At 68.8% G+C, this 56,298-nt stretch carries 56 protein-coding genes, 2 tRNA genes and 2 riboswitches (2 of these 60 only partly in view); of the genes, 40 read left to right on the top strand and 18 right to left on the bottom strand.

From position 1 onward, the window contains the following. A protein-coding gene (gene gatA / locus AC0662_RS34195; protein ID WP_478305841.1) for an Asp-tRNA(Asn)/Glu-tRNA(Gln) amidotransferase subunit GatA crosses the window boundary here: on the top strand, nt 1-278 show its final stretch. It extends 1,228 nt beyond the left edge of the window; the window shows 278 of its 1,506 coding nt (coding positions 1,229-1,506); the start codon falls outside the window, past its left edge; the stop codon is at nt 276-278. Continuing rightward, a complete protein-coding gene (gene gatB, locus AC0662_RS34190) occupies nt 275-1,774 on the top strand; it encodes an Asp-tRNA(Asn)/Glu-tRNA(Gln) amidotransferase subunit GatB (RefSeq protein WP_478305839.1) in 1,500 nt (499 codons plus the stop codon). Before gatA ends, gatB begins: the two co-directional genes overlap by 4 nt. A 36-nt stretch (nt 1,775-1,810) precedes the next feature. Here the strand turns inward: gatB and AC0662_RS34185 are convergent, their stop codons facing one another. From AC0662_RS34185 to AC0662_RS34170, 4 genes are all read right to left on the bottom strand, one after another. Then, on the bottom strand, nt 1,811-2,353 hold the full coding sequence (locus tag AC0662_RS34185; protein ID WP_478305837.1) for a general stress protein: 543 nt from the start codon (nt 2,351-2,353) through the stop codon (nt 1,811-1,813). A 73-nt stretch (nt 2,354-2,426) separates the two neighbouring features. Beyond that, nucleotides 2,427-3,371 (bottom strand): PQQ-dependent sugar dehydrogenase, encoded by a 945-nt coding sequence (locus AC0662_RS34180; RefSeq protein ID WP_478305835.1) that lies wholly within the window; start codon nt 3,369-3,371, stop codon nt 2,427-2,429. Between the two features lie 311 nt (nt 3,372-3,682). After that, the gene (locus AC0662_RS34175) at nt 3,683-4,969 is read right to left on the bottom strand and encodes a class I SAM-dependent methyltransferase (protein WP_478305833.1); all 1,287 of its coding nucleotides are present in this window, start codon (nt 4,967-4,969) and stop codon (nt 3,683-3,685) included. Next, nucleotides 4,966-6,345: an FAD-binding oxidoreductase gene (locus AC0662_RS34170; RefSeq protein ID WP_478305831.1), complete on the bottom strand. Its 1,380-nt coding sequence runs from the start codon at nt 6,343-6,345 to the stop codon at nt 4,966-4,968. The genes AC0662_RS34175 and AC0662_RS34170 overlap by 4 nt, the downstream gene beginning before the upstream one ends. Before the next feature lie 76 nt (nt 6,346-6,421). On the opposite strand from AC0662_RS34170, the gene AC0662_RS34165 reads away from it, so the two are divergent. The 5 genes from AC0662_RS34165 to AC0662_RS34145 all read left to right on the top strand — a co-directional run bounded on the left by AC0662_RS34165 (nt 6,422) and on the right by AC0662_RS34145 (nt 11,681). Continuing rightward, nucleotides 6,422-7,354: a 2-hydroxyacid dehydrogenase gene (locus tag AC0662_RS34165; RefSeq protein WP_478305829.1), complete on the top strand. Its 933-nt coding sequence runs from the start codon at nt 6,422-6,424 to the stop codon at nt 7,352-7,354. Between the two features lie 14 nt (nt 7,355-7,368). Beyond that, complete coding sequence (locus AC0662_RS34160) at nt 7,369-8,463, top strand: WD40/YVTN/BNR-like repeat-containing protein (protein ID WP_452201586.1); 1,095 nt, start codon at nt 7,369-7,371, stop codon at nt 8,461-8,463. Further along, complete coding sequence (locus AC0662_RS34155; RefSeq protein WP_452201584.1) at nt 8,460-8,741, top strand: ubiquitin-like small modifier protein 1; 282 nt, start codon at nt 8,460-8,462, stop codon at nt 8,739-8,741. Before AC0662_RS34160 ends, AC0662_RS34155 begins: the two co-directional genes overlap by 4 nt. Before the next feature lie 18 nt (nt 8,742-8,759). Beyond that, nucleotides 8,760-9,305 (top strand): AAA family ATPase, encoded by a 546-nt coding sequence (locus AC0662_RS34150; RefSeq protein ID WP_478305827.1) that lies wholly within the window; start codon nt 8,760-8,762, stop codon nt 9,303-9,305. Between the two features lie 120 nt (nt 9,306-9,425). Then, nucleotides 9,426-11,681 carry an MMPL family transporter gene (locus AC0662_RS34145; protein WP_452201580.1) on the top strand — a complete coding sequence of 752 codons (2,256 nt, stop codon included), beginning with the start codon at nt 9,426-9,428 and terminating at the stop codon, nt 11,679-11,681. Between the two features lie 14 nt (nt 11,682-11,695). Here the strand turns inward: AC0662_RS34145 and AC0662_RS34140 are convergent, their stop codons facing one another. The 3 genes from AC0662_RS34140 to AC0662_RS34130 all read right to left on the bottom strand — a co-directional run bounded on the left by AC0662_RS34140 (nt 11,696) and on the right by AC0662_RS34130 (nt 14,011). Continuing rightward, the gene (locus AC0662_RS34140) at nt 11,696-12,574 is read right to left on the bottom strand and encodes a 5-aminoimidazole-4-carboxamide ribonucleotide transformylase (protein ID WP_478305825.1); all 879 of its coding nucleotides are present in this window, start codon (nt 12,572-12,574) and stop codon (nt 11,696-11,698) included. 18 nt (nt 12,575-12,592) lie between these two features. Beyond that, nucleotides 12,593-12,669: riboswitch (ZMP/ZTP riboswitch) on the bottom strand. A 4-nt stretch (nt 12,670-12,673) separates the two neighbouring features. Continuing rightward, nucleotides 12,674-13,393, bottom strand: a complete 720-nt coding sequence (locus AC0662_RS34135) for a class I SAM-dependent methyltransferase (RefSeq protein WP_478305823.1) — start codon at nt 13,391-13,393, stop codon at nt 12,674-12,676. 93 nt (nt 13,394-13,486) lie between these two features. Then, complete coding sequence (locus AC0662_RS34130) at nt 13,487-14,011, bottom strand: CHAP domain-containing protein (protein ID WP_452201577.1); 525 nt, start codon at nt 14,009-14,011, stop codon at nt 13,487-13,489. 408 nt (nt 14,012-14,419) lie between these two features. Here AC0662_RS34130 and AC0662_RS34125 point away from each other — a divergent pair, with 408 nt between their 5' ends. From AC0662_RS34125 to serA, 5 genes are all read left to right on the top strand, one after another. Then, nucleotides 14,420-16,171, top strand: coding sequence for an acetolactate synthase large subunit (locus AC0662_RS34125; RefSeq protein WP_452201575.1), 1,752 nt, complete (start codon nt 14,420-14,422; stop codon nt 16,169-16,171). Further along, complete coding sequence (gene ilvN, locus AC0662_RS34120; protein ID WP_452201573.1) at nt 16,171-16,827, top strand: acetolactate synthase small subunit; 657 nt, start codon at nt 16,171-16,173, stop codon at nt 16,825-16,827. The genes AC0662_RS34125 and ilvN overlap by 1 nt, the downstream gene beginning before the upstream one ends. A 27-nt stretch (nt 16,828-16,854) precedes the next feature. After that, nucleotides 16,855-17,874 carry a ketol-acid reductoisomerase gene (gene ilvC, locus AC0662_RS34115; protein WP_452201660.1) on the top strand — a complete coding sequence of 340 codons (1,020 nt, stop codon included), beginning with the start codon at nt 16,855-16,857 and terminating at the stop codon, nt 17,872-17,874. A 125-nt stretch (nt 17,875-17,999) separates the two neighbouring features. Beyond that, complete coding sequence (locus AC0662_RS34110) at nt 18,000-19,187, top strand: trypsin-like peptidase domain-containing protein (protein WP_452201571.1); 1,188 nt, start codon at nt 18,000-18,002, stop codon at nt 19,185-19,187. 141 nt (nt 19,188-19,328) lie between these two features. Continuing rightward, nucleotides 19,329-20,927: a phosphoglycerate dehydrogenase gene (serA, locus tag AC0662_RS34105; RefSeq protein ID WP_452201569.1), complete on the top strand. Its 1,599-nt coding sequence runs from the start codon at nt 19,329-19,331 to the stop codon at nt 20,925-20,927. A gap of 111 nt (nt 20,928-21,038) precedes the next feature. Here serA and AC0662_RS34100 read toward each other — a convergent pair whose 3' ends face one another. Further along, complete coding sequence (locus tag AC0662_RS34100; RefSeq protein ID WP_452201567.1) at nt 21,039-21,605, bottom strand: O-methyltransferase; 567 nt, start codon at nt 21,603-21,605, stop codon at nt 21,039-21,041. Nucleotides 21,606-21,903: 298 nt separating this feature from the next. On the opposite strand from AC0662_RS34100, the gene AC0662_RS34095 reads away from it, so the two are divergent. The 5 genes from AC0662_RS34095 (at nt 21,904) to AC0662_RS34075 (ending at nt 26,679) form a co-directional block, all read left to right on the top strand. After that, entirely contained in the window at nt 21,904-22,953 is a 1,050-nt protein-coding gene (locus AC0662_RS34095; RefSeq protein WP_452201565.1) for a 3-isopropylmalate dehydrogenase, read from the top strand. Between the two features lie 46 nt (nt 22,954-22,999). After that, nucleotides 23,000-24,088 (top strand): branched-chain amino acid aminotransferase, encoded by a 1,089-nt coding sequence (locus AC0662_RS34090; RefSeq protein WP_478305819.1) that lies wholly within the window; start codon nt 23,000-23,002, stop codon nt 24,086-24,088. Between the two features lie 141 nt (nt 24,089-24,229). Beyond that, the gene (locus AC0662_RS34085; RefSeq protein ID WP_478305817.1) at nt 24,230-24,628 is read left to right on the top strand and encodes a hypothetical protein; all 399 of its coding nucleotides are present in this window, start codon (nt 24,230-24,232) and stop codon (nt 24,626-24,628) included. Between the two features lie 228 nt (nt 24,629-24,856). Beyond that, nucleotides 24,857-26,446, top strand: coding sequence for a citramalate synthase (gene cimA, locus AC0662_RS34080; RefSeq protein ID WP_452201559.1), 1,590 nt, complete (start codon nt 24,857-24,859; stop codon nt 26,444-26,446). Continuing rightward, entirely contained in the window at nt 26,443-26,679 is a 237-nt protein-coding gene (locus AC0662_RS34075) for a hypothetical protein (protein WP_452201557.1), read from the top strand. Before cimA ends, AC0662_RS34075 begins: the two co-directional genes overlap by 4 nt. Here the strand turns inward: AC0662_RS34075 and AC0662_RS34070 are convergent. Beyond that, entirely contained in the window at nt 26,672-26,920 is a 249-nt protein-coding gene (locus AC0662_RS34070; protein ID WP_452201555.1) for a response regulator transcription factor, read from the bottom strand. The genes AC0662_RS34075 and AC0662_RS34070 overlap by 8 nt on opposite strands. Between AC0662_RS34070 and AC0662_RS34065 the strand changes: the two genes are divergently transcribed. From AC0662_RS34065 to AC0662_RS34040, 6 genes are all read left to right on the top strand, one after another. Then, the gene (locus AC0662_RS34065) at nt 26,907-27,080 is read left to right on the top strand and encodes a hypothetical protein (protein WP_452201553.1); all 174 of its coding nucleotides are present in this window, start codon (nt 26,907-26,909) and stop codon (nt 27,078-27,080) included. The genes AC0662_RS34070 and AC0662_RS34065 overlap by 14 nt on opposite strands. Nucleotides 27,081-27,128: 48 nt before the next feature. After that, nucleotides 27,129-27,572, top strand: a complete 444-nt coding sequence (locus AC0662_RS34060) for a MarR family winged helix-turn-helix transcriptional regulator (RefSeq protein ID WP_478305814.1) — start codon at nt 27,129-27,131, stop codon at nt 27,570-27,572. Beyond that, nucleotides 27,569-28,897 (top strand): MFS transporter, encoded by a 1,329-nt coding sequence (locus tag AC0662_RS34055; RefSeq protein ID WP_478305812.1) that lies wholly within the window; start codon nt 27,569-27,571, stop codon nt 28,895-28,897. Before AC0662_RS34060 ends, AC0662_RS34055 begins: the two co-directional genes overlap by 4 nt. A gap of 12 nt (nt 28,898-28,909) precedes the next feature. Beyond that, nucleotides 28,910-29,488, top strand: coding sequence for an isochorismatase family protein (locus AC0662_RS34050; RefSeq protein WP_478305810.1), 579 nt, complete (start codon nt 28,910-28,912; stop codon nt 29,486-29,488). Between the two features lie 76 nt (nt 29,489-29,564). Further along, entirely contained in the window at nt 29,565-30,749 is a 1,185-nt protein-coding gene (locus tag AC0662_RS34045; protein ID WP_478305808.1) for an alginate lyase family protein, read from the top strand. Between the two features lie 66 nt (nt 30,750-30,815). Beyond that, nucleotides 30,816-31,661: an alpha/beta hydrolase gene (locus AC0662_RS34040; protein ID WP_478305806.1), complete on the top strand. Its 846-nt coding sequence runs from the start codon at nt 30,816-30,818 to the stop codon at nt 31,659-31,661. A gap of 99 nt (nt 31,662-31,760) precedes the next feature. Here AC0662_RS34040 and AC0662_RS34035 read toward each other — a convergent pair whose 3' ends face one another. The 4 genes from AC0662_RS34035 to AC0662_RS34020 form a co-directional block, all read right to left on the bottom strand. Continuing rightward, nucleotides 31,761-32,813, bottom strand: a complete 1,053-nt coding sequence (locus AC0662_RS34035) for a ribonucleotide-diphosphate reductase subunit beta (RefSeq protein ID WP_478305804.1) — start codon at nt 32,811-32,813, stop codon at nt 31,761-31,763. Beyond that, nucleotides 32,810-35,608: a ribonucleoside-diphosphate reductase subunit alpha gene (locus tag AC0662_RS34030; protein WP_478305802.1), complete on the bottom strand. Its 2,799-nt coding sequence runs from the start codon at nt 35,606-35,608 to the stop codon at nt 32,810-32,812. The genes AC0662_RS34035 and AC0662_RS34030 overlap by 4 nt, the downstream gene beginning before the upstream one ends. 163 nt (nt 35,609-35,771) lie before the next feature. Further along, nucleotides 35,772-35,939, bottom strand: a riboswitch (cobalamin riboswitch). 60 nt (nt 35,940-35,999) lie between these two features. Then, on the bottom strand, nt 36,000-36,581 hold the full coding sequence (locus AC0662_RS34025) for a DinB family protein (RefSeq protein ID WP_452201538.1): 582 nt from the start codon (nt 36,579-36,581) through the stop codon (nt 36,000-36,002). A 69-nt stretch (nt 36,582-36,650) separates the two neighbouring features. Next, on the bottom strand, nt 36,651-37,916 hold the full coding sequence (locus AC0662_RS34020) for a Fic family protein (protein WP_452201536.1): 1,266 nt from the start codon (nt 37,914-37,916) through the stop codon (nt 36,651-36,653). A gap of 91 nt (nt 37,917-38,007) precedes the next feature. On the opposite strand from AC0662_RS34020, the gene AC0662_RS34015 reads away from it, so the two are divergent. After that, entirely contained in the window at nt 38,008-38,832 is an 825-nt protein-coding gene (locus tag AC0662_RS34015) for a class I SAM-dependent methyltransferase (protein WP_452201534.1), read from the top strand. Further along, the gene (locus tag AC0662_RS34010) at nt 38,829-39,446 is read left to right on the top strand and encodes a class I SAM-dependent methyltransferase (RefSeq protein ID WP_478305799.1); all 618 of its coding nucleotides are present in this window, start codon (nt 38,829-38,831) and stop codon (nt 39,444-39,446) included. Before AC0662_RS34015 ends, AC0662_RS34010 begins: the two co-directional genes overlap by 4 nt. Nucleotides 39,447-39,567: 121 nt before the next feature. On the opposite strand, the gene AC0662_RS34005 is transcribed toward AC0662_RS34010, so the two are convergent. From AC0662_RS34005 to AC0662_RS33995, 3 genes are read right to left on the bottom strand one after another with little or no spacing between them, the layout of a single operon-like run. Further along, nucleotides 39,568-39,765, bottom strand: coding sequence for a hypothetical protein (locus tag AC0662_RS34005; RefSeq protein ID WP_452201530.1), 198 nt, complete (start codon nt 39,763-39,765; stop codon nt 39,568-39,570). Between the two features lie 9 nt (nt 39,766-39,774). Then, the gene (locus tag AC0662_RS34000; RefSeq protein ID WP_452201528.1) at nt 39,775-40,626 is read right to left on the bottom strand and encodes a 3-methyladenine DNA glycosylase; all 852 of its coding nucleotides are present in this window, start codon (nt 40,624-40,626) and stop codon (nt 39,775-39,777) included. Next, nucleotides 40,623-41,099, bottom strand: coding sequence for a GNAT family N-acetyltransferase (locus tag AC0662_RS33995; protein ID WP_478305797.1), 477 nt, complete (start codon nt 41,097-41,099; stop codon nt 40,623-40,625). Before AC0662_RS33995 ends, AC0662_RS34000 begins: the two co-directional genes overlap by 4 nt. 69 nt (nt 41,100-41,168) lie before the next feature. On the opposite strand from AC0662_RS33995, the gene AC0662_RS33990 reads away from it, so the two are divergent. From AC0662_RS33990 to AC0662_RS33940, 11 genes are all read left to right on the top strand, one after another. Continuing rightward, on the top strand, nt 41,169-41,957 hold the full coding sequence (locus AC0662_RS33990; protein WP_478305795.1) for a fumarylacetoacetate hydrolase family protein: 789 nt from the start codon (nt 41,169-41,171) through the stop codon (nt 41,955-41,957). Further along, nucleotides 41,950-43,479 carry a glutamate--tRNA ligase gene (gene gltX, locus AC0662_RS33985; RefSeq protein WP_478305793.1) on the top strand — a complete coding sequence of 510 codons (1,530 nt, stop codon included), beginning with the start codon at nt 41,950-41,952 and terminating at the stop codon, nt 43,477-43,479. The genes AC0662_RS33990 and gltX overlap by 8 nt, the downstream gene beginning before the upstream one ends. After that, on the top strand, nt 43,476-44,381 hold the full coding sequence (locus AC0662_RS33980) for a lysostaphin resistance A-like protein (RefSeq protein WP_478305791.1): 906 nt from the start codon (nt 43,476-43,478) through the stop codon (nt 44,379-44,381). Before gltX ends, AC0662_RS33980 begins: the two co-directional genes overlap by 4 nt. Before the next feature lie 118 nt (nt 44,382-44,499). Next, a tRNA-Gln gene (locus AC0662_RS33975) sits at nt 44,500-44,571 on the top strand. A gap of 79 nt (nt 44,572-44,650) precedes the next feature. Continuing rightward, nucleotides 44,651-44,726 (top strand) — tRNA-Glu (locus tag AC0662_RS33970). Nucleotides 44,727-45,061: 335 nt separating this feature from the next. Next, the gene (locus AC0662_RS33965; protein ID WP_478305789.1) at nt 45,062-46,381 is read left to right on the top strand and encodes a sugar ABC transporter substrate-binding protein; all 1,320 of its coding nucleotides are present in this window, start codon (nt 45,062-45,064) and stop codon (nt 46,379-46,381) included. A 10-nt stretch (nt 46,382-46,391) separates the two neighbouring features. Then, complete coding sequence (locus AC0662_RS33960) at nt 46,392-47,252, top strand: carbohydrate ABC transporter permease (protein ID WP_478305787.1); 861 nt, start codon at nt 46,392-46,394, stop codon at nt 47,250-47,252. Further along, complete coding sequence (locus tag AC0662_RS33955) at nt 47,249-48,067, top strand: carbohydrate ABC transporter permease (protein ID WP_452201515.1); 819 nt, start codon at nt 47,249-47,251, stop codon at nt 48,065-48,067. The genes AC0662_RS33960 and AC0662_RS33955 overlap by 4 nt, the downstream gene beginning before the upstream one ends. 25 nt (nt 48,068-48,092) lie before the next feature. Then, on the top strand, nt 48,093-48,998 hold the full coding sequence (locus AC0662_RS33950) for a nucleoside hydrolase (protein ID WP_478305785.1): 906 nt from the start codon (nt 48,093-48,095) through the stop codon (nt 48,996-48,998). After that, nucleotides 48,982-49,962 (top strand): LacI family DNA-binding transcriptional regulator, encoded by a 981-nt coding sequence (locus tag AC0662_RS33945; RefSeq protein ID WP_452201511.1) that lies wholly within the window; start codon nt 48,982-48,984, stop codon nt 49,960-49,962. Before AC0662_RS33950 ends, AC0662_RS33945 begins: the two co-directional genes overlap by 17 nt. Nucleotides 49,963-50,019: 57 nt before the next feature. Continuing rightward, on the top strand, nt 50,020-51,057 hold the full coding sequence (locus AC0662_RS33940; protein ID WP_452201509.1) for a hypothetical protein: 1,038 nt from the start codon (nt 50,020-50,022) through the stop codon (nt 51,055-51,057). Nucleotides 51,058-51,066: 9 nt separating this feature from the next. Here the strand turns inward: AC0662_RS33940 and AC0662_RS33935 are convergent, their stop codons facing one another. Together AC0662_RS33935 and AC0662_RS33930 are read right to left on the bottom strand one after the other, a co-directional pair. Beyond that, nucleotides 51,067-51,630, bottom strand: a complete 564-nt coding sequence (locus tag AC0662_RS33935) for an HdeD family acid-resistance protein (RefSeq protein WP_478305782.1) — start codon at nt 51,628-51,630, stop codon at nt 51,067-51,069. Nucleotides 51,631-51,704: 74 nt separating this feature from the next. Continuing rightward, on the bottom strand, nt 51,705-52,424 hold the full coding sequence (locus AC0662_RS33930; RefSeq protein ID WP_134124286.1) for an IclR family transcriptional regulator: 720 nt from the start codon (nt 52,422-52,424) through the stop codon (nt 51,705-51,707). A 123-nt stretch (nt 52,425-52,547) separates the two neighbouring features. Here AC0662_RS33930 and leuC point away from each other — a divergent pair, with 123 nt between their 5' ends. The 4 genes from leuC to AC0662_RS33910 all read left to right on the top strand — a co-directional run. Then, a complete protein-coding gene (gene leuC, locus AC0662_RS33925; RefSeq protein ID WP_452201505.1) occupies nt 52,548-53,972 on the top strand; it encodes a 3-isopropylmalate dehydratase large subunit in 1,425 nt (474 codons plus the stop codon). Nucleotides 53,973-53,986: 14 nt separating this feature from the next. Then, nucleotides 53,987-54,586 carry a 3-isopropylmalate dehydratase small subunit gene (leuD, locus tag AC0662_RS33920; protein ID WP_452201503.1) on the top strand — a complete coding sequence of 200 codons (600 nt, stop codon included), beginning with the start codon at nt 53,987-53,989 and terminating at the stop codon, nt 54,584-54,586. Nucleotides 54,587-54,866: 280 nt separating this feature from the next. Continuing rightward, the gene (corA, locus tag AC0662_RS33915) at nt 54,867-56,048 is read left to right on the top strand and encodes a magnesium/cobalt transporter CorA (RefSeq protein ID WP_478305779.1); all 1,182 of its coding nucleotides are present in this window, start codon (nt 54,867-54,869) and stop codon (nt 56,046-56,048) included. Between the two features lie 157 nt (nt 56,049-56,205). After that, nucleotides 56,206-56,298 carry the start of an HU family DNA-binding protein gene (locus AC0662_RS33910; RefSeq protein ID WP_452201499.1) on the top strand. It continues 489 nt past the right edge of the window, so 93 of the gene's 582 nt are visible here — the first part of the coding sequence; the start codon lies at nt 56,206-56,208; its stop codon lies beyond the right edge, outside the window.

Here is a 56,298-nt window from a genome sequence, read left to right as displayed (position 1 = left end):
CGACCGCGTTCGCGATCGGTGACCGGATCGACGACCCGATCGCGATGTACAAGAACGACCTCTGCACGATCCCGTCCAACCTGGCCGGCAACGCGGCCGCGTCGTTCCCGTGCGGCCTGGCCGACGAGGACAACCTGCCGGTCGGCTTCCACGTGATGGCGCCGGTGATGCGCGACGACCTGCTGTACAAGGTCGGCGGCGCGCTCGAGGCCGCGCTGGCCGAGCAGTGGGGCGGCGTACTGATGACCAAGGCTCCGGAGCTGGAGGTGACCCGATGACCGTTGCAGACGTTCTCGAGATCGACGACGCGCTGGCGCAGTACGACCCGGTGATGGGCCTCGAGGTCCACGTCGAGCTGAACACGAAGTCGAAGATGTTCTGCGGCTGCCCGACCGAGTTCGGCGCGCCGCCGAACACGCAGACCTGCCCGGTCTGCCTCGGTCTGCCCGGCGCGCTGCCGGTGGTGAACGCGCGCGGCGTCGAGTCCGCGATCAAGATCGGCCTGGCGCTGAACTGCGAGATCGCCGAGTGGTGCCGGTTCGCCCGGAAGAACTACTTCTACCCGGACATGCCGAAGAACTTCCAGACCTCGCAGTACGACGAGCCGATCGCGTTCAACGGCTGGACCGAGGTCGTCGTCGACGGCGAGACGTACCGGATCGAGATCGAGCGCGCGCACATGGAGGAGGACACCGGCAAGTCCACCCACATCGGTGGCGCGACCGGCCGGATCCACGGCGCCTCGCACTCGCTGGTCGACTACAACCGGGCCGGGATCCCGCTGATCGAGATCGTCACGAAGACGATCGAGGTCCCGCCGGCCAAGGCCGCCGCCGTCGCCCGAGCGTACGTGAGCATGCTGCGCGACCTGCTGCTGTCGCTGGACGTCTCGGACGTCCGGATGGACCAGGGCTCGCTGCGCTGCGACGCGAACGTGTCGCTGAAGCCGCACGGTACGACGGCCCTCGGCACCCGCACCGAGACCAAGAACGTGAACTCGTTCCGCTCGGTCGAGCGCGCGATCACCTACGAGATCACCCGGCAGGCGGCGATCCTGTCGACCGGCGGGAAGATCCTGCAGGAGACCCGGCACTGGCACGAGGACACCGGCATCACCACGTCCGGCCGGGAGAAGTCCGACGCCGACGACTACCGGTACTTCCCGGAGCCCGACCTGGTCCCGGTCGCCCCGTCCCGCGCATGGGTCGAGGAACTCCGCGCGACCCTGCCCGAGGCTCCTTCGGTACGCCGGGCGCGGCTGCAGGAGGACTGGGGTTTCACCGATCTCGAGATGCGCGACGTGATCAACGGCAACGCGCTCGAGCCGATCGTGGCGACCGTCGAGCTCGGCGTCACCCCGGCGGCCGCGAAGAAGTGGTGGCTCGGTGAGCTGGCCCGCTCGGCGAACGAGTCGGGTCAGGAGCTCGACGCGCTCGGCGTCGGCCCGGCGCAGGTCGCCGAGGTGCAGAAGCTGGTCGACGACGGCACGCTGAACGACAAGCTCGCCCGGCAGGTCTTCGAAGGACTGCTCGCCGGGGAGGGCACGCCGACGGAGATCATCGAGAAGCGTGGCCTGGCGCTGGTGTCCGACGACTCGGCGCTGATCGAGGCGATCGACCGCGCGATCGCGGCCAACCCGGACGTGGTCGAGAAGGTCAACTCCGGGAAGCCGGCCGCCGCAGGTGCGCTGATCGGCGCGGTGATGAAGGACATGCGCGGCCAGGCCGACGCCGCCAAGGTCCGCCAGCTCCTGAACGAGAAGCTGGGTATCTGACGCTGAACTGGGGGTGCCGCACTGGCACCCCCAGGCTCAGGCCGCGTCGCGGTGTTCCTGTGCCGGCTGCTCGGAGTGGGGAGCGTCCGCGATGACCTCGCGCTCGAGCCGGCCGTCGTCCAGGTCGGCCGCGTCCGCGAGCAACGTCTGCGCCACGGCCAGTTCGTCGGCCGGGCAGCGGACCTCGTACCGCGTCGGGTGGATCTCGGTACTCACCAGGTCCGGGCGGTTGCGGACGAGGCCCCGGAACAGACCCCACAGCGTCCCGACGATGAGGCCGTAGACGAAGCCCCAGACCACGACGGCCAGGCCGTTCAGGGTGGTCTCGGCGACCAGGGTGACGAAGACGGCGGTGAGGATCCCGAGCAGGGCGCCCTGCAACGCACCCGTCGCGGTCATCCGCACGACCGGCACCGCTCTGCGTCTGCTCGCCTGCCGGAGACCGGCGCCGACGACCTCCAGACTCGTCGCGTCCATCCCGTAGCTTCTCAGGTAGTCGACCGTTCGCTGAGCATCCTCGTACCTGCTCACCGATGCGATCACGTTGCTGGGGACGCCAGACGCCTGGCCGGTCGGCATGCCGATCTCCTCCTCAGGTCATGGGTTTCTTCAACAAGTACCAGACGCTGCCGGAGCCGAAACGGTTGACTGCTCAGGACGTGCTGATCGTCACCCGGAGGATCCGGTCGTCGCCGTCGCGGGGCTGACCGCGGCCGTCGGTGTTGGACGTGGTGACCCACAAGGAGCCGTCCGGCGCGACCTCCACCGTGCGCAAACGCCCGTACCGGTTGGTGAAGAACGCCTGCGGCTCGCCGACTCGTTTGCCGTTGGCAACGGGTATCGCCCAGAGCCGCTGGCCGCGCAAGCCCGCCATGAAGATGTACCCGCGCGCGAACGCGATCCCCGACGGTGAGGCCTCCGACGTGGGCCACTGGGCGATCGGGTCGGTCATCCCGTCCAGGTGGCTGATGCCCTCGGCGGCGGGCCAGCCGTAGTTCGCGCGGGGGGTGATCGCGTTCAGCTCGTCCCAGGTGTTCTGCCCGAACTCCGCGGCGTACAGCTGGTTGCCGTCGAACGCGAGGCCTTGGACGTTGCGGTGGCCCTTGGTGATCCAGATCCGGCCGTCCGGGTTCCCGGGGGCGGCCTTGCCGTCGGTGGTGATCCGCAGGATCTTCCCGCCGAGCGAGTTGTCGTCCTGCGAGTTCGGCCGATCCGAGCCGTCGCCCGTTCCGGCGTACAGGTACCCGTCCGGTCCGAAGCGCAGCCGCCCGCCGTTGTGGATCGCCGCCTCCGGGATCCCGTCGAGGATCACCTGCTGGTCGGAGAGCTTCCCGTCCTGGTAGGTGATGCGCGCGATCCGGTTGTCGTCGCCGCTGGAGTAGTACGCGTAGATGTACGGCTTCCCCGGATACCCCGGATCCACCGCCAGCCCCAGCAACCCACCCTCGGACGACGACTTCACGCCGTCCACGGTGCCGACATCGGTCACCCGGCCGTTGACGATCCGCTTGATCGCACCGGCATCCCGCTCCGCCACCAAGGCACTCTTGTCCGGCAGGAACGCCAACCCCCACGGCACCTGAATCCCCGTCGCCACGGTCGACGCCACCGTCAACGCAAGCGTCCCGGCCGGCGCCGCCGTACCCGAAGCCGCCGGCGCCGAAGACGACCCCGACCTACTCGGCGTCGCCTCCGAACACCCACTAACCAACGCCAACGCAGCCACCACCACAGCAGCCCTCCCGCGCACGCCGGCCTCCCTCCACTCGCTCTGGCCCCCAAACTAGCGCCCCGGCGAAGTACCGAAGAACGGGTAGTGGTGGCCCTGGCGGACCGGATCTGAGCCGGCGACGGGCGTGGGCGGCGGCGTGCAAGCCACCCACTACCCGTCCTTCGGTACGCAGTTCATCAGCTGCCCCAGGTGGGACGGAGGGGGAAGTGGGAGTTGCCGCGGTCGTCTGGCTTCACCGCGAGGACCTGGTGGAGTTGGATGGTGTTGTGTTCGAAGCCGGCTCGGCTGGCGGCCAGGTAGAGGCCCCAGATCTTGGCGGTGGCCGGGCCTACCTCGGCGACGGCCTCGTCCCAGTGGGCTACCAGGTTGTCGTTCCAGGCGGCCAGGGTGAGGGCGTAGTGCTCGCGGAGGTTCTCCTCGTGGCGGACCTCGAAGCCGGCGTCCTGGGCCTCGGAGATGATCCGGCCGGAGCCGATCAGCTCGCCGTCGGGGAAGATGTAGCGGTCGATGAACGCGCCGGTGTGCCGGAAGTGGTTGTCCGGCCGCGTGATGCAGTGGTTCAACAGCCGGCCGCCGGGCTTCAGCCGGTCGTGCAGGAAGCTGAAGTACGACGGGTAGTTGCGCACCCCGATGTGTTCGGTCAGGCCGATCGAGCTCACCGCGTCGAAGTCCCGCTCGGGGACGTCGCGGTAGTCCAGGTACCGCACCTCGGCCAGGTCCTCCAGGCCTTCGGCCTTGATCGCCGCGTTCGCCCACTCGGCCTGCGCCGCGGACAGGGTGACGCCGAGCGCCTGGACGCCGTACTCGCGGGCCGCGTGCCGGACCATGCCGCCCCAGCCGCAGCCGACGTCGAGCAGCCGCATCCCGGGCTGCAGGTCGAGTTTCCGCGCGACCAGGTCGTACTTCTCGAACTGCGCCTCCTCCAGCGTCGCGTCCAGCGACGGGTACACGGCGCAGGTGTAGGTCATCGACGGCCCCAGCACCCACTCGTAGAACGTGTTCGACACGTCGTAGTGGTGGTGGATCGCCGACCGGTCCCGCGCCTTCGAGTGCCGCAGCCCCTCGAACGTACGGCGCCACTTCGGCAGGTGCTCCTGTGGCGGGGGCGGCGGCGGCTTCAGGTGACTCCAGCCGAGCCCGCGGAGGATGCGCAGCGCCTCGGCCGCCTTCGGCCGCTGGAGGTGGAACTCGTCGAGGATCAGCCGCATCAGCTGGTACGGGTCGCCGGGGTGGACGCCGGTGATCTCCAGGTCACCCATCACGTACGCGCGGACCATCCCGAGATCACCCGGCGCGGTGAGGATGTAGGACAGCCCACGCTCGGTGGCCAGGTGCAGATGGATCGGCGAGTCGTCGGGGCCGGCCGCACTGCCGTCGTACGCCGTGAACCGGAACGGCAGGCCGCCCGGGAGCACGGTCGTGAGGGCTTCGGCGATCGAAACCTGGGTCGCAAGCGTCGTCATCGGCGCGTCACCACCTTTTCGTAGAGCCCGGTGAGCCGGGCGTTCGGGTCGTACCGTTGTTTCACCGTGGTCAGGGCCGGCACGTTGTAGAGCCGGTCGAAGGTCTCTCGGTCGTAGTAGGCGTCGGAGTACAGCGATTTGTGGCCGCCGAAGTCTGCGACGGCCTGCTCGATCCGGCGGTTCACGTCGCCGTCCGCATCACCGGGGGCGATCGGCACGGTGCCCCAGAAGCCGACGTTCACGTAGATCTCGCCGGGCCGCAGCGGGTACAGCGGCCAGGACTCGGATCCGCGCAGGCGCAGCGGGCACAGCCAGACCGGGCGCATCCCGACATTGGCGTCGAACCAGCGGAGGAACCCGGCCAGCTCGCCGACCGGGATCTCCACGTCCTGGACCACCCGCTCGCGGTCCGGCCGGCCGCGCCTGCGGTTGAGGCGGGCCGCGATCTGGTGCCGGTTCTCGAAGCCGACGATCTTGTGGAACACGTCGCTGCGCCGCCAGCGCCGAGGCCACAGGCGCCGTACCACCGGCTGCTGTGCGCCGAAGGCGGCCGAGCACCAGAACCAGTCGGTGTCCCAGCGCCAAAGGTAGTCGTGCGCGGTGAGGACGTCCTTCGGTCGTTGCCGGATCGAGCGGTAGTAGATCTGCCGGCCGGTGTAGTCGCTGGTCCGGGCCGCGGCGTCGCTGTTCCGCCCGAGCGTGAGATAGGCCTCGGACGGGCTGAACGCGACCCCGTCGACGAAGTGCACCGGCTCGCCCCCGTAGGTGCCGTCAGCAACGATGGCGGTGATCGCCGTAGCCAGGTCGTCGAGCCCGACGCGGACGTGCCTCAGGGCGACGTACGGCGAGATCCGGTCGAGCTCGATCCGCAGCCGGGTCGCGTACCCGAGGGTGCCGTACGAGTTCGGGAACATCCGGAACAGGTCCGCGTGCTCGCCGGTCGGCCGGGCGGTGACGACCTCGCCGGCGCCGGTGAGGATGTCGAGCTCGAGCACGGACTCGTGCGGCAGGCCGGCCCGGAACGACGTCGACTCGATCCCGAGCCCGGTCACCGCGCCGCCGAGCGTGATCGTCTTCAGCTGCGGCACGACCATCGGCGTCAACCCGTGCGGCAGGGTCGCCGCGACCAGGTCCTCGTAGGTGCACATGCCCTGGACATCGGCGGTCCGGGCGGCCGGGTCGACGCTGATCACGCCGGTGAGCTTCGACACGTCCAGCCCTGGGCTGTCGATCTCGGCTCGCGGGCGGAACAGGTTCGAACTGCGCTTCGCCAGCCGGACCGGCTCACCCTGCGGGATGCGTTCGTACGAATCCCGTAGCCGCCCGACGGCCTGATCGTGTGCGACCGTCGCTGCCACATCCGATGTCGAAGGCACCGATCCATGCTACGACGGTGCCCGCGCTGTGGCACGGGAGTTCACACTGTCCGGCGGGCCGAGTAGGTTCGTGGTCATGGCTGATGTGGTGAAGACATGGCTGCCGTGGGAGGACCCGAACGCGTTCCTCGGCGGCGTCCCGGACGGGTTCGACGTGGACTTCTATTCCGGTGCGGAGCGGCCGAAGTCGCTCGACGAGGTGGAGTTCTACGTGCCCAGTTACATGGGCGGCGGGGACGTGTTCGACGTCATCCGGGAGATGCCTTCGCTGAAGGTCGTGCAGCTGCAGACGGCCGGGTTCGAGCACGCCCAGTCGCGGATCGCCGACGGGGTGACCTTGTGCAACGCGCGCGGCGTGCACGACGCGTCCACGGCCGAGCTGGCGGTCGGGCTGATCCTGGCGTCGTACCGGCGGCTGCCGCGGGCCGTCCGTGACCAGGAGAAGGAGATCTGGCCGTCGTCGTACGACGAGGTCGACGACTCACTTGCGGACCGGACGGTGCTGATTCTCGGGTACGGCGCGATCGGCGAGGCGCTCGAGCGGCGGCTGAGCGGTTTCGAGTGCGAGGTGATCCGGGTCGCGCGGCGCGCGCGGGACGGCGTACACCCGATCTCGGAGCTGCCGGAGTTGTTGCCGCGCGCGGACGTCGTGGTGCTGCTGACCCCGGCGACTCCGGAGACCAAGCGGATGGTGGACGCGAGTTTCCTGGCCCGGTTGAAGGACGGTGCGCTGCTGGTGAATGTCGCGCGCGGTGTCGTGGTGGACACCGACGCGTTGCTGGCCGAGCTCGGGACCCGCCGGATCAGCGCCGCGCTGGACGTCACGGATCCTGAGCCGTTGCCCACCGGACACCCGCTGTGGTCTGCTCCGAACGTACTGATCAATCCGCACCGGGGCGGTGCCTCGACGGCGTTCGCGCCGCGGGTGGCCCGGCTGGTGCGCGCGCAGCTGCAGCGCTACGCGTCCGGGGAGCCGTTGATCAATGTGGTGGCGGGGCCGCCACGGTAGGAGGAGGGACGACGATGTCCGAGGCCGTGCTGCTGATCGGGACCAAGAAGGGGCTCTGGATCGGCCGGAGCGACGCGGGCCGCCGCGAGTGGCGGCTCGACGGTCCGGTGCCGGAGTTCGAGATGCAGAGTGTGTACGCCGTGGGCGTCGACACCCGCGGCGACCGGCCGCGCCTGTTCGTCGGCGGCACCAGTGAGCACTGGGGTCCGGCGGTCTTCCACTCCGATGACGTCGGCGCGACCTGGGCCGAGCCGCCGGAGGGCTCGATCGGGTTCCCCGCCGACGCCGGCGCGTCGCTCGAGCGGGTCTGGCAGATCCAGCCCGCGCCGGCCGCTCAGCCCGGTGTCGTGTACGCCGGGACGCAGCCGTCGGCGTTGTGGAAGTCGACCGACGGGGGAGTGACGTTCGAGCTCGTCCGCGGGCTCTGGGACCACCCGCACCGGTCCGAGTGGGGAGCCGGGTTCGGCGGCCAGGCCGTGCACACGGTCCTGCCGCACCCGACCGATCCGGAGCGGATGAGTGTCGCGATGTCGACCGGCGGCGTGTACCGGACCGCGGACGGCGGCCGGACGTGGGAGCCGGCGAACCAGGGCATCCAGGCGAAGTTCTTCCCCGACCCGTATCCGGAGTTCGGCCAGTGCGTCCACAAGCTGGCCGCGCATCCCGACGTACCGGAGCGGATGTTCGCGCAGAACCACCACGGGGTGTACCGGTCGGACGACGGTGGCGCGATCTGGAAGTCGATCGCGGACGGCCTGCCGTCGGACTTCGGGTTCCCGATCGTCGTGCACCCGCACGAGCCGGAGACCGTGTACGTGTTCCCGCTGGTCGCGGACGCGAACCGGATCCCGACCGAGGCGAAGTGCCGGGTCTACCGCTCGCGTGACGCCGGGTCCACCTGGGAGCCGCTGTCCGCCGGGCTGCCCGCCGTGTCCTACGTGCCGGTCCTCCGCGACGCGATGACCACCGACACCGCGGACCCAGCCGGCGTGTACGTCGGGACGCGGGACGGCTGTGTCTACGCGAGCGCCGACGCCGGCGACAGCTGGGTCGAGGTCGCGCGGCATCTTCCCGACGTACTGACAGTGCGGGCCGCGGTGCTGGGATGATCGCTGTCCGGCTGCCCACGGTCCTGCGGCCGTTCGCCGGCGGGGTCGACTGCGTGCAGGTCGAGGTCGACGGTGCACCGACCGTCGGCGCGGTGTTCAGCGCACTCGAGGCCGCGCACCCGGCGCTCCGCCGGCGCCTCACCGACGAGCAGGGCGCGGTCCGCCGGCACGTGAACATCTACCTCGGCAACGACAACATCCGCGACCTCTCCGGCCTCCACACCCCGCTGTCCGAAGGGGACGAGCTCCTGATACTCCCGAGCGTCGCCGGCGGATAACCCGTAGCGTCGGTCGGCATGAGCACCGTCCTCCTGCTGACCGGCCCGTCGGGTTCGGGCAAGACGACCATCGCCCGGCTCGTCGCCACCGACGCGCCGCGGCCGACGATGCACCTGACCACCGACGAGTACTACCGCGGCATCCGCACCGGCTTCATCGCGCCGTACCTGCCGGGATCCCAGCGGCAGAACGAGGTCGTGGTCGACGCGATCGTCGCGACGGTCGCGGTCTATGCCCGCGGCGGCTACGACGTGGTGGTCGACGGGATCATCGGGCCGTGGTTCCTGCAGCCGTTCCGGGACGCGGCCGCGGCCGGCGGCTGGACGATGTCGTACGTCGTTCTGCGCGCGGACCTCGGGACGACGCTGCAGCGTGGGCAGGCCCGGCCCGAGCCCGAGCTGACCGACGCTGACGCGCTGACCGGTTTGCACGGCGCGTTCGCGCATCTTGGCGCTCTGGAGCGACATGCGCTCGACACGACGCGGCTCGGCGTACCGGAGACTGCTGCGGAGGTTCGGGAAGCCGTTGCTTCGGGCTCCCATCGGCTGAGCGCCAGCGGCTGAGGACACGCTGTCACCATCCGCGGCGGGGGGTTGTGGGCCCGGACCGGGCAGACCTACATTCGCCGGTGGGGGCCGACGGCTGGGCCGTCACCTGGGGGGTGCCCGGGGGAGGGGCGCCCTATGCACGCATTTCTGCACCGGCTCGGTCGCGGCGCGGCACATTTCCACTGGTTCGTGATCGCCGGCTGGGTGGTGATCGTCGTCGGGCTGTTCGTGCTCAAGTCGGCGTTCGGCGGCACCTATGTCAACAACTACACGGTTCCCGGCAGTCAGTCATCCGCTGGTTTGAACATCCTGAACAAGGACTTCACCACCGCCGGCGGGTACTCGGGCTCGATCGTGTTCCATGCGAAGACCGGCACTGTCGCCCAGCAGTCGGCCGCGGTCCAGCAGTCGATGACGGCGTTCGGCAAGCTGCCCGACGTCGTCAGCGCGGTGGATCCGCTCGCGACCTCGCAGACGGCGTACATCTCCAAGGACGGCACGATCGTCAACGCCCCAGTCTCGTTCTCGGTGGTCCCGGCGTCCCTCGACAAGACGTACGTCGACAAGATGGACGCGGCCGTCCAACCGGCCCGCGCGGCCGGGCTCCAGGTCGAGTACGGCGGTGGCGCCGGCCAGATCGGGAAGCAGGCCAACGACCTCCCGTCGGAGGCGATCGGTCTGGGGCTTGCATTGGTGCTGCTGTTCCTGATGTTCCGCTCGATCGTCGCGTCCGCGCTCCCGCTGGTGTCGGCGGTGTTCAGCGTTGGCGGCGGGTTGGCGATCCTCGGTCTGCTCGCGGCGGCCAAGGAGTTCCCGACATCTGCCCCGACTGTCGCGACCCTGCTCGGTCTGGGCGTCGCGATCGACTACGGGCTCTTCCTGGTGTCCCGCCATCGTGAGCAACTCGACGACGGGATGGACGTCGAGGAGTCGGTGGGTCGCGCGGAGTCGACGTCCGGCGCGGCCATCCTGGTCGCCGGCGGGACGGTCGTGATCGCGATCCTCGGGCTGTACGTGTCCGGCGTACCGTTCGTGGGCGCGCTCGGGCTGTCGGCGGCGATCGTCGTTGCCGTGACGGTGCTGGCCGCGCTCACCCTGATCCCGGCGATGCTCGGACTCTCGAAGCTGCTGATCCTGAACCGCAAGGACCGCAAGCACCTCGCCGAAGAACGCGACGTCGAGGACGAACTGCCGGACGAGGCCGCGATCGCCGAACACCGCGCGGAGGAACAGGAACGCCGCGATGCCAAGCACGAGCAGAGCGCGTTCGCCCGCTGGGGCCGCCGGGTCAGCGCCCGGCCGTGGCCGTACGGCATCGCCGCCACGCTCGTCCTGCTGGTGCTGGCGATCCCGCTGTTCTCGATGAACCTCGGCCAGCTCGACGCCGGCACCGATCCCGCCCAGGACTCCAGCCGGAAGGCATACGACCTGGTCGCGCAAGGATTCGGTCCGGGCGCCAACGGTCCGCTGACGGTCGTCGTCCAGCTGCAGTCGGTGAGCCCGAGCGACCGGCAGTCGGTGCTCAACGGGCTCGCGTCGACGCTGCAGAAGGAGGCGGGCGTCGCGGCCGTCCAGACGCCGAGTACGAACAGCGCGGGGACGACCGCGATCATCAACGTCATCCCGACCACGTCGCCGTCTGCGGCCGCGACCCAGGACCTGGTGAACCGGATCCGCGACGACGTATTGCCGAGCCAGAAGGAACCGACGTACGTCGTCGGCACCACGGCCGGGTACGTCGACTTCACCGAGAAGGTCGGCAGCCGGATGATCTGGCTGATCGGCGCGGTGGTGCTACTCGCGTTCCTGCTGCTCACGGTCGCGTTCCGCTCGCTGCTGATCGGGGTGAAGGCGGCGATCCTCAACCTGTTGTCGGTAGGAGCCGCGTACGGCGTGATCGTCGCGGTCTTCCAGTGGGGCTGGGGATCCTCGCTGGTCGGGATCGACGAGAAGGTCCCGATCCCGTCGTTCGTGCCGATGCTGATGTTCGCGATCGTCTTCGGGCTGTCGATGGACTACGAGGTGTTCCTACTGTCCCGGGTGCACGAGGCGTGGATCGCGACCAAGGACAGCCACCGCGCGGTGGCGATCGGGATCGGCGCGACCGCGCGGGTGATCACCACCGCGGCCGCGATCATGGTCGTGGTCTTCCTGAGCTTCGTGCTGGACGACGACCCGACGGTGAAGATGCTGGCGGTCGGTATGGCCGTGGCCGTACTGATCGACGCCAGCATCGTCCGGATGATCCTGGTCCCGTCGGTGATGACGCTGCTCGGCCCGCGCGCCTGGTGGCTGCCGCGCTGGCTTGACCGCATCGTCCCCGACATCCAGCTCGAAGGCGGCGAACCACCGGCACCTCCAGCACGGCAGAAGGTCGGCTCCGCTTCCTGAAGCAGTGCCTGAGATCAGTGCCGGAACAGGCGTACGCCGGTCGCGGACCACCGGATCCCGCGCTCGGCGCACGCGGCCGCGACCTCGTCGGACCGGATCGACCCACCAGGCTCGGCGATGTGCGTGACGCCGTACCGATGCGCCTCGTCGACGTTGTCGCTGAACGGCAGGGCGCCGTCGGACACCATCGTCACGCCGGTGAGTGGTTCGTCGGACTGGCGTGACCACCAGAGCGCGGCCTTCTCACCGGCCAGCCGCGTGCAGTCCACGCGCGACTGCTGACCGGCGCCGATACCGATCGCCATCGCGTCCTTCACCATCACCACGGTGTTCGATTGGGTGTACCGGGCAACGATCATCCCGAGCACGGCGTCGTCCGGCAGATCACTCGGCAGCGGCAGCTCATCGCGCTCCTGCGTCAGCCGCACGCCGAAGATCTCCCGTACTTCCTCAGCCGGTGGCTCGAACTCCGCGTCGACCTCCAGCACCAGATAGGTCCCGCGCTTCTTCGCCGCCAGGATCTCGAGCACGCCCTCGTCGTACCCGGGCGCGATGATCCCGTCCGACACGACCCGCTTCAGCACACCGGCCAGCTCCAGGTCGACCGGGTGCGAGACCGCCACGAAGTCGCCGTACGACGACTTCGGATCGGCGTCCCGAGCTCTCCCGTACGCCTCCGCGACGCTCGCGCCGAGCGCCGCGCCAGCTGGAGAGACGTGCTTGTACGACGCCGCCGCGGGCCTCCCGAACTGTCGCGCGGCCTCCCGCACCAGCTGCCAGCCGGTCAGGGCGTCGAGGATGTTGATGTACGACGGTTCGCCGGACAGCACCGTGAACGGCGGGTGCTCCAGGGTGGCCGCTTGATGAGGGTTCATGCCGTACCGCAGACGCATCGGGACCTCCGAGTCGATCGGAGGCGCCCAGGCGGACGACGCCTTGTGTACTTCGCTCCCCGGTGGTGACCCACCCTCGCCAGTCGCGGTACCGCCAGCCTACTTCGTGGCGCGGACGACCAGCAGCCGCGAGTCCTCGGCGAGCGACTCGCCGTGCCATCCACCGTCGATGGTCACGTCGGCGAAACCAGCGGTCCGGAGATCGGCCAGCAGTTCGTCGGTCGACCGGAAGTACAGGACGTTGCGATAGACCGCGTCGTGCCCGTCCGGGAACACGTTGTGCGCGTCGAACACCACGCGCCCGTCGGCGATCTCGATCAGCTCGAGCCACTCCTTCAAATGCCCGACCGCGGTGTCGCGTTCGCCGTACGTCGCCTCGCTCGTCCACTGCTCCCACGCACGCGCCGCCGGGTTGCGCGACTCGAACGCGAACATCCCACCGGGACGCAACGCGGCGGCGATCGCGTTCACCGACGCCTCGTGTTCCGCGACGTGCATCATCGTGTTGCCGGCGCTCACCACGAGATCGACATCGCCCGTCGGCTGCACCGCGTGATGGTCCCCGTGCACCCAGGTGACGCCGTCGGCGCCTGCTTGCCGGCGCGCATACCCGAGCATCGTCGTACTCGGGTCGATGCCGATCACCACCCTCCCCGGCGCGACCAGCGAGCGCGTCAGCAGGCCGGTCCCGCAGCCGAAGTCCAGCACCTTGCGGGTCCCGTCCGCGAGCGCCTGGTAGTAGGCGTGGTCCTCGCCGGCCGGGTTGTCCAGGTCGTACAGATGCACCAGTTGTTCGTCGCCGTACGGATCGATGGTCACGCCCTGCATGCTAGGGAGCCACTGCACGGTGGACCAATCGAATATGGGAGCCGGTGCGGGGGACGAGCGCCGCACCGGCTCGATCAGGGGTTTCTAGGTGGCGGAGACCCAGCCGTAGATGTCGGCGGGGCGGCCGGCGTCGGCGGCGTGCTTCGGGTCGAAGGGGCCGTGTTTGCTGACCTGGTTGTTCGAGTTGCCCTCGACCGTGGTGATCTTCCCGTCGGTGCCGACGGCAACGACCACGCCGGTGTGGACGCTGGTGTCGGTGTTGTCGGGGCCCGTGCCGTAGAGGACGATGTCGCCGGGCTTCAGGCCGGTGGAGCCGTCGTGGGTGCGGCCCTTGCCCTGGCCCCAGGTGTAGATGTCACCGGTGAAGCCGTAGTTGGGGATGTCGATGCCGGCCTGCCGCCAGGTCCAGGTGGCGAAGTGCGCGCACCAGGACTCGCAGGGACCGTACGGGTTGCAGTTGCTGCCGGGCGGCGTTTCCTGCTGGCCGATTTCGCCGTTGGCCGCGTTCACGATCGTCGTCCGGGTGTCGGCCGCGGACGCCGTCAGCGAGAACGAGCCGAACAGTGCGATCAGCACGGACGCCACGAGCAGTCGTATCGAGAGGCGCATGTGTCACTCCGATCTGGAGAGGGGGCGGTAAAAACCTTGCGGTCTCACCAGATCAGTATGTGACTAACCAACTTCACAGAGCCATCACAGCGTCATTAAGTTACCGACTCGCCATTCCTAAGACAGGTGTCTCAGGAAATGAGACACCGTCGCGCTGAACTTGACCCGGTCGCGGTGTGTCGGCGAATGTTGCCACATGCGATCGATTCTCCTCGTACTTGTGCGGCGCGCCGACTGACGCGACCACTGAGTCGAGCGCGCCCCTTCAGCCAACCCGGCGGAAGGGGTTTTTTGTTGCCAATGCGACTATCCGCGACCCGGAAGCGCAGCGACAACGGCCACAAGCGAGGATGGATCGGTCGCGAAAAGCCAAACAGCCACAGCGTGACAGGACTAGGGAAGGCACTCATGAGTGAGCAGCTGACCGGGGCACAGGCTCTGATCCGTGCACTGGAACATGCCGGAGTCGACACCGTCTTCGGCATCCCGGGTGGCGCGATCCTCCCGGCGTACGACCCGATGCTCGACTCGACCCAGATCCGCCACATCCTGGTACGTCACGAGCAGGGCGCCGGTCACGCCGCCCAGGGGTACGCCGCCGCGTCGGGCAAGGTCGGCGTGTGTATGGCGACCTCCGGACCGGGCGCGACCAACCTGGTGACGCCGATCGCCGACGCGTACATGGACTCGGTGCCGATGGTCGCCATCACCGGTCAGGTGGCCGGTGCCGCGATCGGCACGGACGCCTTCCAGGAGGCGGACATCCGCGGCATCACGATGCCGATCACCAAGCACAACTTCCTGGTGACCGACCCGAACGACATCGCCACCACGATCGCCGAGGCGTTCCACATCGCCTCCACCGGCCGGCCAGGCCCGGTGCTGGTCGACGTGACCAAGGACGCGATGCAGACCCAGGGCGTCGACTTCCAGTGGCCGACCGAGCTCGCGCTGCCCGGCTACCGGCCGGTGACCCGTCCGCACCCCAAGCAGGTGCGTGAGGCGGCCCGGCTGATCGCCGCGGCCGAGAAGCCGGTGCTGTACGTCGGCGGCGGCGTGATCCGTGCCCAGGCCAGCGCCGAGCTGAAGGAGCTCGCCGAGCTGCTCGGGATCCCCGTGGTCACCACGCTGATGGCCCGCGGCGCGCTGCCGGACACCCACGAGCTGCACTTCGGGATGCCCGGTATGCACGGCTCGGTGTCCGCGGTCGGCGCACTGCAGCGCTCCGATCTGCTGATCACGCTGGGCGCCCGGTTCGACGACCGGGTGACCGGCAAGCTCGACTCGTTCGCGCCCGATGCGAAGGTCATCCACGCCGACATCGACCCGGCCGAGATCGGCAAGAACCGCGCCGCCGACGTGCCGATCGTGGGTGACTGCAAGGAGGTCATCACCGACCTGCTGGCCGCGCTGCGCGCCGAGATCGCGAGCGCCGGCCGCACCCCGTCGTACGAGGCCTGGCGCAAGCAGCTCGAGGGCGTGCGCGCCCGGTACCCGCTCGGGTACGACGAGCCGGAGGACGGCACGCTGTCGCCGCAGCACGTGATCCAGCGGATCGGTGAGATCGCCGGCCCGGACGCCGTGTACACCGCGGGCGTCGGCCAGCACCAGATGTGGTCCGCGCACTTCCTGCCGTTCGAGAAGCCCGGTCACTGGCTGAACTCCGGCGGCCTCGGCACCATGGGGTACGCCGTGCCGGCCGCGATGGGCGCCAAGGTCGCGCGGCCGGACAAGACCGTGTGGGCGATCGACGGCGACGGCTGCTTCCAGATGACCAACCAGGAGCTCGTCACCTGCGCGCTGGAAGGCATCCCGATCAAGGTCGCGGTGATCAACAACCAGTCGCTGGGCATGGTCCGGCAGTGGCAGACGCTGTTCTACGACAAGCGTTACTCCAACACCGACCTGCACTCGGCCCGGATCCCGGACTTCGCCAAGCTGGCCGAGGCGATGGGCGGTGTCGGGCTGCGCTGCTCCGACAAGGACTCGATCGACGCCACCATCGAGAAGGCGATGGCGGTCACCGACGCGCCGGTCGTCGTCGACTTCGTCGTGCACCGCGACGCGATGGTGTGGCCGATGGTCGCCGCCGGCGTCAGCAACGACGAGATCCAGATCGCCCGCGACATGGCCCCGACGTGGGAAGGCGAGGAACTCTGATGACGAAGCACACGCTGTCGATCCTGGTCGAGAACAAGCACGGTGTGCTGGCCCGGGTGGCCGCACTGATCTCGCGCCGCGGGTTCAACATCGACTCGCTCGCGGTCGGTCCGACCGAGCACCCCGAGGTGTCCCGGATGACCATCGCGGTCAGCGTGGACGAGCAGCCACTGGAGCAGATCACCAAGCAGCTCAACAAGCTGGTGAACGTGATCAAGATCGTCGAGCTCGAGCCCACGCAGACGGTTCAGCGCGAACTGCTGCTGGTGAAGGTGAAGGCGGACACCCTGACCCGCGGGCAGGTGCTGGAGACCGTCCAGCTGTTCCGTGCGAAGGTGGTCGACGTGGCACCCGACGCGATCACGATCGAGGCGACCGGTAATCCCGAGAAGCTCGAGGCCATGCTCCGGGTGCTGGAACCCTTCGGCGTCCGCGAGCTGGTGCAGTCCGGCATGGTGGCGATCGGCCGGGGCAGCCGCTCCATCTCCGACCGCACGCTGCGGCCGGTCGCGGTGCCGCCGCCGCACGTCCAGTCGGGGCCTCCGACGGTGCAGGCGCGACCCGCCGACCGTGCGCCGCACCCTGCCCCTCCGCACCACCCGGTGCCGGGGCCGCCCCCGGGCCGCACCGCCGCCGCCGTACCGAATCAACACTAAGGAGAAGTGCCGCAAGTGGCAGCTGAAATGTTCTACGACGACAACGCCGATCTGTCGGTGATCCAGGGCCGCCACGTGGCCGTCCTCGGCTACGGCTCCCAGGGCCACGCCCACGCGCTCTCGCTGCGCGACTCCGGCGTCGACGTCCGGGTCGGTCTGCCGGAAGGCTCGAAGAGCCGGGCGAAGGCCGAGGCCCAGGGCCTGCGGGTGCTCACTCCGGCCGAGGCCTGCGAGGAGGCCGACGTGATCGTCGTCCTCGCTCCGGACCCGGCACAGCGCAAGCTGTACAAGGAGGCCATCGAGCCGAACCTGGTCGACGGCGACGCGCTGGTCTTCGGTCACGGCTTCAACATCCGGTTCGGCTACATCAAGCCGCCGGCGGGTGTCGACGTGTTCATGGTCGCCCCGAAGGGCCCGGGTCACCTGGTCCGTCGCGAGTACTCCGAGGGTCGCGGCGTACCGGTGCTGGTCGCGGTCGAGCAGGACGCCACCGGCAAGGCGTGGGATCTGGCGCTCGCGTACGCGAAGGGCATCGGCGGTCTGCGGGCCGGCGGGATCAAGACCACCTTCACCGAGGAGACCGAGACCGACCTGTTCGGTGAGCAGGCCGTCCTCTGTGGTGGCGTGTCGGCGCTGATCCAGGCCGGCTTCGAGACGCTGACCGAGGCCGGGTACCAGCCCGAGGTCGCGTACTTCGAGTGCCTGCACGAGCTGAAGCTGATCGTCGACCTGATCTACGAAGGCGGCATCGCCAAGCAGCGCTGGTCCGTGTCCGACACCGCCGAGTACGGCGATTACGTGTCCGGCCCGCGGATCATCGACGCGTCGGTGAAGGCCCGGATGAAGGAGGTCCTCGGTGACATCACCGACGGCACCTTCGCGGCCCGCTTCATCGCCGACCAGGACGCCGGCGCGCCGGAGTTCGCGGAGTTCCGCAAGCAGAGCGAGTCGCACCCGATCGAGGCCGTCGGCAAGGAGCTGCGGGGCCTGATGGCGTGGGTGAAGTCGCACGACGAGGACTACGTCGAGGGCTCCGCCGCCCGCTGACGTACGACGCAGAAGGCCCGGACCGTCCAGGTGGATGGTCCGGGCCCTTTTGTTTGACACAATGTGTGACGGTTTGCGGTCTGGACAGGTGCTGTATGGGTGATGTTCGGGGGAGGTGACCGGCGGTGGAGGACGGCAGGAACGCGCTGCCGCGGCCGCCTCGGCGGGTTCCGGCGGGCGCCGGCTCGCTGACCCAGCTGGAGGCCGCCCCGAGCCGTCGTCCGGACGGACCGGCGCCGCGGCGGCCGTGGATCTTCGGCCGGATCCTGGCCGGCTTCGTCGCGCTGCTGGTGATCGTCGCGGGTGGTGCCGGCGCGGGCTGGTTCGTCCGCGCGCAGACCGTCCGGATCGACACCGCCGAGGTCCTGAAGTCGGTCGGCCCGGCCACGGTCCGGGTGCTTGCGACGAGCTGCGCGGGGACGGGCGAGGCTTCCGGCGTACTGATCGACAACGGGCGGGTGCTGACCGCGACGTCCGCGGTCAAGCTGCCGCGGGCGGTCGTGATTGTGATGCCGGACGGCCGGATCCGGCGGGCCAACCTGCTCGGCACCAGCACGGACGGTGTCGCCGTCCTGCAGTCGATCGGCGTCAACGGCACCGCGGTCCAGCTGGCGCCCGCCGCTCCGGACCCGAAGGCCGAGCGAGCGCTCGTCGGCTACACCTCGGCCGGTAAGCAGGTCATCAACCCGATCGGTTCCGCCCACGACCCGACGGCGCTGAGCTCCGTCATGAACGCGGCCAAGCTCGGCGGCCCGGTCGTGGACAAGTCCGGCAACGTCGTCGGACTGGTCGTCGGCGACACGGTGCAGGACAGCTCGATCGTCGGCCTCGACAAACTCCGCGGGTACGTCGCCCCGGCGCCGACCGGCATCACCGTCGCACCCGGTGGGACGTGCCCACAGTCGCGCGGTCCGCAGACGGCGATCGCCCCGCAGTTGCAGGTCGCCCGTACGCAGTTGGCCGTCGAGGTGCGAAGCCTGCTCGGTAACTACCTGACCCTGGAGAACCAGCAGGACTTCGGTGGTCTGCAGTCGCTGTACTCCGAGAAGCTGAAGAAGTCGCTCACCGAGGCGCGGGACCGGCGGAGCCACGTGACGTCGTACTTCTTCGATCCCAGGCTCACCGATGTGAGTCCCGACGGCTCGTACGCGCGGATGTCGTACAACGTCCTGTTCGCGTCCGACGCCGACGGCTCCGCGGGCCGGACCTGCAGCCGGATGGACGTGCGGTACCAACTGGTCCGCGAGGACGGCAAGCTGGTGATCGACAGCGCCAGCCCGACGTCGGCCGCTGTCAGTTGCGAGAACGCCTAATCAGACCGGATGAGCGGAGAGTGACCGGCATGCGGGTCCCGGGCATCCGTGGTCGCGCGGACGGGGTACCATCGATCCAGCGGGCACAGCGCGGTGCTCTGTTCATCATGAGCCCCTACCGCTTCTGCAGGAGATTCCTCCATGACTGACGTAACCCGGCCCGTCGTCCTGATCGCCGAAGAGCTCAGCCCGGCCACCGTCGAGGCCCTCGGTCCCGACTTCGAGATCCGCCACGCCAACGGCGCCGACCGCGCCGAGCTGATCCCCGCGATCGCCGACGTCGACGCCATCCTGATCCGCAGCGCCACCAAGGTGGACGCCGAGGCGCTGGCCGCCGCGAAGAAGCTGAAGGTCGTCGCCCGCGCCGGCGTCGGCCTCGACAACGTGGACGTGAAGGCCGCCACCCAGGCCGGTGTGATGGTCGTGAACGCCCCGACCTCCAACATCACCAGCGCCGCCGAGCTCGCGGTCGCGTTGCTGCTGGCGTCCGCGCGCCGGGTCCCGGCCGCGAACGAGTCGCTGAAGAAGGGCGAGTGGAAGCGCAGCAAGTACTCGGGTGTCGAGCTGTTCGAGAAGACCGTCGGCATCGTCGGCCTCGGCAAGATCGGCGTCCTGGTCGCGCAGCGGCTGGCCGCCTTCGGCATGAACGTGATCGCCTACGACCCCTACGTGCAGGCCGGCCGGGCCGCGCAGATGGGTGTCCGGCTCGCCACCCTGGACGAGCTGCTCGCAAGCAGTGACTTCATCTCGGTGCACCTGCCGAAGACTCCGGAGACCATCGGCCTGATCGGTGACGAGCAGCTGCACAAGGTCAAGCCCGAGGTCATCATCGTGAACGCGGCCCGCGGCGGCATCGTCGACGAGCAGGCGCTGTACAGCGCGCTCAAGGAAGGCCGCGTGGCCGGCGCCGGTCTGGACGTGTTCGCGTCCGAGCCGTGCACCGACTCGCCGCTGTTCGAGTTCGAGAACGTCGTCGTCACGCCGCACCTCGGCGCCTCCACCGAGGAAGCCCAGGAGAAGGCCGGTATCGCGGTCGCCAAGTCGGTGCGCCTGGCGCTGTCGGGCGAGCTCGTCCCGGACGCGGTGAACGTCCAGGGCGGTGTGATCGCCGAGGACGTCCGCCCGGGCATCGCGCTGACCGAGAAGCTCGGCCGGATCTTCACCGCGCTGGCCGGTGGCGTCGCGCAGCAGCTCGACGTCGAGGTCCGTGGCGAGATCACGCAGTACGACGTGAAGGTGCTCGAGCTCGCCTCGCTCAAGGGGGTGTTCGCGGATGTCGTCGAGGACAACGTCTCGTACGTGAACGCGCCGCTGCTGGCGGCCGAGCGGGGCCTCGAGGTCCGGCTCGTCACCGACCACGACAGCCCGGAGCACCGCAACCTGATCACCCTGCGCGGCACGCTGGCCGACGGCGCCCAGGTGTCGGTGTCCGGCACGCTGGTCGGCGTCCGGCAGTCGGAGCGGCTGGTCGAGATCGACGGGTTCGACGTCGAGATCGAGCTCGCGGCGCACCTGGCGTTCCTCACCTACGAGGACCGTCCGGGCGCGGTCGGCCAGATCGGCCGGATCCTTGGCGACGCCGACGTGAACATCGCCGGCATGCAGGTCAGCCGGGACCGCAAGGGCGGCAAGGCGCTGGTCGCGCTGTCGGTCGACTCCGCGATCGCCCCGACCGTGCTCGACGACATCACCGAGGCGGTCCAGGCCGCGACGGCTCGTACGGTGGACCTCGAAGCCTGATTCAGGCGAACGACTGATTTACTGAAGGCAGTCAGCCGCCCGCAGGCGCATGGCGGCTGACCAGGGCCCGAGCTCCATAGCTCGGGCCCGCTTCAGTTCCAGCAGCAGTTTCTAGCGCCGAGTCGCGAGCAGTACGGCGGCGTCCGCGGCGACCATCACCTCGACGGTGGTGAACCGCGGGTCCATCAGCCACTCCTGGCGCAGCGTGTCGACGCGGCCCTCGTACATCGGCGGCCAGACCGCGGACGGCGTGAAGTCGTCGAGCACCACGAAGCCGCCGGGCTCGACCACGTCCGCGATCACGTCGCGGGCGGACAGCTTCGCCTCGCGCGCGTCCACGAACAGCAGCGCGAACGGGCCGCGCTCGATCAGTGCGGTCCAGTCGGCCGAGACGACCTCGATCCGCTCGTCGGCGGCGAACAGCTCACCGACCGCCTTCGCGAGCTGCGGATCGCTCTCCGCCGTGACGATGTTCGTCCCGTCGCCGGCGCCGCTGCGCAACCACGCGGATCCGACGCCGCAGCCGGTACCGAGCTCGCCGAGCAGGCCGGTCCTCGAGGCCGCGAGGGTGGCGAGCAACCGACCGGTCTCGTTCCTGGTGGAGCTGACGAATCCGCGCCGGCCGGACAGGCTGAGGGCCGCCGAGACCAGCGGCGGCAGTTCTGGAGGAGCACTCACGGGCTGAGAGTCGCACAGTTCCGGTCCAGCACCAGCACTGAGATCTCACATCTCGGGACAACCTGCCCGCATAGTGGTGAAATAGTCGGACGTGCGAGTAAATTCGTGCGCACCCTGCCACCCACGCCATATTGGGGAGGAGCAGCATGTACGACATGTATCCAGCCAACTGGCCCGCGATCGACGCGCGCGAACGGAAGGCGACCCGCCGTCGCCGTACCACGCGCCCGGCCGGTGATCAGGTCAAGGCTGTCCAAGAGGCCATGAACCGCCGTGACAATGGGGGAGAACCCAAGAAGTGAGCGATCACAAGAACTTCACGCTGGCCGTCGTCCCCGGTGACGGGATCGGACCCGAGGTCACCGCCGAGGCCCTCAAGGTCCTCGACGCGGTCGCCGCGCAGTACGGCGTGACGTTCGAGCGGACCGAGTACGACCTCGGCGCGAAGCGCTGGCACGCCACCGGTGAGACGCTGCCGGACGCCGAGCTGGAGGAGATCCGCAAGCACGACGCGATCCTGCTCGGCGCGGTCGGGGACCCGAGCGTCCCGTCCGGCGTCCTCGAGCGCGGTCTGCTGCTCAAGCTCCGGTTCACCCTCGACCACTACGTGAACCTGCGGCCCTCGAAGATCTACCCGTCCGTCGGCTCCCCGCTGGCGAACCCGGGCGAGGTCGACTTCGTCGTCGTGCGCGAAGGCACCGAGGGCCCGTACGTCGGCAACGGCGGCGCCCTGCGCGTCGGGACGCCGGCCGAGATCGCCACCGAGGTGTCGGTCAACACGGCGTACGGCGTCGAGCGGGTCGTCCGGGACGCGTTCGCGCGGGCCCAGGCGCGGCCGCGCAAGAAGCTCACGCTGGTACACAAGAACAACGTCCTGGTGCACGCCGGCCACCTGTGGAAGCGCACCGTCGACAAGGTCGCCGAGGAGTTCCCGGAGATCACCGTCGACTACCTGCACGTCGACGCGGCGACGATCTTCATGGTCACCGACCCGGCGCGCTTCGACGTGATCGTCACCGACAACCTGTTCGGCGACATCATCACCGACCTGGCGGCCGCGATCAGCGGTGGCATCGGGCTGGCCGCGAGCGGCAACATCAACCCGGACCGGACCGCGCCGAGCATGTTCGAGCCGGTGCACGGCTCCGCGCCGGACATCGCCGGCCAGCAGAAGGCCGACCCGACCGCGGCGATCCTGTCCACGTCGCTGCTCTGCGACCACCTCGGGCTGACCGAGGCCGCGCGGGCGATCGAGGCGGCTGTCGAGGCGGATATCGAGGAGCGTACTGGTGCTGCCCGCAGTACCGGCGAGATCGGCGACGCGATCGCCAAGCGCGCGGCCGGGTGAAGGGCGACTCTCGCATGACCACTTGGCCAAGAGGTACGGTGCGGACATGAGCGCCGATCTGTCTTTCACCGTTGAGCCAACCACCCATCCGGCCAGCGACGACCAGCGCGCCCAGACCCTGGCGAACCCGGGGTTCGGGCAGTACTTCTCCGACCACATGGCGATCGCCACCTGGACGGCCGAGAAGGGCTGGCACGACCCGCGGATCACCGCCTTCGGACCGCTGGAGCTGTCTCCGGCGACCGCGGTGTTCCACTACGCCCAGACGATCTTCGAGGGGATGAAGGCCTACCGGCATCCCGACGACTCGATCCATCTGTTCCGCCCCGAGGCGAACGCGGCCCGGTTCCAGCGGTCCGCGCAGCGGCTCGCGCTGCCGCAGCTGCCGACCGACGCCTTCCTCGACTCGCTGTACAAGCTGGTCGAGATCGACAAGGCCTGGGTCCCGGGCGGTGGCGAGACCTCGCTGTACCTGCGTCCGTTCATGTTCGGCTCGGACCCGTTCCTCGGCGTCCGCCCGTCCAGCCACGTCACGTACTGCGTGATCGCCTCGCCCGCCGGCTCGTACTTCTCCGGCGGTGTGAAGCCGGTGCGGATCTGGCTCAGCGAGGAGTACACGCGGGCGGCGCCCGGCGGCACCGGAGCGGCGAAGACCGGCGGTAACTACGCCTCCTCGCTGCTCGCGCAGGCCGAGGCGATCGAGCAGGGGTGCGACCAGGTCGCCTTCCTCGACGCGGTCGAGAAGAAGTGGGTCGAAGAGCTCGGCGGGATGAATCTGTACTTCGTCCTCGACGACAACACCGTGGTGACGCCGGAGCTGTCCGGCACGATCCTCGAGGGCGTCACCCGGGACTCGATCCTGAAGCTGGTCACCGACCTCGGGCACCACGTCGCCGAGCGCAAGATCTCGATCGACGAGTGGCGCGAGGGCGCGGCCTCCGGCAAGGTGCGCGAGGTCTTCGCCTGCGGCACCGCCGCGGTCGTGACCCCGGTCGCGTCGCTGAAGGGCAAGGACGGCGAGATCCAGATCGGCGACGGCAACGGCGGCCCGGTCACCGCGGCCGTCCGCAGCGCCTTGCTGGACATCCAGTACGGCCGCGCCGCCGACCCGCACGGCTGGATGACCAAGATCTGAACCGCTCCTGATGTCGTGTGCGCGGCCTCCCCGGGGATGCCGTTCGACACTTCTCGAGCGTCGTTTCACAGGATCTTTTCAGGTCTGGGGGTTGGACCGGTGGTCGCTGTCCGCGGGCCGGGTTCGATAGGGTCGGGCGCCATGAGCAGCTTCCCGGACGACGTCGAGGCCCACTACGCGGAGCTCGCCGAGCGCCGCGGCTGGCCGGCCGAGACCGTCGCCGCGATCCGGTCCACCGTCGAACTGATCCGCGACCTGGACCGCGGCACCGCCCCACGCACGTACGGCGCCGTCGCCGACGACCACGGGACCGACTGGCTGTACGAGGCGGTCTGGCACGAGCGCGAGTGGGTCGTCATCCGGCAACTCGGCGTCGGCGAGGACGGTGAGACCACGCGGTACTGGTGGCAGCGCCTCGAGGACGACGAGGGCATCCTCACCGACCAGGCCCTCGACCGCGAGGAATGGGGCCTCCGGCCCCTCACCCGCGAGGACTTCTACACCGCCTGGGACGACCCGGGCTGGTCCCTCACCGCCTGACGGGACTGGAGCGGGCGCTGCAGTACTGGTCGGCGTACTGAATGTTCGTGATGCGAGACGGCGCCGTTACCGAGCGGTGATTCTGTGGCAGACTGCGAAACGTCATGAAGCACTATCGGGTGATTATTCGCTAGGCGCGCTCAGCAAGCTGTACCTGAGCGCGCAGACCTCTCGCACCTTGCGGGGGGTTTTTTGTTTGCCCGACAGACCCCTTCCGGAAGGCCGACCATGAGCATCTCGGACGATTTCCACGTCTACGACACCACCTTGCGCGACGGCGCGCAGCAGGAGGGTCTGGCGCTGTCCGTGGCCGACAAGATCGCGATCGCGCAGTACCTGGACGATCTGGGGGTCGGGTTCATCGAGGGCGGTTGGCCGGGCGCGGTGCCGAAGGACACCGAGTTCTTCGAGCGGGCGAAGACCGAGCTGCACCTGCGGAACGCCACGTTCGCCGCGTTCGGCGCGACCTGCAAGCCGGGGAACGGTGCCGCCGACGACCCGCAGGTGGCCGCGCTGCGGGACTCCGGCGCGGACGTCGTCACACTCGTTGCCAAGAGCCACGATGCACACGTCGAGCGGGCGCTCCGGACGACCCTCGACGAGAACCTGCGGATGGTCGCCGACACGGTCCGGCACCTGCGGGAGAACGGTCAGCGGGTGTTCCTCGACACCGAGCACTTCTTCGACGGCTACCGCGCGAACCGGGCGTACGCGCTCGAGGTAGTACGGGTCGCCGCCGAGGCAGGCGCCGATGTCGTGGCCCTCTGCGACACCAACGGCGGGACGCTGCCGAGGGAGCTCCAGGAGGTGGTCCGGGACGTACTGGAATCCACCGGGGCCAGGCTCGGCATCCACTGCCACAACGACGCCGGCTGCGCGGTGGCGAACTCGATCGCCGCTGTCGAAGCCGGCGTCACGCACGTCCAGGGCACGATCAACGGGTACGGCGAACGCACGGGCAACGCCGACCTGCTGGCGATCGTCGCGAACCTGGAGCTGAAGCGCGCGCTGCAGGTGCTCCCGGAAGGCAAGCTCGCGGAGTCGTTCCGGATCGCCCACGCGATCGCCGAGGTGACGAACGTGCCGCCGTCGAACCGGGCGCCGTACGTCGGTCTGTCCGCGTTCGCGCACAAGGCCGGTCTGCACGCCAGCGCGATCAAGGTGGACCCGGATCTCTACCAGCACACGGATCCGGCGCGGGTCGGCAACGACATGCGGATGCTGGTGTCGGAGATGGCCGGCCGGGCGAGTGTCGAGCTGAAGGGCCGCGAGCTCGGGTTCGACCTCGGGAACGACCGGGATCTGGTCAGCCGGGTGACCGATCGGGTGAAGGAGATGGAGAGCCGCGGGTACACGTTCGAGGCAGCCGACGCGTCGTTCTCGCTGCTGCTGACCGAAGAGGTGACCGGGCAGCGGGCGTCGTTCTTCGACGTCGAGTCCTGGCGGGTGATCACCGAGTCGCGTGCCGACGGCGAGGCGGTGTCCGAGTCGACCGTGAAGCTGGTCGCCGGCGGTGAGCGGGAGATCGTCACGGGCGAGGGCAACGGTCCGGTCAACGCGCTCGACCACGCGCTGCGGACCGCGATCGAGCGGGCGTACCCGGTGGTGAACAAGTTCGAGCTGGTGGACTACAAGGTCCGCATCCTCGACCAGGGACACGGCACGGACGCGGTGATCAGAGTTCTCATCGAGACCGCCGACGGCGAGGGGTCGTGGGTGACGGTCGGCGTTGGGCACAACATCGTCGAGGCGTCCTGGGAAGCGCTGGTCGACGGCATGACATTCGGTCTGCTGCGTCACAAGGAGGTCGTCCGATGAGCCTGCTCGCCGTCCAGCGAACGGTGACCGTCTTCACCGCGCGCGTGGTGGAGGTGGAGGGGATGCTGGCCCGCATCGCCGTGCTGCTGAACCCGTACGACGTCCGCGAACTTGCCCTGTCCCTGGACGCCGGCGAGCTCCGGGTCGTCGTCGAGGGCAACGGTTTCGACGCCGGGCGGGTGGCCGCGCGGCTCGCGAAGGTGATCGGCGTCCTCGAGGTGACGATCAGCTGAGCCCCGCGTAGTGCGCGAGGATCGCGGCCTGGACGCGGTTGGTGAGCTGCAGTTTGGCCAGGATCCGGCTGACGTGGCTCTTCACAGTCGCCTCGCTCAGGTACAGCCGCTCGGCGATCGCGCTGTTGGCGAGTCCGTCACCGACCGCGGCGAGTACCTCGCGCTCCTTGTCGGTCAGCACCTGAAGCCGCAGTACGGCGTCCTCGCGCCGCGGATCGGCCGCACCGGTGAAGCGGCGCAACAGCCGCCGGGTACGGCATCCGGATGTCTATCAGGACGACGTCCGGCCGATGCAGGCGGACCTCGTCGACGGCCTGGCGCCCGTCCTCCGCCTCGCCGACGGCCTCGATGTCGTCGGGCGTTGCATCCTCCCGACCCTCAAGCGCCGCCGCACGCGCTAATGACAGTCTGAACTGATCAGTCTGGACTGATGAGTTATGGTGGGCGGTATGGAGATCTCAGCGTCCGCGATGCGTGCGGCGAGTGAGGTGCGGGTTGTGTTCGGGCGGGTCAAGCGGCAGTTGAAGGCGCTTGCGGACATCGACGACCTGACGCCGTCGCAGTCCTCGGTGCTCAGCCGGCTGGACAAGGACGGACCGGCGTCGGCCAGCGTGCTCGCCGGCGCCGAGCGGGTGCGGCCGCAGTCGATGGCGGCGATTATCGCGGCCCTGCGCGCGGCCGATCTGATCGAGCGGCATCCCGATCCGGAGGACGGCCGGCGGCAGGTCGTGTCGCTGACCTCCAAGGGCCGGCGCCGCCTGCAGGGCGACCGCAAGGTGCGGCAGGAGTGGCTGGCGCAGACCTTGCAGGACCACTGCACCGAGGCCGAGCGGCAGACCATCATCCGGGCGCTGGCGTTGCTCGATCACGCCGTCGAGGCGGCCGGGCGTTGACGGAGCAGCGCTTCGACCGGCGCCTGATCGCGCCGATGATCGTCGGTTCGTCGCTGAACCCGATCAACTCGTCGATGCTCGCGGTCGCGCTGATCCCGATCGGCGCCGCGTTCGGCGTACCGCCGTCGGAGACCGCGTGGCTGGTGACCGGCCTGTACCTCGCGACCTCGGTCGGTCAGCCGGTGATGGGCCGGCTCGTCGACCTGTTCGGTCCGCGACCGCTCTACCTGATCTCGACCGCGCTCGTCGGCGTCGCCGGTCTGCTCGGCGCGCTGGCCCCGAACCTCGGCGTACTGATCCTCTCCCGCGTCCTCCTCGGTCTCGGTACGTCGGCGGCGTACCCGGCCTCGATGTCCTTGATCCGCAGCGAGGCCGACCGCACCGGGATGGAGACACCCGCGGTCATCCTGAGCAGCTTGTCGATCGCGAACCAGGTGATCGCGGTGATCGGCCCGACGCTCGGCGGCCTGCTGATCGGGCTCGGCGGCTGGCATCTGATCTTCACGATCAACGTCCCGCTGTCGGTGATCTGTGTGGTCCTCGGCGCGCTCTGGCTCCCGCGGACACCGCGCTCCCGCGTCGCCGGGCAGATCGACTTCGCCGGCATCGCGCTGTTCGCGTCGACGCTGGTGTCGGCGATGCTGTTCCTGATGAACCCGCAGGTCTCGCGGTGGTATCTGGTGGTGCTCGCGCTGGGTCTCGGGGTGACGTTCGTGATCACCCAGTTGCGGATCGTTGCCCCGTTCATCGATCTGCGGGTGCTCGGTGGCAATCGGCCGCTGATGCTGACGTACGCGCGCCAGGTGCTCGCGTTCGTCGGCGCGTACTCGTTCCTCTACGGCTTCACCCAATGGCTCGAGGAATCACGCGGCCTGAACGCGTCCTCGGCCGGTCTGCTCCTGCTGCCGCTGTCCCTGGCCGCGGTCCTGTTCACCGCGCTCACCGGTCGCAGCCCGCGGATCCGCGGCAAGCTGATGGCCGGTTGCGTCTTCCTGATCCTGGCCGCGGCCGCACAGCTGCTGGTCGGCCCGAGTACGCCGATCTGGATCCTGGCCGTGGTCGGCGTGATCGCGGGCATCCCGCAGGGCCTGAACAACCTGGCCAACCAGACGGCCCTGTACCAGCAGGCCGATCCGGCCCGGATCGGCTCGTCCGCGGGCCTGCTGCGCACTTGCGTGTACGTCGGTGCGCTGATCTCCGCGGCGGCCAACGCGCACTTCTTCCAGCACGGCGCGACCACGGCCGGACTGCACGACATGGCGATCTTCCTGCTCGTCGTGTCCGGTCTGCTCGCGCTGGTCACGTTCCTGAAACTCCCTGAATAGAGAGGTCCCTCCGTGTCCGTCACCACCCTTGACCCGAAGACCGCCCTGGTCGTCATCGACCTTCAGAACGGCGTTGCCACCATCCCGGGCGAGCCGCACGCCACCTCCGACGTGATCAGCAGGAACGTCGAACTCGCCGACGCGTTCCGCAAGCACAACCTGCCGGTGGTCCTGGTCCGAGTCAGCTTCGCCGCCGACGGTGGGGACCGGCTCACCGGCCGCACCGAGCGTCCGGCCCGCTCGGCCGGCGGGACGATGCCGCCCGGCGCCGACCAGATCGTCGACCAGTTGGCGGGGAACGCCGACGACATCATCGTGACCAAGCGCAACTGGGGCGCCTTCCACGGCACCGATCTGGACGTCCACCTGCGCCGCCGCGGCATCACGCAGATCGTCCTGACCGGCGTCGCCACCAGCATCGGCGTCGAGTCGACAGCGCGCGCTGCGTACGAGCACGGGTACCACGTCACGCTCGCCACCGACGCGATGACCGACATGTCCGCCACCGCCCACGAGAACTCCCTCACCTGGATCTTCCCCCGCCTCGGCGAGTCCGGCACCACAGCGGAGATCCTCGAACTGCTCGGCTGATCTTTGGTTAGTAAGGTTTACTAATAGTTGCAGTCGGGCTAGCTTGCTGTCTCCGCCCCAATCGCAGGAGGCAGCCATGCGACTGCACCGCCCACTCCTTCTCACCCTGGCACTGACGCTGGTCGCGGCGTCCGCCGTACTGTTCGCCGCCCAGACCAGTACGGCGGCGCCGCCGACGTTCAAGCACCCCGGCGTCCTCGTCGACAAGGCCCAGCTCGACTTCGTGAAGCAGCAGGTCAAGGCCGGCGCCCAGCCACAGAAGGCGGCGTACGACGCGATGAAGGCCAGCTCGTACGCCGCCTTGTCGTACACCCCGAAACCGCGCGCGATCGTCGAGTGCGGGTCCAGCTCGAACCCCAACTACGGGTGCTCCGACGAACGCAACGATGCGCTCGCTGCGTACACCCACGCGCTGCTCTGGTATGTCACCGACGACGATCGCTATGCCAAGAAGGCGATCGCGATCATGGACGCGTGGTCCGCCGTACTGAAGGACCACACGAACACCAACGCCCCGCTGCAGACGGGCTGGTCCGGCGCCTCGTTCTCGCGGGCCGGTGAACTGATCAAGCGCACGTACGGCGGATCGTGGTCGCAGCGCGGCCGCTTCGAGAAGATGCTGCGCGACGTGTACCTGCCCGAGGTCCGCAACGGCGCCGGCTGCAAGAACGGCAACTGGGAACTGATCATGACCGACGCCGCGATCGGGATCGCCGTGTTCCTCGACGACCGGGCCGCGTTCGACAAGGCGGTCAGCATCTGGCGCGGCCGGCTGCCCGGGTACGTCTACGAGACCACCGACGGCTCGTACCCGAAGGCGCCGTCGACCTGCTCGTCGAAGGACACCCGCGAGGAGATCGTCGACTACTGGCAGGGCCAGTCGACGTTCTCGAACGGACTCGCCCAGGAGACCTGTCGGGACTTCGGGCACACCGGCTGGGGCCTCACTGCCGCCACCCACGTCGCCGAGACCGCCTACCACCAGGGCGTCGACCTGTACGCCGAAGCGGGCAAGCGACTCACTGACGGCTTCTACTTCCACACGCGGCTCGAGAACGGTGCGCCGACGCCGTCGAACCTCTGCGGAGGGACGGTGAAAAAGGGCCTCGGGGCGGTCACCGAGATCGTCTACAACCACTACCACAACCGGCTCGGCCAGCAGCTGCCGACGACGCTGCAGTACACCGAGAGCAAGCGGCCGGCCGGCGCGAACTATTTCTTCGCGTGGGAGACGCTGACCCACGCGGACAATCCGCGCTGAATCGATTCCCAAGGGGGGTGGTGAGGGGCTAGCGTCGCGGGCATTCCTGACCTGGAGGGGGTTTCGATGGGGCTGACTGATCGCGAGCGGGCCGAGGTGGACTCGGCCAATGCGTCCGGTAAGCAACCTGTGGTTTTCGTGCACGGGCTCTGGCTGCTCTCGAGCAGCTGGGACCGGTGGCGGCGGTTGTTCGAGGAGAACGGGTACAGCACGGTCGCTCCGGGGTGGCCGGACGACCCGGAGACGGTCGCGGAGGCGCGCGAGCACCCGGAGGTTTTCGCACACAAGATGGTCCAGGCGGTCACCGATCACTACCTGGACGCGATCGGCGGCCTGGACCGGAAACCCGCCGTGGTCGGGCACTCGTTCGGCGGGCTGATCGCCCAGAAGATCGCCGGCGAGGGAGCGTCGGCCGTGACCGTGTCGATCGACCCGGCGCCGGGTCGCGGCGTACTGCCGCTGCCGGCGTCGGCGTTGAAGTCCGGGTCGCCGGTCCTCGGCAACCCGGCGAACGCGCGGCGCTCGGTCACGCTGAGCTTCGACGAGTTCAAGTACGGATGGGCCAACGCCCTCGACGAGGACGAGGCCCGGCAGTTGTACGACGAGTTCCATGTGGCGGCGTCCGGCGTACCGATCTTCCAGGCCGCTGTCGCGAACCTGAACCCGTTCAGCGAGACCAAGGTCGAGTACAAGGCCGAGAACCGCGGGCCGATCCTGCTGGTGTCGGGGGAGAAGGACCACACGGTGCCGCACGCGATCACGCACGCGGCGTACAAGCAGCACGCGAAGAACTCCGGCATCACCGAGTTCGTCGAGCTGCCGAACCGCGGGCACTCGCTCGTCATCGACCACGGCTGGGAAGAGGTCGCCCGCACCGCACTCGACTTCATCCAGAAGCACGGCCCGGAGTGAGCTGCCCGGAGTGAGCTGCCCGGTGTGAGTTGCCCGGAGTGAGTTGAAGGAAGGCCCGCGGAGCGGCGAGTTGCACCGCGGGCCTTCCGGATCGGGGTGTCAGTCCCAGCTGAGTCCGCTGGAGGACTGGTACTCGATCACTCTGGTCTCGAAGAAGTTCTTCTCCTTCTTCAAGTCCATCACCTCTGACATCCATCCGAAGGGGTTCCGCGTTTCACCAAACAGCGGAGAAATTCCGATTTGTTCCGCTCTGCGGTCCGTGATGAACCGCATGTACTGCTCACAGAGGTCCGCGGTGAGGCCGAGCATGCCGTTCGGCATCGTCGCCCGGCCGTACGCGACCTCCAGCTCACAGGCCTCGGCGAGCATCTGCCGGACCTCGGCCTGGAAGGCGGCCGTCCACAGGTGCGGGTTCTCCTGCTTGATCTGGTTGACGCAGTCGATGCCGAAGTTCAGGTGGATCGACTCGTCGCGCAGGATGTACTGGTACTGCTCGGCGATCCCGACCATCTTGTTCCGCCGGCCGAGCGACAGGATCTGCGCGAACCCGGTGTAGAACCACATGCCCTCGAAGACCACGTAGAACGCGATCAGGTCGCGCAGGAACGCGGTGTCGGCCTCCGGTGTCCCGGTGCGGAAGTCCGGGTCCTCCAGGTGCTGGGTGTACTTCAGCGCCCACGCGTCCTTGTCCGAGATCGACGGCACCTCGCGGTACATGTTGAACAGCTCGCCCTCGTCGAGACCGAGCGACGTACAGATGTACTGGAAGGTGTGGGTGTGGACGGCCTCCTCGAACGCCTGGCGGAGCAGGTACTGCCGGCATTCGGGGTTGCTGAGCTGGCGGTAGACCGCGAGGACGATGTTGTTCGCGACCAGGGACTCGGCCGTGGCGAAGAAGCCGAGGTTGCGCTTGAGCATGAGCCGCTCGTCCTCGGTGAGGCCGTCTTTGGCCCCTGATGGACGCCGCCACAAGGCGATGTCGGCCTGCATGGACACCTCGGTCGGCATCCAGTGGTTGTTGCAGGCCGCGAGGTACTTCTCCCAGGCCCACGTGTACTTCAGCGGGAGGAGCTGGTTCACGTCCGCGCGGGAGTTGATCATCGCCTTGTCGGCGACCTCGACACGGGCCGCTCCGATCGACAGAGAGCTCACTGGCAGGCCTCGCAGTCCGGGTCGTCGAGGGAGCACACGGCTCCGGTGGGCTCAGTGAGAGCAACGGGTACGGCGTTGAGCCGGCCGTCGGTGCCTTGAAGCGTGGATTTCTCCACGTGGGTTGCTGACTGGGAACGCAGGTAATAAGTCGTCTTGAGGCCAAAGCGCCACGCTGACCGGTAAAGCTCATCCAGCGCGCGGCCGGACGGTTTCGCCATGTAGAGGTTCAGCGACTGCGCCTGGTCGATCCACTTCTGCCGCCGCGACGCCGCCTTCACCAGCCAGAGCGGGTCGATCTCGAACGCCGTCGCGTACAGCTCACGCAGATCGGCCGGGATCCGGTCGATGCCGGCCAGCACACCGTCGTGGTACTTCAGGTCCGACACCATCACCTGGTCCCACAACCCGCGGTCCTTGAGGTCGGCGACGAGGTACGGGTTCGCGATCGTGAACTCACCGGACATGTTCGACTTCACGAACAGGTTGCTGTACGTCGGCTCGATCGACTGGCTCACGCCGGAGATGTTGGAGATCGTCGCGGTCGGGGCGATCGCCATCACGTTCGAGTTCCGCATCCCGTCGCGCAGTACCTTCGCCCGCAGGGTGTCCCAGTCCAGCCGGGTACTCCGGTCGATGGTCACGTCACCGCCGCGCGCGGTGTGCAGCAGGTCGAGCGAGTCGATCGGCAGGATCCCGAGACTCCACAGCGATCCGTCGTACGACGAGTAGCGGCCGCGCTCGGCGGCGAGATCGCTGGACGCCTCGATCGCGTGGTAGCTGATCTGCTCCATCGAGCTGTCGGCGAACTCGACCGCGGCCTCGGAGGCGTACGGGACCCGGAGCGTGAACAGCGCATCCGCGAAGCCCATCAGACCGAGGCCGACCGGCCGGTGCCGCTGGTTGGCGCGCTCCGACTCCGGCGTGGTGTAGAGGTTCACGTCGATGACGTTGTCGAGCATCCGGACCGCTGTCCTGACGGTGTCCCGGAGCAGGTCGTCGTCCAGGCCGGTGTCGGTCAGGTGCGCGACCAGGTTGACCGAGCCCAGGTTGCAGACCGCGGTCTCCTCGACCGTGGTGTTCAGGGTGATCTCCGTGCACAGGTTCGACGAGTGCACGACACCGCTGTGCTGCTGCGGTGAACGCAGGTTGCAGGCGTCCTTGAAGGTGATCCACGGATGCCCGGTCTCGAACAGCACGGTCAGCATCCGGCGCCAGAGGTCAACCGCCTTGACCCGCTTGAAGGTATGGATCTCGCCACGATCCGCCGCCTCCTCGTACGCGCGGTACGCATCGGCGAACGCGGTGCCGTAGAGGTCGTGCAGATCCGGCACCTCGTCCGGCGAGAACAACGTCCACTCACCACCGGCCTCGACCCGCTGCAGGAACAGGTCCGGCACCCAGTTCGCGGTGTTCATGTCATGCGTACGCCGCCGCTCGTCCCCGGTGTTCTTCCGCAGATCCAGAAACTCCTCGACGTCGATGTGCCACGTCTCCAGATACGCACACACCGCGCCCTTACGGCGCCCGCCTTGGTTCACCGCGACCGCGGTGTCGTTGGCAACCTTGAGGAAGGGGACGACGCCCTGGGACTCGCCGTTGGTGCCGCGGATGCGGGCGCCGATGCCGCGGACCGGGGTCCAGTCGTTGCCGAGGCCGCCGGAGTACTTGGCGAGGAGGGCGTTGTTGCGGATGCCGTGGAAGATGCCGGCCAGATCGTCCTCGACCGTGGTGAGGAAGCAGGACGACAGCTGCGGCCGGGTGGTGCCGGAGTTGAACAGCGTCGGCGTCGACGACATGAAGCGGAACGAGCTGAGCAGTTGGTAGAACTCGATCGCCCGCGCCTCCCGGTCGTCCTCGCGCAGCGCCATCCCCATCGCGACGCGAAGGAAGAAGGCCTGCGGCAACTCGTACCGCACTTTGTCGATGTGCAGCAGGTAGCGGTCGTGGAGCGTCTGCAGCGCGAGGAACGTGAAGGTCAGGTCGGCGTCCGGATCGATGGCCTCGGCGAGCCGCTCGAGGTCGAACTCGGCGAGCCGGGGGTCGAGCTGCCCGGCCTCGATCCCGACCCGGATGTACCGCGGGAAGTAGTCGGCGTACGCCGCGGTCATGTCGGCCTGGCTGGCCTGCCGGGGCTCGCCGTACACGCGGCCCAGCGTCTCGCGGCGGATCCGGTCCAGCAGGAGACGTGCGGCGGCGAAGCTGTACTGCGGCTCGGTCTCGACGTACGACCGGGCGGCCATCACCAGCGCGAGCTCGACCTCGTGCTGCGCGATGCCGTCGTAGCAGGCGCCGAGGGTCTCGTTCAGGATCAGTTCGGGGTCGACCGCGTCGAGACCGGCAGCTGCCTCGGCGACGACCACTTGGAGACGATCGACGTCTAGCGGGGACCGGGTGCCGTCGGCGGCGCGGACGGACGGCGCCGGCTTCTCGGTGACGCCGGACGCGTCGGCGGGGGTGCGGGCCTTGGTCCGCTCCTCGCGGTACAGGACGTAGGCGCGGGCGACCTGGTGCTCGCCGGCGCGCATCAGCGCCAGCTCGACCTGGTCCTGGATGTCCTCGACCTGCACGCTGCGCCGCCCGGACAGCGAATTCAGACCGCGGCTGGTCAGGGCACCGACGACCCGGCCGGTCAGGTCGGTCACCAGGTCGCGGACCCGGTGGGTGGCGGCCGCGTCGGCGCCCTCGACAGCGAGGAACGCCTTCGTCACGGCGACGGAGATCTTGGTGGCGTCGAACGGAGTACTGCTGCCGTCGCGACGGACGACGGTCAGCTCGATCTCCCGGTCCGTCGCCACAGAGGCTGACGATGAGGAAGCAATGGTCACAGGTGTGCGCTCCAGAAGTGTTCGGAGACCCGGCACCACGCGAGCAGGCGCACGACGAGACGGCAGCACCGGCCGGTACCACTGCCCGTCACGCCCTGCGACCCACCCGCGAGATCTCGGACCGCGTGTACCGGCGGTACACGCACCGGTGGCAGGTATCCGGACTCGCGGACGCAGCTGGACGTCACGACCGCTCACCGTTGCGGGGCAGTTCCGGACTCGCACCGGATTCCCCTGTTGCCTCGAGATGAACAACATGTTGTGTCGTCGACCATCCCGAACCACCAGCAGTAGTGATGCTAAGTCGGAACATCTAGATCTTGTGGTAGCGCCACGCCGCGTGTCGCACATCTTGTGGTCCTCACGCCGCGACCGCATACAGATCCTGGAGCGTCATGATCTCGGAGCCGTGATGGATCAGCTCGCGATTGAGGCGCAGTACGACGTGGCCGAACGGCTCGGCCGCGTCGAGTTCGTTGGCCTGGCTGAGGCCGACCGTCGTCACCGCGTCCTCGTCGAGGCCGGCGATCGCGTCCTGCCAGGCCTCGACCCAGTGGGTCAGCCAGGCGACCGCATCCCGCGCGTTGCCGTGCAGGGTGATGTCCGCGCGGCCCTGCCGGCTTTCGCCGAACGTCCACTCCCAGCGCTCGAAGAACGTCTCGGTCAGGTGCGCGATCAGCCAGGCGATCGTCCGTGGGCCGCGATGGTCCGGCTCGTCCGGCCATTGCGCGACCCATTCGCCGGACCCGAGTGCGCGGAAGTGTCCTGTGTAGTGCCGCCGGACGACGGTGAGCGCCTCGCTGCTCGGGCGCCAGAAGTACTGCTCGTCGGTCAGCCGGGCCAGCCGGCCGGACAGGACCATCCAGCTGAAGCCGAGCTGGCCGCGGACCATGGCCATCGCCGATGGCCTGTGCAGGATGTCCCAGTCGAACGGCTCCGGCATAACAGCTCCCCTGTACGATCGAACATATGTTCGAATTCTTGCTCCACAGGGAACGGAAAGTCAAACCACCTAGCGTGTCGGTCGTGGCCTCGACGGAACGGGTCTGCTAGGCGGCTCGATCTGCGTGTCCGCGGCCGGGCTCGCGAAGCGGCGCTCGAGCAGCGTGAAGGCGTCGATCAGCTCGGGCGCCTCGTAGACGCGGTTCCGCCGGCCGTCGGTGACCTCGCGCAAGATCCGCGCCTCGACCAGTCGGGCGAGGCCCTGGTTGGCGGCCTGCTGCGAGCGGTCGATGAGCTGCGCCGCGGCGGCGAGTGTGAGGACGGGTGCGGCCGGCAGGGCCTCGATCAACAGCTCGGTCGCCGAGCCCGCGCGGACCGGCGCGGCGCGTTCCCGCCAGGACGCCTTCAGATCGACGGCCGTCTGCTCGAAACGGGCGGCCTCCGCGGTCGCGTGCGTACAGGCCAGCGCGAACATCCGCAGCCACGGATTGGCGGCCGCGCGGGCCTTCGCGGTCGTCGAGCGCCCGACGTACCGGAAAGCGGTCAGGGTGTCGACGTACTCCGTCGCGTGGGTGGCGAGCGCCAGTGAGACCGGCGGCACCGTGCGCGTCACCAGGCCGTCGGCACGCAGGATCAGGTGGATCAGGGCCCGCCCGGTCCGGCCGTTGCCGTCGGCGAAGGGGTGGATGGTCTCGAACTGGGCGTGCGCGATCGCGGTCTTGGCGAGCACCGGCAGCGGCGACTCGCGGACGAAGGTCATCAGGTCCGCGAGCAGTTCCGGGATCAGTTGCGCCGGCGGCGGGACGTAGTAGGCCTCGGCGGGGGAGCGGCCGCCGATCCAGTTCTGCAGGTAGCGGATCTCGCCGCCGTACTCCGGGTTCGGCGACTGCGCCATCAGGAGCCGGTGTGCCTCGAGCAGATGGTCGACCTCGAGTTTGTCACCGGCCTGGACGGACTCGGTCACCCAGGTCATCGCGTCGACCGCGCCGAGTACCTCCTCGGCCGTGACGTCCCGCGCCCGATCCCGCAGTACGTCGGCCTTCAATAGGCGGCGGGCTCCGACGACGAGACCCTCGATGTGGGACGAGCCGACCGCCTCGGCGCGCAGCAGGAGTCGCGCGAGGGCCTCGCTGTTGGTCAGGACGGCGGCGGTCGCGTCCAGACGGGCGAGATCGCCGGCGGCGTCCTCGAGTGCCGCGAGAACGTCGTCGCTCAGGTTGAACTCCCGACCGACCAGCGGGTCCGGGAAGTACAGCTCGTACGACCCGCCCAGCCGCTCGGCCCGGGTGAACCCATCGGGGTGCCCGGGCCAGCGGTGTAACTCCACCCTCGCCATACTCTTATTCAACCTTATCCACAAACCTTGAACAAGGCTATGGATGGGAGTCTGCCAGGCTGTGGACCCGGTTGTGGGCAGACTGCTTGGTGTGACTCTCGACGCGCAGACGCAGGACATGGTGGCCGCCAACGAGGCCGACTGGAACGCGAGGGCGCCGCTGCACGCGGCAAGCGACTTCTACGACCGCCCCGCCGAGTTCTGGTTCGCGGACTACGAGTGGGACGACCTCGGTCCGCTGGAGGGGCGCGACGTACTGCACCTGCAGTGTCATCTCGGGACGGAGACGATCGAGTTCGCGCGGCGGGGTGCACGGGCCAGCGGTCTCGATCTGTCGGAGAAGTCGCTGGATGCGGCGCGGGGGATCGCGGCCGCGGCCGGAGTCGACGTCGACTACGTCCACGCGAACGTGTACGACGCGGTGCAGGCGGTCGACGGTCGGCAGTTCGACATCGTCTACACGGGAAAGGGCGCGCTCTGTTACCTCCCCGACCTGAAGCAGTGGGCCGAGGTCGTACGGGAGCTGCTCAAGCCCGGGGGCGCTCTGTACGTCGTCGAGTTCCATCCGTTGCTCAATGCGCTGCGCGAGGTCTCTCTCCCCGGCGAGTCGGACGACCTGGTCATCCGCGCCGACTACCTCGAAGGACGCGGGCCGATCGCGCACGACTCAACCGTCACCTACACCGGCGACGAGGTCCCCGGTCGCCAGACCAGCTACGAGTGGCGGCACGGCATGGGGGAGATCGTCAGCACGCTCGCCGGCGCCGGCTTCCAGCTCACCAGTCTGCGCGAATCCGAAGTACTCCCGTGGCCCCGCTGGCCATCCATGCAGCAAACCCCGGAGGGCTGGTGGCGCCTCCCTGACCCCGCCCCGCGAATCCCACTCCTCTTCGCACTGAAAGCGACCAAGTCATGAATCGTCAGAACCGCGAGCAGGACCTGATCACCTACTACTCCAACGAGGTCCGGGCCCGGTCCGACCGTGAGCTGCCGGATGCCCGGGTGGACCGTCGTACTGCTTATCTCAGCCAGTTGCAGGCCGAGGGGCGTCATACGGTGTTGGAGATCGGCTGTGGTCCGGGCCGCGACGGTGCGGCGATCGCGGCGGCGGGGTTCGACTACACGGGGGTGGATCTGGCGCCCGCAAGTGTCGAGGTGTGCCGTGGGCTCGGGTTGCGTGCCGAGGTGGCGTCGGTGCTCGAGTTGCCGTTCGGCGACGGGACGTTCGACGCAGGCTGGACGATGAGCACGTTGCTGCATGTGGCCGACGAGGACCTGGATCTGGCGTTGCGCGAGATCGTGCGCGTCCTGAAGCCCGGCGCACCGCTGGCCGTCGGCCTGTGGGGTGACGTCAGCGCCGGTGAGCGCGTGTGGGAAGACAACACGGGTTATGGACCCGGGCGGTTCTTCAGCATCCGCTCCGATGAGGGAGTGCGTGAGGTTCTCCAGCGGTACGGCGCGGTGGAGGACTGGGCTACCTGGGACGACGGCCGCGTCATGCACTACCAATGGGCGATCGTGCGCGTCTGAGTCCGGCCGCTCGACAGTACGTATATGCCCACTGCGAGGGTTTCTCCGGTTGGTTGAGCGTGGGCGTTGGCCAGTGCCGGGCACACGTCCTGTCGAGCTGCTGATTCTCGAGCCGGCTCGGTCAGCTTCGTTTCTTCGGTCCGCGGAGTGCGACGTACAGCAGCGCCACTCCGAAGGCGGCGATGATCGGGCCGACAGTGGCCCACAGGGTGCTGCCGGTCATCGAGCTGCCCTTGAGGTAGCCCAGGCCCTGCATGGTCCAGACACCGCCGGTGGCGATGAGCAGGACGCCGAAGGCGATCGCGACGATCTTTCCCATGCTGCGAGATTAGCTCAGCAACTGGTCGCAGAGCTCCACGAGTCGCCGGCGCAGCGGCCTGGCGCGGTCGGCGAAGGAGCGTTGGGCAGTCGTGTACTCCGCTTTGCCGGCCGCCGTCTCGATGCGCACGGGGGAGTAGCCGAGCTTCGCGAGATCGTACGGCGAGGCCTGCATGTCGAGGGTGCGGATGTCGCGCGCCAGCTCGAAGCAGTCCAGGAGCAGCGTGCTGGGGGTGAAGGGCATCAGCTTCGTCGCCCACTTGTAGAGGTCCATGTTGGCGTGCAGGCAGCCGCCCTGCTCCAGCCGCGGCTGGGACTCGCGGGTCGGTTGCAGGGAGTTGAGCGGCCGCGCGGGATCGGTGAAGAACCGGAACGCGTCGAAGTGCGAGCAGCCGATCTTGTGCGACTCGACGACCTGATCGGTGCCCTCGGCCCCTAACCGGAGCGGCCAGGACGCGTGCCGTACCTCGGGAGTCCGGTACACCATCGCCCATTCGTGCAGGCCGAAACAGCCGAACTGCGGTTGCAGATCGAGCGTCGCGGCGAGCAGCCGCCGGATCCAGGTGATGCTGTCCGCCCGGCGCTCGATCTCGGCTGGGTCGAGCGCGGCAGTTCCGTCGTTCACGACGTACCCGCGTCGCTCGGCGTAGACCGCGGCCTCCTGCAGGTGGACGCCGGGGCCGGGGTGCCAGATGCGGAGCTGGTTCGGACGGGTCGGGTAATAGGTGAAGAGGAAGTCCTCGACCGGATGCGGCTCGCGGCGCCGGCGGCGTTCCAGATGACCGGCGAGCAGTACGTCGACCCGCTTGGTGTGCTCCGTCGCGTACGCCGACCACTCGTCGAAGGGCAGCGTGACGGTCATAGGTCGAGGGCGAACGCGTAGAGATCGACGCCCGGGATGGGAGCCCAGTCCCGCTCGGGGATCCGGGTGAACCCGAGACGCTCGTAGATCCGGTGGGCGGTGGCCATGTAGTTCGCGCTGCTCATGACGATCCGCCGCAGGCCCTGCTCGCGGGTCCGCTCGATGCAGCGCTCGGTCAGCGCCCGGCCGATGCCCTGCCCGCGCGCGCGTCCCGCGACACCGAGCATCCGGAACTCGCCCTCGTCGTCGCGGCCGATCTCGCGGTATACCGAGCCCACCGGGCAGTAGGTGACCGTGCCGAGCAGACCGTCTTCGTCCGCGGCCACCCACAGTTCGGCCTTGGCGGCCCGGTCCGCTGCCGCACGCAAAGTCATCGCGTAGTCACCGCGCACGAAACCGTCGTGCGTGTACGCCGCCACCGTCAGCTCGCCCACCGCGTCGTACTCGTCCTGGCGGGCCAAGCGAATCTCCATCGTCACCACATCACTGTCTCATCGTCACCACATCACTGCCGCATTCGTCGCCGACGGTAGGCTCGGCCCGTGCGTATCGCCAGATTCTCCGTGGAGGACGAGCCGAAGTACGGCGTCGTCGAGACCGACGACCCCGAAGGGCTCACCGGCACTGTCAACGTGCTCGACTCGGACCCGCTGTACCGGTCGGCCCAGTTCACCGGGGAGAAGCTGCAGCTGGCTGACGTCCGGCTGCTGGCGCCGGTGATCCCGCGCAGCAAGGTGGTGTGCGTCGGGCGGAACTACGCGGCGCACGCGGCCGAGCTCGGCAACGACGTACCGACGCAGCCGATGATCTTCCTGAAGCCGAACACCAGCGTGATCGGCCCGCGGGACGGCATCGTCTACCCGGAGCAGACCAACGACCTGCAGTTCGAGGGCGAACTGGCGATCGTGATCGGCCGGATCTGCCGGGACCTGCCCAAGGAGCGGGTCAACGAGGTGATCTTCGGCTACACGATCGCGAACGACGTGACCGCGCGCGACCTGCAGAAGTCCGACGGCCAGTGGGCCCGGGCCAAGGGGTACGACACGTTCTGCCCGCTCGGCCCGTGGATCAGCACCGAGCTCGACGCCGCGGACCTGCGGGTCAGCACCGAGCTGAACGGCGAGCTCAAGCAGGACGGGCGGACCTCGCAGTTCATCTTCGACGTCCCGGAGGTGCTGGCCTACATCACCTCCTTCACCACGCTGCTGCCCGGCGACGTGGTGCTCACCGGCACCCCCGCGGGTGTCGGCCCGATGTTGCCCGGTGACGAGGTCTCGATCAGCGTCGAAGGAATCGGAACTCTGACGAACAAGGTGATCGTGCGTGACTGACCGGGCCGTGAACGACGTACTGGGTGGCCTGGAACCGCATCAGGTCCGAGTGCGCTTCCCACCGTCCCCGACTGGCCTGCTGACCGTCGGCAACATCCGCAGCGCCCTGTTCAACTGGGCCTTCGCCCGGCACTACGGCGGCAAGCTGGTGCTCCGGATCGAGGACACCGACACCTCGCGGAACACCGAGGAGGGCTACCGGTACACCTACGACGCCCTCCGCTGGCTCGGCCTGCTCTGGGACGAGGGCCCGGAGGTCGGCGGCGACTTCGGGCCGTACCTGCAGTCCGAGCGGATGGACACCTACGCCGACGTCGTCAGCAAGCTCCTCGCCGCGCAGAAGGCGTACCACTGCTACTGCTCGCAGGAGGAGCTCGACCAGCGCCGCGAGGCCGCGCGCACCTCCGGCCAGCACAGCGGGTACGACGGTCACTGCCGCGACCTGCCGCCCGAGCAACTGCAGGCGTACATCGACGAGGGTCGCCGGCCCGTGGTCCGGCTGCGGATGCCGGATCGCCCGATCGTGTTCGACGACCTGGTCCGCGGCGAGATCACCTTCCTCCCGGAGAACCTGGGGGACTACGTCCTGGTCCGGGCCAACGGTTACCCGCTCTACCCGCTGGTGAACCCGGTCGACGACGCGCTGATGGAGATCACCCACGTCCTGCGGGGAGAGGACCTGCTGCCGTCGACACCGCGCCAGATCGCGCTCTACGAGGCGCTCGCGGACATCGGCATCGGCAGCGGCCGGACGCCCCGGTTCGGGCACCTGCCGTTCGTGATGGGCGAGGGCAACAAGCGGTTGTCCAAGCGGGACAAGGGTTCCGGACTCACCGAGTACGTCGAGCGCGGTTTCCTGCCCGAGGGTCTGCTGAACTACCTGGCGCTGCTCGGCTGGTCGATCGCCGAGGACCGGGACGTGTTCACGATGGCGGAGATGATCGAGGCGTTCGACATCCGCAAGGTGAACGCGAACTCGGCCCGCTTCGACCCGAAGAAGTGCGAGGCGATCAACGCCGCGCACATGCGGATGATCCCGGCCGAGGAGTTCGCGGAACGGATGATCCCGTTCCTGGCGGGTGGCGGGGTGCTGCCCGCCGAGCCCGCTGAGCCCTCGGACGCGCAGCTCGCGGTACTGCGGGCCGCCGTACCGCTGGTGCAGGAGCGGATGAACACGCTGTCCGAGTCGGTCGACATGCTCGGGTTCCTGTTCGTCAGCGAGGACAAGTTCTCGATCGACCCGGACGCGGCCGCGAAGGGGCTGGCCGGGGACGCGGACGCGGTCCTCGACGCCTCGATCAAGGCGCTGACCGACGTCGACTGGACGACCGAGGCGATCGAGGCGGCGTTGCGGGCCTCGCTGATCGACGGGCTCGGGCTGAAGCCGAAGAACGCATTCGGCCCGGTCCGGGTGGCGATCTCCGGCCGCCGGATCTCCCCTCCGTTGTTCGAGTCACTCGAGCTGCTCGGCCGCGAGACATCGCTGCGCCGGCTCGAGCAGGCCCGTCGTACGACGGCATGACCGTGCCCGCGAAGGACGTGACCCGCAAGAGCGGGACGAAGTACCAGGACCTGCTCCGCACGCCGGAGGCACCCCGTGGGTACGTCGTCCTCGGGTCGCTGGCGATCCTGGTCGGCTGGATGGTCGCCAGCCTGGTCATCCTCGGTGTCCAGCAGGCGATCCGGACCGATCCCGAGGGCACGATGTCCTGGTTCGGGCTGCTCGCCACGAACCTGTCGCTGATCGTGCTGATCCCGCTCAGCATCCTGGTCGCCCGCAAACTCAACCGCCAGCCACCGGGGCTGCTGTCCTCAGTGGTCGGCGGGCTGCGCTGGCGGCCGCTGGCGTGGTTCGCGCTCGCCGCGATCGTGATCGAGCTGCTGGCGCTCGCGGTCGTCCAGTTCGGCAACGTCGAGCTCGCGACCGGCGAGCGGCACAGTGGTGGCGCGGCGTCGGACGCGGTCGCCGTGATCGCCGTCACGCTGCTCACGTCGACGTTCCAGGCCGCGGGGGAGGAGTACTACTTCCGCGGCTACCTGCTGCAGGCGATGGGCGCGCTGGCCCGTAGCTCAGTGGTGGTGGTCCTGGTGACCGCTCTGCTCTTCACCGCCGCGCACGGGATCTGGCCGTGGCAGAGCCCGGCGCTGTTCCTGGACCGGTTCGCGTTCGGTCTCGTCGCCGGGGTGCTCGTGGTCCGCACGGGCGGCCTGGAAGCGGGCATCGCGGGGCACGCTGCGAACAACGTGGTGACGTTCGTGTTCGCGGCCCTGACGAACAGCGTCGGCGCGAGCCTCGGCGTCAAGGACGCGCCCTGGTCGCTGGTCATCGTCGACGTCGTGAAGTTCGCGGCGTTCGGGGCGGTCGCGCTGTGGATCGCGGGCCGGATGAACCTGACGACCGAGCGTCAGGAGAGTCGGGTGTGACGGGAGTGACAACGCGCCCGAGGGACCCCGTTTTGGTGTCCGGTCGCATGCTCGGGTAAGCTCTCCGAGCCGGGATGGTGAGGGCGGAAACAAACTCTCCAACTCAGTGAAATGCCTTTGGGGTATGGGGTAATTGGCAGCCCGTCTGATTCTGGTTCAGTTAGTCTAGGTTCGAGTCCTAGTACCCCAGCGGATTGGACCGCACCGATGAAAATCGGTAAAGTTCAACCTCGTTGCCCGGGCCGAAAGGTCCGGATGACAAAACCTCTGGCCCCGTTGTGTAGCGGCCTAGCACGCCGCCCTCTCAAGGCGGTAGCGCGGGTTCGAATCCCGTCGGGGCTACCAGAGAATCAGCGCCTCCCACCGAGTGGTGGGGGGCGCTGTTGCGTTGCGCCGGAGGTGGGTGCGGGGCGGGTGGGATCGGCTGGGGAACCGGTCGCGGGTGGGTGGGGGTTGCGCGCGTGCGGGGTGCGTGCGGAGCTGGTCGCGTGGGCTGGGGCTGCGTGGGGGCGGCCGGCCGCTTCGGGTGAGGGCAGCGGGTTTGTGGAAGAAAAGGTGCGGTGGGTGGCACTGAAGTTCCACACAGGGGAGTGCTGGACAGACCCGAGTCTAAGCGCTTAGAGTCTACGCGCTTAGACCTCCCGTCGGCCGTTCTGGCCCGTCGTTGAAAGGGGATTGCCGTGCCGCGGAACCTCTTCCCCCGTCCCGCCGCGCTGATCGCTGCCCTGGGTGCGGTCGTGCTGCTCGCCGCCGGCTGTGGCGGTTCGGCGGATTCCGCCGCCCCGGCCGCCGCGGACCAAGGTCCGCAGACCGGGACCATCACGTTCGCGGGGACCGACAACACCGAGACCTACCAGCCCGTGATCAAGGCCTTCGAGGCGAAGAACCCGGGGATCAAGGTCACCTACACGCAGATCCCGTTCGACCAGTTCAACGCGACCATGCAGCAGCGGCTGGCTGCGAAGGACACCGGGATCGACGTCTACACGGTCGACGAGCCGCGGGTCTCGCAGCTGGCCGCCAAGGGGTTCCTGACCGACCTCAGTGACCTCGACGGCCGCGTGAAGAGTTCGGTGAGCGCGACGGCGTACAAGACCAACCACTTCCGCGACAAGCTGTGGTCGTTGCCGATGTGGAACTCGACGCAGTTCCTCTTCTACAACAAGACCGCGCTGGCCAAGGCGAAGGTGACGCCGCCGACGGCGGACCCGCAGCAGCGCTGGACCTGGGAGCAGGTCGAGGCGGCCGGCCGCAAGGCGATGCAGGCGGGCGGGACGAAGTACGGACTGTTCATGGAGCAGCCCGAGGCGTACTACCAGCTGCAGCCGCTGGCCGAGTCGCTCGGCGGCGGCTCCGGGATCAAGGGCGACGACGCGCTGACGCCCGCCATCGAGACCGACGGCTGGAAGAAGGCCATGCAGTGGTACGGCGCCACGTTCGCGAGCGGACTGTCGCCGCGGGGGATCGGCGGGTTCCAGACCGGTCCGGTGTTCGCGGCCGGCAACGTCGCGTTCTTCGTCGGCGGCCCGTGGGACCTGAAGATTTTCGGCAGCTCGAAGATCGACTGGGGCGTCGCGCCGCTGCCGTACTTCCAGGGCGGCAAGCCGGTCACGCCGACCGGTTCGTGGTCGCTCGGCATCAACCCGGCGTCGAAGCAGCAGGGGATGGCGCGGAAGTTCCTCGAGTTCGCGACGCTCGACCCGGCCGGCAACCTGGCCACCACGAGTACGACGACGATCATCCCGGCGAACCTCGCCGCGCAGAAGCAGTACACCCCGCAGATGGATGCGTTCTCCGGTGCGAAGACGGCCGGTGCCGCGGCGATCACGACGTACGAGAGTGAGCACACCGCGGTGCCGCGGCCGGTGAGCGTCGGGTACATCCAGTTCGAGGAAGTGCTGGCCAAGGCGTTCGCCGACATCCGCAACGGGACGAACCCGGACGCGCGGCTGCAGGAGGCGACGCGGCAGCTCGACGAGGCCTGGAAGTCGATCAAATGAGGCGGATCAAGTGAAGCAGCGGCAGGGGCTGATCGCCCTGGCCTTCCTCGCGCCGGCGCTGGTGTGTCTCGCCGTACTGCGGATCGTGCCGGCGATCTCGGCCGTGACCGAGAGCTTCTACACCGAGAGCCTGCTGCGCGGCGGGCGGGTGTTCGCCGGGCTGGGCAATTACACCGATCTGCTGTCGAACAAGGACTTCCGGCAGGCGGTCGGCGTGACGCTGCTCTTCACGGTGCTGGTCAACCCGATCCAGGTGGTCGTCTCGTTCCTGCTGGCGGTCCTGTTCACCCAGAAGGCCGCCGGCTCGAAGCTCTGGCGGACGTTGGTGATCCTCCCGATCGCCACCCCGCCTGCGGTCTCGGCCGTGATCTGGAGCGTCATCTACCGGCCGGACGGCCTCGCGAACGGCGTACTCGAGCGACTCGGCCTCCCGGCGCAGCCGTTCCTCACGTCGTCCAGCCAGGTGCTGCCGTCGCTGATCGTGCTGCTCTCGTGGATCGGCGTCGGGTACTGGATGCTCTTCCTGATCGCGGGAATCCAGGAGGTCCCGGTCGAAGTACGGGAGGCCGCGCTGCTCGACGGCGCCGGTGCGTGGCGCCGGATGGTGTCGGTCATCCTCCCGCTGGTACGGCGGCCACTCGCCTTCGTACTCGTCGCCGACACCGTGTCGAACCTGCTGGTGTTCGCGCCGGTCCAGATCCTCACCAAGGGCGGCCCGAACGGCAACAGCAACCTGCTGATGTACGACGTCTACACCCGCGCCTACGCGATCGGCGACATCCACGTCGCGCAGGCCGAGGTCGTCATCCTGGTCGCACTGACGCTCGCGATCGTGGCGGGGCAGTTCCGGTTGTTGCGGGGTGACCAGTGAAGCGGGTCAGCCTCTCGGTGCTCGGTGGAGTCGTCGGACTGCTGTTCTTCCTGCCGCTGCTGTGGGTCGTCACGAACTCGCTGCGGCCGGGCTCGGAGACGTTCGCGAACCTCAGTCCGTTGTCGTGGCAGACGTTCTTCGAGCTGCGGCCGACCCTGACCAACTACTCGGCCTTGCTGAGCAGTGACATCGGTCGCGCGACACTCAACTCGATCGTCGTCAGCGCCGCCACGGTCGTGATCGGGCTCGCCGTCTGCGCGACCGCGGCGTTCGGGCTGGCGGCGTTCGAGTTCCGCGGCCGCGGGCTGGTGTTCGGGATCGTCGTACTGAGTTTCCTGGTGCCGTTCGACGCGATCGCGATCCCGTTGTCGTCGATGTTCCGGGACTGGCAGCTGACCAACACGTTCACCGGCCTGGTGCTGCCCGGGATCGGCAACGGGATGGCGATCTTCCTGCTCCGGCAGTTCTTCCTCGGCATCCCGGCCGAACTGGTCGAGGCCGGGCGGCTCGACGGACTCGGCTGGTTCGGCGTCTTCCGCTGGATCTACCTGCCGCTGTCCAAACCCGCGCTGATCGGCGCCGGCCTGATGCTGTTCCTGTTCCAGTGGCAGTCGTACGTCTGGCCGTTGCTGATCGGCACCGACGCGCGGCACGTCCTCGGTCCGGTCGCGCTCTCGAACCTGCAGGGCCAGAATTTCACCGACTACGGTCTCGTGTTCGCGGGGGCCGTCGTCCTCACCGTCATCCCGCTGGTGGTCATCGCCGGCTTCCAGCGGTACTTCGTCCAGTCCGTCTCGAGCAGTGGCCTGAAATAGGGAGACCATGCATTCCATGCCCGCTATGCGATCCATCATTCTGGACACCGACATCGGCTCCGACGTCGACGACGCGATGGCGCTCGCCCAGATCCTGGGCAGCCCCGAACTCGACCTGCTCGAGGTGCACACCGTGTACGGCGACACCCGGCTGCGCGCGCAGCTGGCCCGCCGGTACGGCGTCCTCGCCGGCCGCGAACTGGACGTCGTACCAGGGGTTGTGGAGCCGGTGTCGGGGCGTGAGGTCTGGTGGGCCGGCCACGAGGGCACGCTGCACGACGGCCTCGACCACGAGGCGATCAGCGCGGACAGTGCGCCCGAGCGGCTGGTCGCACGACTGCGAGCGCAACCTGGTGAGCTCGACGTCGCGGCGATCGGACCGCTGACCAACCTCGCTGCCGCGCTGGCGCTCGAACCCGAGGCGGCGCGCTGGATCCGGCATCTGTGGGTGATGGGCGGGTCGTTCGGCGATGAGGTGTCGGAGCACAACTTCAAGTCCGACGACGTCGCGGCGCAGGCCGTCCTGACCGCGGGCATCCCGACCACCATCACCGGTCTGGAGATCACGCGCCAAGTGACGATCGAGTCCGCGCGACTCGAGCGGATCCGGGGCGCGGGTGCCTTGGGCGCGGCGTTGGGCGCGGACATCGAGCAGTGGTGGGCGTTCTGGAGCGAGACGTGGAACGTGCCGCACGACCCGATCGCCGTACTGACGCTGAGCCGGCCGGAGCTGTTCACGTTCTCGGAGCCTGGCCGGATCACGATCGCTGTCGGTGGCGAGCGGGCCGGGCACAGCACGTTCACCGCGGATCCCGAGGGCACCGTGCGGATCGTCACCGGGGTCGACGCCGAGCAGGTGGCCGAGGAGATCACGGCGCGCATCGTGACGGCGGGCGGGGCGCACGGGGAGTCCGATGGCGACCGCGCGTGATGTCGCGGAGCGGGCCGGAACGTCCACCGCGGTCGTCAGCTACGTCTTCAACAACGGCCCACGGCCGGTGTCGGCGGAGACCCGTCGGCGCGTACTGGAGGCCGCGGCGGAGCTGGACTACCGGCCCAACATCCTCGCCCGTGCACTGAGCGCGGGACGCACGTACTCGCTCGGTCTGCTGATCCCGCAGATCCGCAACCCGTACTTCGCCACGCTCGCCGAGCACCTGGAGAGCTTCGCGCGGCAGCACGATCACCTGCTGCTGATCGGTGACTCGTCCGGCGATCCGGAACAGGAGTCGGCGCACATCGGATCGTTCATCGAGCGCAAGGTCGACGGTGTCGTGCTCGTCTCGTTGCTGGTCGAGCCCGCGATCCAGCGGTTCGCGGCGGCCGGCGTACCGGTCGTTGCTCTGCACCCCGTTCCCGAGGGGGTGACCGTGTCGACGCTGTCCATCGATTACGTCGCCGCCGCCGAGGCCGCGGCCGAGCACCTGCTGTCCCACGGCTACCGCACCCTCGGCATCGTCACGGGCCCCGAGGAATCACCGGGTACGGCGGAACACCGCAGCGGTATCGAGAACGCACTGAAGGCCCATCCACGCACGTCGGCCCGGTACGTCGCCGCGCCGGTGTCACGGTTCGCGGCAAGGGACGCCGTACGGGCGTGGTTCGGGGAGAGGCGGCCGCCGCGGGCGATCTACTGTTCGACGGACGAGCAGGCGTTCGGGGTGCTGTTCGCTGCCTGGGAGGCCGGGCTGCGGGTTCCGGAAGACGTTGCGGTGATGGGGTTCGACGGCACCAGCGAGTGCTTGGTGACGATCCCGCCGTTGGCCAGCGTTCGGCAGCCAATCGAGGACACCGCGCGGAGCGCCGTCGAGTTGCTGCTCGATCGCTCCGACCGGGTAGCGGCACGGCACGTCCTCGACTACGAGCTGGTTCCGAGCACGTCCTGCGGTTGTTAACCGCGTCGTCGGGTGGGCGAGTCTCGGCGTTTGCCGGGTGGCCGCACAATCCGGCCTGTGGCAGAGGAACCAGTCTCGAAGGCAGCGGCACGGTTCGTCGACGAGTGGGAGGCCGCGGTCCGGGAGCGCCTGCAGGAGAAGCCACCGGAGCGGTACGACCGCAGGGTGCTGCTCGGTCCGTACTTCTCGCCGGAGAAGCTGCGCAGCGGCGTCCTCGGCGTCGGGGTCAGCGGGGGCGAGGACAAAGGCGACGGACTCAGGCTCGACCGGCTTGGTCGCAGCACGACCTGGCGTAAGACGCGTAGCTGGCCGACCGGCGGCGAAGTGTCGAAGGTGCAGCAGCTCGGACTCGGCCTGACCCGTGAGCTCAGCGCCGGTGCGGGACGTGGTGCCGCGCGCCAGGTCCAGGACCGGCAGGGCCAGCAGCTGTCCGACGCCATCGGCTCAGCGGTCGGGCGGTTCCACTACCCGCATGTGGTCGACCAATTGGAGGCCGCGCAGACGATTTCCCCGGCCGTGGCACGGAGCCTTCGGAGTGGTAACGGCTGGGCGCAGGACACTCCGCGCGAGCGACTCGTCGGGGCGTTCGCCGGCATCGTCGATCCGGTGGAGCAGCGGGGCACCGGGGACGGCCGACTGCTTGACCGCGTGCACGCCTCCGAGCGGCTCGACAAGGCGATGGTGACGGCCGAGATCCTGGTCAACCGTTCGCCGGTGCTGCAGCAGGCGGACACCGCCGTACGGGCGGCGGCGACCGAACGGCTCACGTCCGTGATCGGCGATCAGCTGGCCGTCGCGATGAAGGAGCTGGACGAGTCGCGCGAGTCGCAGACGGTGCTCAAGCAGCGCGGCGACATCCTCGGCCGGCGGATCGGCGAGGACGTCCAGCGCGCGATCGGCCGGCTCGAGAACGAAGCCGCACCGGGTGCCGCCGCCGAGGCGACCCGCGAGGCGGACGTCACGGCGGCGGCGCGGCTGGCCGGTGACGGCGTCGCGGGAGCGGGTACGGCGGCGCGCGCCGAGGGCGGCCCCGGCGTCGACCCGGCAACGGCAGCCAAGGACCGCACCAGAGAAACCGGAACCGCCCTCGGATAGCGACAGACGTCAGGCGGGTGCCGGGGTGGCTTCGGCCGGGCCCGGCGTGATGCGTCGTACGGACAGGGCGACGCCGATCAGCACGACGCCCCAGACCAGGGCCGAGATCCCCAGCACCACGGCGAGGCTCACCGCGCCGGCGCCCGGCTTGGCGGCGAACAGCACGCCGATCAGCAACGACAACAGACCGTTCAGCACCAGCAGCCAGCGCGGCATCACCTGCCAGCTGCTGAAGGCGCCGGCGAGCTCGAAGATGCCCCGGATGATCAGCCAGATCCCGAGGATCCAGGTCAGCGTGGCCGCGGTCATCCCAGGGCTGGTGATCGCGAAGAAGGCCGCCAGCAACGCGATCACGCCGAGCGCCACCAGCCAGATCCGGCTCCCGCGGGACTCGGGCTGGAAGGCCTGGACGATCGAACCGATGCCGTCGGTGAGGGCCCAGAAGCCCCACAGCAGCGCCAGCGCGATCGCCGTGTGGATCGGCCAGGCGATCGCGAGAATGCCGAACACGATGCCGATCGCGCCGCGCACGAGCAGCATCTTCCATCCGAGAGTCAGCCAGTCACGCTCCATGTCGACCTCCTTGAGGGGTTAACCCTCATGGTGATCTCAGTTACGCCGTGTGACAACCACCCTGGCGCGCGCCGCTACTCCGAGGCGCGCCGCAGGGCCTCGGAAAGTCGCTCGGCGGCCGCCATCACGGCGGGCGCGTGCATCCGGCCGGGCTGCCGGGACAGCCGCTCGATCGGGCCGGAGACCGACACCGCCGCGATCACCTTGCCGCTGGGGGAGCGGACCGGCGCGGAGACGGACGCGACGCCCTGCTCACGCTCGCCGACCGAGTGCGCCCAGCCGCGCCGGCGGACGCCGGCCAGTGCGGCCGCGTTGAACGAGGAGTTGTGGAGGCCGCGGTGCATCCGCTCCGGGTCCTCCCAGGCAAGCAGTATCTGGGCAGCGGACCCGGCCGCCATGGTCAGCTGGCTGCCCACGGGGACGGTGTCGCGGAGGCCGGACGGGCGCTCGGCGGCGGCGACACACACGCGGTACTCACCCTGGCGGCGGAACAGTTGCGCGGATTCACCGGTGATGTCCCGCAGTCGCGCCAGCACCGGGCCGGCGGTCGCGAGCAGTCGGTCCTCACCGGCGGCCGAGGCCAACTCGCTGAGTCGCGGGCCCAGCACGAAGCGTCCCTGCATGTCACGACCGACCAGGCGGTGGTGCTCGAGGGCGACCGCCAGCCGGTGGGCCGTCGGACGGGCCAGGCCCGTCGCCGCCACCAGGCCGGCCAGGGTCGCCGGCCCGGACTCGAGGGCGGACAGTACGAGGGCTGCTTTGTCGAGAACACCGACTCCGCTAGAGTTGTCCATGAGACGATATTGCCGTCTCGAATCGTGGAACGCAAGTCGCTTCTACAGCCTAATTGAGAGCACTGTGAGCGATGACGCACCAGTGGCGGTGCGGATCCAGCAAACCCCGAAGGAGAAAGTCTGATGGGTAGGACGTTGTCGGAAAAGGTCTGGGACGCGCATGTCGTGCGCCAAGCCGAGGGAGAACCCGACCTTCTCTACATCGACCTCCATCTGGTCCACGAGGTGACCAGTCCACAGGCCTTCGACGGGCTGCGCCTGGCGGGCCGCACGGTCCGCCGTCCCGACCTGACGATCGCGACCGAGGACCACAACGTCCCGACGTTCGACGTGGACAAGCCGATCGCCGACCCGGTGTCGCGCACCCAGGTGGACACGCTGCGGAAGAACGCCGAGGAGTTCGGCATCCGGATCCACACCCTCGGCGACCCGGACCAGGGCGTCGTACACGTGATCGGCCCGCAGCTCGGCCTGACCCAGCCCGGCATGACCGTGGTGTGTGGTGACAGCCACACCTCGACCCACGGTGCGTTCGGGGCGATTGCCTTCGGCATCGGTACCAGCGAGGTCGAGCACGTGCTCGCCACCCAGACGCTGATGCAGGCCCGTCCGAAGACGATGGCGGTGACCGTCGACGGCGTACTGCCCGACGGTGTCACGGCCAAGGACCTGGTGCTGGCGCTGATCGCGAAGGTCGGCACCGGCGGCGGCCAGGGCTACATCGTCGAGTACCGCGGCGAGGCGATCCGGGCGCTCAGCATGGAAGCCCGGATGACGATCTGCAACATGTCGATCGAGTGGGGCGCCAAGGCCGGCATGATCGCGCCGGACGAGACCACGTTCACGTACCTGCAGGACAAGCCGCACGCCCCGCAGGGCGTCGACTGGGAAGCGGCCGTCGAGTACTGGAAGAGCCTCGCGACCGACGAGGACGCGACCTTCGACCGCGAGGTCGTCATCCGCGCCGAGGAGATCGCGCCGTTCGTCACCTGGGGCACCAACCCGGGTCAGGGCCTGCCGCTGTCGGCCAACGTGCCGTCGCCGGACGAGTTCGACAACGAGAACGACAAGGTCGCTGCCGAGCGCGCCCTGGAGTACATGGGCCTGACCGCCGGTACGCCGCTGCGCGAGATCCATGTGGACACGGTGTTCCTGGGCTCCTGCACCAACGGCCGGATCGAAGACCTGCGGGCCGCCGCCGGCGTGCTGGCCGGCCGGAAGGTTGCCGAGGGCACCCGGATGCTCGTCGTCCCGGGCTCCGGCCGGGTCCGGCTGCAGGCCGAGGCCGAGGGCCTGGACACGATCTTCAAGGACGCGGGCGCCGAGTGGCGCGGCGCGGGCTGCTCGATGTGCCTGGGGATGAACCCGGACACGCTGGCCCCGGGGGAGCGCAGCGCCTCCACCTCGAACCGGAACTTCGAAGGTCGCCAGGGCAAGGGCGGTCGCACCCACCTGGTGTCCCCGCTGGTCGCCGCCGCGACCGCTGTCACCGGGACCCTGGCCGCTCCGGCCGACCTGCCGCCCGTCGCCGTACCTGCGAACGTCTGAGGAGCAACGCAACCATGGAAGCCTTCACCCAGCACATCGGTACGGCGGCCCCGCTGCGCCGGAGCAACGTCGACACCGACCAGATCATCCCGGCCGTGTACCTGAAGCGGGTCACCCGGACCGGTTTCGAGGACGGCCTGTTCGCGGCCTGGCGCAACGATCCCGAGTTCGTGCTGAACCAGCCGCAGTACGGCGGCGTCTCGGTGCTCGTCGCGGGACCGGACTTCGGCACCGGATCGTCGCGTGAGCACGCGGTCTGGGCGCTGCTCGACTTCGGGTTCCGGGTAGTCGTGTCGTCGCGGTTCGGCGACATCTTCCGCGGCAACTCGGGCAAGGCCGGGCTGCTCGCGGCCCTGGTCACGCAGGACGTCGTGGAGCAGCTGTGGGCCGCGGTCGAGTCCGACCCGGGCACGAAGGTCACGGTCGACCTGGAAAACAAGACGATCTCGGCCGGTGACGTCTCGGCACCCTTCGAGATCGACGACTACACGCGCTACCGGCTGCTGAACGGTCTGGACGACGTCGGCATCACGCTGTCGCACGCGGACGAGATCGCTGCCTACGAAGCGACTCGGCCGTCCTTCAAGCCGGCAACCCTTCCGGCGAAGGCCTGAATCTCCGCCAGAAGCATGCACAGAGTGGTCGCCGCCGTAACGTTCGGAGGACCGGCGGCGATAACTCTGGTGTTACCCTGGCATCGTCCCCGAAGGACGTGTCAGTACAAGGCTTGCGAGACCAAGGAGGTGAGGCGCTGATGAACAGCGAGCCCTCCAGACATACCGGTCTCGCTCGGCCGCCGAGGAGCTGACCGCTCTCAGTTTTCTCCTCCAGTAGTTGCGGGTCGGGCAGACGTGCGCCCCTCTTTCACTTGTTGCCACCGCACCTGGAGGACACATGTCCGACCTGCGCCTTCGCACGATCCGTGCGTTCAGCCGCACCCCGTCACTGCGCGCCGCCGCCCGCAAGCACGCCGCCACCGCGGCCCCTGCACCGCTCGAGCCGGCCGAGAAGCCGTCGCGCGACCAGCAGTTGCCCAACGGGCACAGCGTCGTCGACAGCGCGATCTACTGTGGCGGGCGCCGGGTCTCGACGCCGAGTTCGCTGGCGGACACCTATTCCGCCTTGCACACGGCGATCGAGAGCCCGGCCGCACAGAGCCTGGCCTGGATCGGCCTGTACCGGCCGGACCGCCGCGAGCTCGCCTCGCTGGCGGAGGAGTTCGACCTGCACGAGCTGGCCATCGAGGACGCGAACGAGGCCCATCAGCGGCCGAAGCTGGAGCGCTACGGCGAGACCCTGTTCGTGGTCCTGAAGGCCGCGCGGTACCGGGACGCGACCGAGGAGGTCGAGTTCGGTGAGGTGCACGTCTTCGTCGGCCCGGACTTCGTGGTGACGGTCCGGCATGCCGAAGCGCCCAACCTGGCAGCGGTACGGCGCCGTGTCGAGCGCGACCCCGAACTCCTCAGCCGCGGTGCCGAAGCGGTGCTGTACGCGATCATGGACAAGGTCGTCGACGGGTACGCGCCGGTGGTCGCCGGTCTGGAGAACGACATCGACGAGATCGAGACCGAGGTGTTCCGCGGTGACCCGAAGGTGTCGCGGCGCATCTACGAACTGTCCCGTGAGGTGATCGAGTTCCAGCGCGCCACCCGGCCGCTGATCGGCATGCTCGAGCAGCTCCGCGGCGGCTTCCAGAAGTACGGCGTGGACGAGGAACTGCAACGTTCACTGCGGGACGTGGCCGACCACGTCACCGAGGTGGTGGAGAAGGTGGACGGCTTCCGCGAACTGCTCCGGGACATCCTGACGGTGAACGCGACCCTGGTGGCCCAGCAGCAGAACGAGGAGATGAAGAGCCTCGCGATCGCCAGCAGCGAGCAGAACGAAGAGGTGAAGCGGATCTCTGCCTGGGCGGCGATCCTGTTCGCCCCGACGCTGATCGGGACGGTCTACGGGATGAACTTCGACAAGATGCCGGAGCTGCACTGGCAGTACGGATACCCGTTCGCGATCGGCCTGATGGCCTTGGTGTGTGGAGGTCTGCACCAGATCTTCAAACGCCGCGGATGGCTCTGAAAAGGGCTCTCCAGGGCCGAAACGGGCGAAATTGTGGCCCGAATCGCCCAAAACAAGGCCGAATTGCCGCGTTGGTGTTTGTGAACGGCGTGTTGAGTCCATAACGTTCCTGTGAGATCGAGCGCTGTGCTCGACGCCTAGTTCACGGAGGGAAGCAGTGAACAAGAGCCAGTTGGTCGAAGCGCTCGCAGTGCACTTCGACGGAAACCGCCGCCAGGCCCAGCACGCGCTGGAATCGGTGATCGACACC

It is taken from the genome of Kribbella sp. NPDC043289, from assembly GCF_056436705.1.
The sequence above is the reverse complement of the archived record's forward strand: the minus strand, read 5'-3'. Positions and strand labels throughout refer to the sequence as shown.

Bases quoted from the DNA above. Each gene is read 5' to 3' on its own strand.
- gatB (WP_478305839.1), top strand. From the start codon at position 275: ATGACCGTTGCAGACGTTCTCGAGATCGACGACGCGCTGGCGCAGTAC.
- AC0662_RS34185 (WP_478305837.1), bottom strand. From the start codon at position 2,353: ATGCCGACCGGCCAGGCGTCTGGCGTCCCCAGCAACGTGATCGCATCG.
- AC0662_RS34175 (WP_478305833.1), bottom strand. From the start codon at position 4,969: ATGACGACGCTTGCGACCCAGGTTTCGATCGCCGAAGCCCTCACGACC.
- AC0662_RS34165 (WP_478305829.1), top strand. From the start codon at position 6,422: ATGGCTGATGTGGTGAAGACATGGCTGCCGTGGGAGGACCCGAACGCG.
- AC0662_RS34160 (WP_452201586.1), top strand. From the start codon at position 7,369: ATGTCCGAGGCCGTGCTGCTGATCGGGACCAAGAAGGGGCTCTGGATC.
- AC0662_RS34155 (WP_452201584.1), top strand. From the start codon at position 8,460: ATGATCGCTGTCCGGCTGCCCACGGTCCTGCGGCCGTTCGCCGGCGGG.
- AC0662_RS34150 (WP_478305827.1), top strand. From the start codon at position 8,760: ATGAGCACCGTCCTCCTGCTGACCGGCCCGTCGGGTTCGGGCAAGACG.
- AC0662_RS34145 (WP_452201580.1), top strand. From the start codon at position 9,426: ATGCACGCATTTCTGCACCGGCTCGGTCGCGGCGCGGCACATTTCCAC.
- AC0662_RS34140 (WP_478305825.1), bottom strand. From the start codon at position 12,574: ATGCGTCTGCGGTACGGCATGAACCCTCATCAAGCGGCCACCCTGGAG.
- AC0662_RS34130 (WP_452201577.1), bottom strand. From the start codon at position 14,011: ATGCGCCTCTCGATACGACTGCTCGTGGCGTCCGTGCTGATCGCACTG.
- AC0662_RS34125 (WP_452201575.1), top strand. From the start codon at position 14,420: ATGAGTGAGCAGCTGACCGGGGCACAGGCTCTGATCCGTGCACTGGAA.
- ilvN (WP_452201573.1), top strand. From the start codon at position 16,171: ATGACGAAGCACACGCTGTCGATCCTGGTCGAGAACAAGCACGGTGTG.
- ilvC (WP_452201660.1), top strand. From the start codon at position 16,855: ATGTTCTACGACGACAACGCCGATCTGTCGGTGATCCAGGGCCGCCAC.
- serA (WP_452201569.1), top strand. From the start codon at position 19,329: ATGACTGACGTAACCCGGCCCGTCGTCCTGATCGCCGAAGAGCTCAGC.
- AC0662_RS34090 (WP_478305819.1), top strand. From the start codon at position 23,000: ATGAGCGCCGATCTGTCTTTCACCGTTGAGCCAACCACCCATCCGGCC.
- AC0662_RS34085 (WP_478305817.1), top strand. From the start codon at position 24,230: ATGAGCAGCTTCCCGGACGACGTCGAGGCCCACTACGCGGAGCTCGCC.
- cimA (WP_452201559.1), top strand. From the start codon at position 24,857: ATGAGCATCTCGGACGATTTCCACGTCTACGACACCACCTTGCGCGAC.
- AC0662_RS34075 (WP_452201557.1), top strand. From the start codon at position 26,443: ATGAGCCTGCTCGCCGTCCAGCGAACGGTGACCGTCTTCACCGCGCGC.
- AC0662_RS34060 (WP_478305814.1), top strand. From the start codon at position 27,129: ATGGAGATCTCAGCGTCCGCGATGCGTGCGGCGAGTGAGGTGCGGGTT.
- AC0662_RS34045 (WP_478305808.1), top strand. From the start codon at position 29,565: ATGCGACTGCACCGCCCACTCCTTCTCACCCTGGCACTGACGCTGGTC.
- AC0662_RS34040 (WP_478305806.1), top strand. From the start codon at position 30,816: ATGGGGCTGACTGATCGCGAGCGGGCCGAGGTGGACTCGGCCAATGCG.
- AC0662_RS34025 (WP_452201538.1), bottom strand. From the start codon at position 36,581: ATGCCGGAGCCGTTCGACTGGGACATCCTGCACAGGCCATCGGCGATG.
- AC0662_RS34020 (WP_452201536.1), bottom strand. From the start codon at position 37,916: ATGGCGAGGGTGGAGTTACACCGCTGGCCCGGGCACCCCGATGGGTTC.
- AC0662_RS34010 (WP_478305799.1), top strand. From the start codon at position 38,829: ATGAATCGTCAGAACCGCGAGCAGGACCTGATCACCTACTACTCCAAC.
- AC0662_RS34005 (WP_452201530.1), bottom strand. From the start codon at position 39,765: ATGGGAAAGATCGTCGCGATCGCCTTCGGCGTCCTGCTCATCGCCACC.
- AC0662_RS34000 (WP_452201528.1), bottom strand. From the start codon at position 40,626: ATGACCGTCACGCTGCCCTTCGACGAGTGGTCGGCGTACGCGACGGAG.
- AC0662_RS33995 (WP_478305797.1), bottom strand. From the start codon at position 41,099: ATGGAGATTCGCTTGGCCCGCCAGGACGAGTACGACGCGGTGGGCGAG.
- AC0662_RS33980 (WP_478305791.1), top strand. From the start codon at position 43,476: ATGACCGTGCCCGCGAAGGACGTGACCCGCAAGAGCGGGACGAAGTAC.
- AC0662_RS33950 (WP_478305785.1), top strand. From the start codon at position 48,093: ATGCGATCCATCATTCTGGACACCGACATCGGCTCCGACGTCGACGAC.
- AC0662_RS33945 (WP_452201511.1), top strand. From the start codon at position 48,982: ATGGCGACCGCGCGTGATGTCGCGGAGCGGGCCGGAACGTCCACCGCG.
- AC0662_RS33935 (WP_478305782.1), bottom strand. From the start codon at position 51,630: ATGGAGCGTGACTGGCTGACTCTCGGATGGAAGATGCTGCTCGTGCGC.
- AC0662_RS33930 (WP_134124286.1), bottom strand. From the start codon at position 52,424: ATGGACAACTCTAGCGGAGTCGGTGTTCTCGACAAAGCAGCCCTCGTA.
- leuC (WP_452201505.1), top strand. From the start codon at position 52,548: ATGGGTAGGACGTTGTCGGAAAAGGTCTGGGACGCGCATGTCGTGCGC.
- leuD (WP_452201503.1), top strand. From the start codon at position 53,987: ATGGAAGCCTTCACCCAGCACATCGGTACGGCGGCCCCGCTGCGCCGG.
- corA (WP_478305779.1), top strand. From the start codon at position 54,867: ATGTCCGACCTGCGCCTTCGCACGATCCGTGCGTTCAGCCGCACCCCG.